Below are 57,671 nucleotides of genomic sequence, written 5' to 3' on the forward strand. Positions count from 1 at the left end.
CACCTGCATCAGTTGCGCGAACAGTCGCTCGCCGGCTCGGAAATCGTGCGAAAACAGCGCAGCATCCGCATTGAGCACGGCCACCAGCGAAACACGCTGGAAGTCGTGTCCTTTGGCGATCATCTGCGTGCCGACGAGGATATCGACTTCGCCCGCATGCACGTTTGAAAACAGCGTTTGCGCGCTGCCCTTGCGGCGCGTGCTGTCGGCATCGATCCGCAGCACCCGCGCGCCCGGCACGAGGGTGGCCAGCGTCTCTTCGACCCGCTGCGTCCCCCGCCCGAGCGGCGCGATGTCGACGTTGCCGCACTCGGGACATCCACGCGGCACGCGCGCCTCCCAGCCACAGTGATGACAACGCAGCGTGTGCTCGCTCTTGTGCAGAACCACGTAGGCGCTACAGCGCGGGCAACCGGCCACCCAGCCGCAGGCGTCGCACGCGAGCACGGGCGCATAGCCGCGGCGGTTGAGGAACACGAGACTTTGCTCACCGCGCTCGAGCCGCCCTTTCAGCGCCGCGGCGAGCGGCCCGGAGATGCCCTCGACGCTGCTTCGTCCGCGCCGACGCTCCTCTTCCAGGTCGATCAGCCTGACCGTGGGCAACACCGCGGCGGCCACCGCGCGCCGCGCGAGCGCGAGCCGACGATAGCGGCCCTGCTCGGCCTGCCACCAGCTTTCGAGCGAAGGCGTGGCCGAACCGAGCACGACCGCGATGCCGCGCTGCTTCGCTCGCCAGACGGCCAAATCGCGCGCCGAATAGCGCAGCCCCTCTTGCTGCTTGTACGCCGGCTCGTGTTCCTCGTCGACGACGATCAGCGCCAGTTCGGGCAGAGAAGCCAGTACGGCCAGTCGCGTTCCCAGGACGATGCGCGCGCGCCCCGTGTGCGCGGCGAGCCAGCTGCGCACGCGTTCGCCGTCGGCCATGCCGCTGTGCAAGGTGACGATCGCCTCATCTCCGGACAGGTCCGCAAACCGTGCGCGGAACGCCGCCTCGAACTGGGGCGTGAGATTGATTTCCGGGACCAGGACGAGGGCTTGGGCGTGGAGTCGCGCAGCGAAGAGCGCTTCGATCGCACGCAGGTAGACCTCGGTCTTGCCGCTGCCCGTGACGCCATGCAGAAGGAACGGCGAAAACCCCTGCGCCGCGGCGATCGCCTCGACGGCTTCCCTCTGCTCGTCGGTCAGAACAGGGCGTGCCGGGCGCTCGGTCCGGCCATCCGGTTGCGACCCACCGTCGCTCTCGTTGGGCTCCTTGGGCTCGTTGGGCGCGGTGGCCGGGAATGCGCGGGCCTCGCCGGCTGTTTGTGCTTCGAGCCATCCTTCGGCCTCCCACGCGGCCAACGTGGCGGCGGCTTTCGGGTGCAGTAGGCGAGCTTCGGACGCATCGAGCGAGCGTCCTTCGGCAAGTGCGGCCGCGAGCCGTCGCAGCGCCGCGGCACGCGTCGGCAACGCGCCGGGCAATGCGGCCCTGCCGGCGTCCGTCAATCGGAAGCGAGGCGCCTGCGCGAACAGTCGCGGCCATCGGTCGGCGTCGCGCAGCGCTTGCGGCAGGGCAGGCAGCGCGACCTCTCCCAGAGGACGCTGATAGTATTCGGCCGCGAAGGCGACCAGTGCCAGCCACTCGGCCGACAGCGGCGCGCAGCCGCTGCACCACGCCTGCACGTCGCGCACCCGCTCGGCGGCCAGATCGCTGTGAGCGCTCACTTCCACGACCAAACCGACGACGCTGCGCTTGCCGAACGGCACGGCGACGAGGCTGCCGGGCTCAGGCGCCGGCGAAATGTCGCAGCGGTAATCGAAAAGCGTCGGTAGCGGGTGATCGAGTGCGACGCGAACGAACATGGGGTTCATTCGCTACGGCTCCGGGGCGATTTGCCGCGACGGGCATCGCGCCTTATATGCTCTCTGCGTCGAAACAACGCCCCGGACTTAAAGTAAAACATGAGATTCGCCGCTAACCTGTGGATCTCGCTGGACTTTACGGTCCGCACGAAGCCGCCTGTGGATAACTTTGTTGAAAAGTGCACCCCGGAAGTCCAAAAACGGCCGCCGCGCTGGCGTTCTGTGGGAAACCGCACATTTCCCCCGACGGGCGCAAACCCTTGTCGAGCAAGGCCAGGACGGGTGCAGTACATGGTTTGAGGAGCCGCGTCAACTTCTTCCCGCTCTACCGCGGCGCAACGAGAAGAATGTGTATAAGTCAAGACTTGACAAGCGCAAGACGCCCCGGCGATGCCATTTTTCAGCCCGTTCCCGCCCTAGGGCGAGAGCCCAGCCGTGTGCAGTGCAGCATGGCTGGCGGCTCAATGGCCGCTCGATCCAGCCCGTATTGCCCGGCTATGCCGATGGACCTCGTCGACGAGCTCGGCCACGTGCTCGGGCGGCGCGAACTGCGAAATCCCGTGCCCGAGATTGAAGACATGCCCTGGATGGTTGCCGTAGCTGTCGAGCACGGCCCGCGCTTGCTCGCGCACCGCCGCAGGCGGCGCGAACAGCACCGTGGGGTCCAGGTTGCCCTGAAGGGCGACGCGTCCGCCAACGCGCTCGCGCGCGCGGCCAAGGTTGACGGTCCAATCGAGACCGACCGCGTCGACGCCGCAGGCCGCGATCTCGTCGAGCCAGAGCCCGCCCCCTTTGGTGAACGTGATCACGGGCACGCGCGCTCCGTCATGCTCGCGCACGAGGCGCCGGACGACCGATTCGATGTATTGCAATGAAAACCGCTGAAAAATGCCATCGGCGAGGGCGCCGCCCCAGGTGTCGAAGATCATGACCGCCTGCGCCCCGGCTTCAATCTGCGCGTTCAGATAAGCCGCAACGGCCTGCGCGTTGACTTCGAGGATGCGATGCATGAGGTCGGGACGGGCGTAGACCATCGACTTCACGGTGCGGAAATCGTCGGACCCCGCGCCTTCGACCATGTAGCACGCCAATGTCCACGGACTGCCGGAGAAGCCGATCAGCGGCACCTTCTGGCGGCCCTGCGCGTCCGTCAGCGCGCGGCGGATCGAGCGCACGGCATCGGTTACGTAGCCGAGCGTTGCCTCGATATCGGGCACGCGCAGGCGCGCAACGTCCTGCTCCGTACGCACGGGATGCGCGAAGCGCGGCCCTTCCCCGGCGGCAAACGACAATCCGAGCCCCATTGCGTCGGGCACGGTGAGAATGTCCGAGAAAAGGATCGCGGCATCGAGCGGGAAGCGCTCGAGCGGCTGCAGCGTGACTTCGGTGGCGTAATCCGGGTTCTTGGCCAGCCCGAGAAAACTCCCCGCGCGGGCGCGCGTGGCGTTGTACTCGGGCAGGTAGCGACCGGCCTGGCGCATCAGCCAGATCGGCGTGTAATCGGTCGGCTCGCGCAGGAGCGCGCGCAGAAACGTATCGTTGATCAGGGTCGAAGGCACGAGAGCGAGCCGCAAGGGCAAAGCGAATAAGGCCGCCATTTTACCGGACCCGCCGCCCGGGTCGGGCCGCATATCGCGGTTTGTCGTCGCCAAGTGCCTGCGGCATTTTGATACGGCTATTATCCGGCGATACGACCTGCGCGAGAACGGTGCGCGCCAAACACCACGGAGACCTCATGATCATCAAACGCCTCACCCACTTTTTGGTCGGCGCGCTCGCGGTTGCGGCGGCCTGCACGGGCGCCGCATACGCTCAAGCCAGCGGCTCGGGGGTTTCGGGGGGCTCTGGCCCGGCTCCCGTCGCATCGGAATCCCGCCTCGACGCGGTGATCGCAAGGGGCGCGCTGCGGGTCTGCACGACGGGCGACTACAAACCGTATTCGTTTCTGAAGGCCGACGGCACGTTCGAAGGCATCGACATCGACATGGCCGATGCGCTCGCGAAGTCCCTCGGCGTCAAGGCGGACTATGTGAAGACGACATGGTCGCATCTCACGCAGGACTTCGTGGCCAAGTGCGACATCGCTGTCGGCGGCGTGTCGACGACGCTCGAGCGCCAGAAGCACGTGTTCTTCACGCAGCCCTACATGGTCGACGGCAAGGCGCCGATCACACGTTGCGCCGATGCCGCGAAGTACCAGACACTCGAGCAGATCGATCAACCGGACACGCGCGTGATCGTCAATCCGGGCGGCACCAATGAGCGCTTCGCGAAGCAATATCTGACGCACGCGAAGGTCACGGTCTACCCTGACAACGTCACGATCTTCAAACAGATCCTCGCGGGCAAAGCCGACGTCATGGTGACCGACGCATCGGAAACGCTACTCCAGCAAAAGCTCAATCCGGGGCTGTGCTCCGTGCATCCCGACAAGCCGTTCCAGTACGGCGAGAAGGCGTACATGGTGCCGCAAGGCGATGTGACGTTTCAGCAATACGTCGATCAGTGGCTGCACCTTGCGCACGAAACGGGGCAATTCGATGCAATTCGGGACAAGTGGCTCAAGTGAGCCATGGCGCTCGCGCTCCGAGATGGGCTGAACGCGGGAAGTCGCGCGCCCGTGCGCGCGACTTCCCGGTCTTACTCGGGCATGCGCGGCGCCGGCGCATTCGCGCGGTACGTCGCGCCGAACAGTCGTTCGTGCTCAACCTTGACGCAGACGTTCATCGCTACATCAAGCCCGGCTGCCTTGGCACGAGCGGCAGCTTCATCGCTGACGACGCCCACCTGCAGCCAGAGCGATTTCGCGCCGATCGCGATCGCCTGGTCGGCAACGGCGACGGCCTCCTCGGGCCGGCGAAAGACGTCGACCATCTCGATCGCAGCGCCTTCTCGCGCAAGCGCTTCGGCGGCACCCGCGAGCGATGCATAGCAGCGCTCCCCCAACACACCGGCGGTGTCGTTCGCGTAAGCGGGGTTCACAGGCACGATGCGGTACCCGTGCGACTGCATGTACGCCGCGACGGAATGGCTCGGACGGTAGGCGTGGGTGGACAAGCCGACCACAGCGATGATGCGGTCGCGGTCCAGAATGCGCTTGAGTGTCTCGGGCTCGTTCATTGAGTTTCTGCTTCGATTGGTAAAAAGTGTCAGCGCCTGCAATGCTCGGTCGGATTCGCGCAGCGCATGCGAGCAGGACGGCTCATCTTAAGCCGGCAATTCCGCAGACGAAACCCATTTCGCGTGCTTTTTCAAAAATTTGAATCGGGTGGTTTTTTCTCACTATTTCGTTTGTGCCGATATTCGGAAATACTGACTTCATTCGTCTTTAATTTTGGTAAAAAATCCCGCGGCGCCTTATCTGGCGGGCGTTACAACCTGAAACACTTTGTTACCGCGTCCTTTTGTCAATTCGCCCACAATGCCCTTCAACGGTTTCAACACAGGTGTGTTCGGTTTGCGCTCGGGTGGCGCCAGCCGGACGTCGATATCGAGTCCCGTTGGGGGCATCTGTGTTGGAGTCGTTGGCGATGACCTGCGCTGCACGCGCGGTCCATCGACTCCTTCATTGGTCTCCTCGCGCTAACCCCGTAGCGTGTGGTTTTTAGCGGGCTAATAAGCCCGCTTTTTTTTTCGTCGGCCGCAGTTAGTGCTTCAGCACTTACTGTGGCCCCGCACAGAGTGTCGGTCCGGACTTGGCGCTTCAGCGCCTTACTCCGGTCCCGTGCAAAGCCTCCGGTCCCATGCACGTCGCTCATCGCTCACGGCGTGTGGCGCTTGCCCGGATCTAGTTCGTCGATCATCCGCTCCCGCATCACGAACTTCTGCACCTTGCCCGTGACCGTCATCGGCATCTCATCGACGAAGCGGATATAGCGCGGCACCTTGTAGTGCGCGATCTGCCCGCAGCAATATTCCCTGACCTCATCCTCCGTCAAACTCTCCCCTGCACGCACGACGATCCAGGCGCACACTTCCTCTCCGTACTTCTCGTCCGGCACGCCAAACACCTGCACGCTCTGGACCTTGGGATGCCTGAACAAAAACTCTTCCACCTCCCGCGGATAGATGTTTTCGCCCCCACGGATCAGCATGTCCTTCAGCCGCCCAACAATGTTGCAGTAACCATCGGCATCGATCGTCGCCAGATCGCCCGTGCGCATCCAGCCGTCAACGATCGCTTCGCGCGTGCGCGGTTCGTCGTCCCAGTACCCCATCATCACCGAATAGCCGCGCGTCCATAGCTCACCCGTCTGTCCGATCGGCACCGTGTTGCCCATCGCATCGACAACCTTTGCCTCGAGATGCGGTTGAATCCGTCCGACCGTCGACGTGCGCTTGTCGATGGGATCCGTCGTCGAGCTTTGGAACGACACAGGGCTCGTCTCGGTCATGCCGTATGCAATCGTGATCTCCGACTGGTGCATCCGCGAGATGACGCGCTTCATCGTCTCGATCGGGCACGGCGAGCCGGCCATGATGCCCGTGCGCAGACTCGACAGGTCAAAAGACGCGAAGTCGGCATGATCGAGTTCGGCGATGAACATCGTCGGCACACCATGCAACGCCGTACAACGCTCCTCCGCGACCGCGGCCAGTGTCGCCGCGGGCTCGAACGCTTCGCCCGGAAACACCATCTTGGCGCCCGTCGAGACGCTCGCGAGCACCGACAGCACCATGCCGAAGCAGTGATAGAGCGGGACCGGAATGCATAACGCGTCGGCTTCGGTAAAGCGCATCGCCATCGCAATGTAGCGCGCGTTGTTGACGACGTTTCGATGCGTCAGTGTTGCGCCTTTCGGGTTGCCCGTCGTACCGCTCGTGAACTGGATATTGATCGGGTCGCGGGCCGACAACGTGGCGCCGATCGCGTCGAGGTCGATGGCTGGGAGCGCAACGCGACCGGCCTCGATGAGGTCCGAGAACGTCATCATCCCCGGGGTCGCCGTATCGCACATGCGCACGATGGTGCGAAGCGCAGGCAACTTCGCCGCACGCAGCCGCCCCGGCTCGCAATGCGCAAGCTCCGGCGCCAGCGCCTGCAGCATCTCAACATACTTCGACGACTTGAAACTCTCGGCCGTGATGAGCGTGCAGCAACCCGACTTGTTCAGCGCGTATTCGAGCTCGGCGAGCCGATAGGCCGGATTGACGTTGACAAGGATCGCGCCGATGCGGGAAGTGGCAAATTGCGTCAACAGCCATTCCACGCGGTTGGGCGACCAGATCCCGACGCGATCGCCGCGCCCGATGCCAAGCGACGCGAGGCCGGCCGCCAGCACGTCCACTTCATAGGCGAATTCTCGCCAGGTCCAACGGATGCCCTGCTCACGAAAGACGACAGCCGGACGCTCAGGAAAACGCGCCGCGGTGTCGTTCAACAGTTGGCCGATCGTCGCATCGCTGAGCGGCACGTCGGTCGCGCCGCGTACGTACGAGAGGCCGTTGATAGGCGCGATCAGGGCGCCTTCCTGCGGAAGTTGCGTCGCCATCTCGATGTCTCCATGTCATTTGGCATTTTTCGCAAGTGATTCTGCCACCGAGAGACATGTCTCCGCATCAAGTCTTACCCGCAGCATCCGTCCCCATGCAGCGCTCGCAGATCGACTCGCAGAAGAAAAAACGCCGCTCGGGAATAACCGAGCGGCGTTAACAATCCTACGAAACGTCTTTTTCTGCGCGACGATCGCCTTGCACGAAGCAGAGGGCGAACGGGCTATGTGCTTTCGTCAGTGGCTTTGCGAGCGCAGCTTGCGCAAGCGAGCGATGGCGGCGAGCTGAGCCGTGGCATAAGCGAGTTCAGCCTGGGCAGTCGCGTACTCGATGTTCGAGCCCGAGTTCTGCAGTGCTTCTTCCGCGCGCTTACGGGCCTGCTCGGCCTTCGCTTCGTCGAGGTCCTTGCCGCGAATCGCCGTATCGGCGAGTACGGTCACGGCGCCCGGCTGCACTTCGAGAATGCCGCCCGCAACGAACACGAACTCCTCTTCGCCGCTTTCAGCCTCGATGCGAACCGCACCGGGACGAATACGCGTGATGAGCGGCGTATGGCCCGGCAAAATGCCGAGTTCGCCGGCTTCGCCGGGCAGCGCGACAAATTTCGCCTGGCCCGAGAAGATCTGCTCTTCCGCGCTGACGACGTCTACTTTGATGGTTGCCATATCGATTCCTGTCGCTGGTTGAGCGTGATGCGTGTGACGAGCCCGGCAGTCATACGGCCGCCGGGCGCGCTTTCCAAGCGAGCACCCTCACCGTTACTGGATCTTCTTGGCCTTTTCGAAGGCTTCGTCGATCGTGCCGACCATGTAGAACGCCTGCTCGGGCAGATGATCGCACTCACCGTCGACGATCATCTTGAAGCCGCGGATCGTTTCCTTCAGCGGCACGTACTTGCCCGGCGAACCCGTGAACACTTCGGCAACGTGGAACGGCTGCGACAGGAAACGCTGGATCTTACGCGCACGCGCCACCGACAGCTTGTCCTCCGGCGACAGTTCGTCCATGCCCAGAATCGCAATGATGTCGCGCAGTTCCTTGTAGCGCTGCAGCGTTTGCTGCACACGGCGCGTGATCGTGTAGTGCTCTTCGCCGATCACGTTCGGGTCGATCTGACGCGAGGTCGAATCGAGCGGGTCCACCGCGGGGTAGATACCGAGCGAGGCGATGTCACGCGAAAGCACGACCGTTGCGTCCAGGTGGCCGAACGTCGTAGCAGGCGACGGGTCCGTCAAGTCATCGGCAGGCACGTACACGGCCTGCACCGACGTGATCGAGCCCTTCTTCGTCGACGTGATGCGCTCTTGCAGCTTACCCATTTCTTCAGCCAGCGTCGGCTGATAACCCACGGCCGACGGCATCCGGCCGAGCAGTGCCGACACTTCGGTACCGGCCAGCGTGAAACGGTAGATGTTGTCGACGAAGAACAGCACGTCGAGGCCTTCGTCACGGAAGTGCTCGGCCATCGTCAGGCCCGTCAGCGCCACGCGCAGACGGTTGCCCGGCGGCTCGTTCATCTGACCGTATACGAGCGCGACCTTGTCGAGCACGTTCGAGTCCTTCATTTCGTGGTAGAAGTCGTTCCCTTCACGGGTACGCTCACCCACGCCCGCGAACACGGAGTAACCGCCGTGCTCCTTCGCGATGTTGTTGATGAGCTCCATCATGTTCACGGTCTTGCCGACGCCGGCGCCACCGAACAAGCCCACCTTGCCGCCCTTCGCGAACGGGCAGATCAGATCGATAACCTTGATGCCCGTTTCGAGCAGTTCCGTCGACGGCGACAGTTCGTCGAACGCCGGAGCCTTCTGGTGGATCGAGCGCTTCGTCGCGCTTTCGATCGGACCCGCTTCGTCGATCGGACGGCCGAGCACGTCCATGATGCGGCCCAGCGTCGGCTTGCCGACGGGAACGCTGATGGGCAGGCCCGTGTTCTTCACCGTGATGCCGCGGCGCAGACCGTCGGACGCGCCCAGACAGATCGTGCGCACGACGCCGTCGCCCAGCTGCTGCTGAACTTCGAGCGTCAGTTCCGTGCCTTCGAGCACGAGGGCGTCGTAGATCTTCGGCATGTGCTCACGCGGGAATTCCACGTCGATCACCGCGCCGATGCACTGTACGATCTTGCCTTCTACCAAAGCAGTAGTACTCATCGCTTTTCCTTTAGATACTCAATTCTTCACTCGCGCAAACGGCGCAGGGACGGACCAGGCCGACACGCGTCAGACGGCGGCGGCGCCGCCCACGATTTCCGACAGTTCCTTCGTAATCGCGGCCTGGCGGCTCTTGTTGTAGACGAGCTGCAATTCGTTGATCACCGTCTTCGCGTTGTCCGACGCTGCCTTCATCGCCACCATGCGCGCCGATTGCTCGGACGCCATGTTTTCGGCGACGGCTTGATACACGAGCGCCTCGACATAGCGTACGAGCAGTTCGTCGACGACAGTCTGCGCATCGGGCTCGTAGATGTAGTCCCACGAGGCGTTCGGCGTCGTTTCGTCACGTTCGAAATGCTCGGCGGACAGCGGCAGCAGTTGCTCGAGCACGGGCTCTTGCTTCATCGTGTTGATGAAGCGCGTGTACGCGAGATACACGGCCGCAACCTTGCCTTCCGAGTACAGATCGAGCTGCACCTTCACCGCGCCGATCAGCTTTTCCAGGTGCGGCGTATCGCCGAGCTGTGTGACGTGCGAGACCACCTTTGCGCCGAAGCGACTCAAAAAGCCGAAGCCCTTACCGCCGATCGCCGTCGCTTCGATGGTCTGGCCTTTCTCTTCCAGCTCTTTGAACTTCTGCACCGTTGCGCGCAACACGTTCGTGTTCAAACCGCCGCACAATCCCTTGTCGGTTGTGACAAGGATGATGCCGGCCGCTTTCGCGCCTTCGTTCGACACCATGAACGGGTGGCGATACTCGGGGTTGGCGCGGCTCATGTGTGCAGCGATGTCGCGAACCTTGTCGGCGTAAGGACGAGCGGAGCGCATGCGTTCCTGCGCGCGGCGCATCTTCGATGCAGCCACCATCTCCATCGCCTTGGTGATCTTGCGCGTGTTCTGCACGCTCTTGATCTTGCCGCGGATTTCCTTCATTCCCGCCATTGCTTGCTCCTTTGCCGGCCTGAGCTAGCGCTTCAACGCTTACCCAGGCCCCATGCACAGCTGATCGAAGCGGCGCGCTTCGCAACATCCCAGGCGCACCGCTTCAAGGTCGCTATGCCTCGATCAATAAGCACCCGACTTCTTGAAGTCCTTCAGAGCGGCGTGCAGCGCTGCTTCGTCGTCCTTCGACAAGTCCTTCGTGTCTTCGATGCGCTTGACGAGGTCGGCATGGCTCGTCTTCAGGAATTCGCGCGCGCCCTTTTCGAACGGCAGCACGTCCTTCACTTCGAGATCGTCGAGGTAGCCGTTGTTCGCCGCGAACAGCGACATGGCCAACTCCCACACCTGCAGCGGCTGATATTGCGGCTGCTTCAACAGCTCCGTCACACGGCGGCCGCGCTCGAGCTGCTTGCGCGTGGCTTCGTCGAGATCCGATGCGAACTGCGCGAACGCCGCCAGTTCGCGGTACTGCGCGAGGTCGGTACGGATACCGCCCGACAGCTTCTTGATGACCTTCGTTTGAGCCGCGCCACCGACGCGCGACACCGACACGCCCGCGTTGATGGCGGGACGGATACCGGCGTTGAACAAGTCGGTTTCGAGGAAGATCTGGCCATCCGTGATCGAGATCACGTTCGTCGGCACGAATGCCGTCACGTCGCCAGCTTGCGTCTCGATGACGGGCAGCGCGGTGAGCGAACCGCTCTTGCCCTTCACTTCGCCGTTCGTGAACTTCTCGACGTACTCTTCCGAGACGCGAGCCGCACGTTCGAGCAGACGCGAGTGCAGGTAGAACACGTCGCCCGGATACGCTTCGCGGCCCGGCGGGCGGCGCAGCAGCAGCGAGATCTGGCGATAGGCCCAAGCCTGCTTGGTCAAGTCGTCATAAATGATGAGGGCGTCCTGGCCGCGATCGCGGAAGTATTCACCCATCGTGCAACCCGCGTACGGCGCGAGGTATTGCATCGCAGCCGATTCCGAAGCGGACGCCGCCACGACGATCGTGTATTCCATCGCGCCCGATTCTTCGAGCTTGCGCACGACGTTCATGATCGACGAAGCCTTCTGGCCGATCGCGACATAAATACAGAAGAGGTCTTTGCCCTTCTGATTGATGATCGCGTCGACAGCCACGGCCGTCTTACCGCACTGGCGGTCGCCGATGATCAGTTCGCGCTGGCCGCGGCCGATCGGCACCATCGAGTCGATCGACTTCAGACCCGTTTGCACCGGCTGCGACACCGACTTACGCCAAATCACGCCCGGGGCGATCTTCTCGACCGCGTCGGTCATCTTCGCGTTGATCGGGCCTTTGCCGTCGATCGGGTTGCCGAGCGCGTCGACGACGCGACCGATGAGTTCGGGGCCGACCGGCACTTCGAGAATGCGGCCCGTCGTCTTGACGACGTCGCCTTCCGAGATGTGTTCGTATTCACCGAGAATCACGGCGCCGACCGAGTCGCGCTCGAGGTTCAGCGCGAGGCCGAACGTGTTGCCCGGAAATTCGAGCATTTCGCCTTGCATCACGTCCGACAGGCCGTGAATGCGCACGATACCGTCGGTCACGGAGATCACGGTGCCCTGGTTGCGAACGTCGGCGCTCGCTTCAAGGCCCTGGATCCGGCTCTTGATCAGCTCGCTGATCTCAGAGGGATTGAGTTGCATTATTCGCTCCTGATAGTCAATTCTGTTGCGTGCCGTGCGCGTACGCGCCGCTTATGCGGTCAGCGCGGTGCGCATGCCGGCGAGCCGTGCGCGAACCGAGGTGTCGAGCACTTCGTCGCCGACGGTGACGCGCACGCCACCGATCAACGACGCATCGACTTCCACCATCGGTTTGAGCTGACGCCCAAACTTGCGCGTAAGGCTCGAGACGAGATCGGCGAGCTGGGCCTCTTGCAGCGGGAATGCGCTGACGATCAGCGCATCGGCCGCGCCTTCGCGAGCATTTTTCAGTGCTTCAAACTGGACGGCGATTTCGGGCAGCAGCGAGAGACGATGATTGTCGACCAGCATCTGCACGAAGTTCCTGGCTTGCGGCAAGTCTTTCAGCGGTGACTGGACTGCTGCGAGCAGCAGGTCGACGACCTGTGCGTGGCTCACCTTCGGGCTCGAAGCGACCGACATGAGCTCGGGCAGCCGCGCAACCTGTGCCAGCTCCTGCACGAGAGCGGACCAGGCGGCGAGGTCACCGCCTTCGGCGACGCTGAACAGCGCTTCTGCGTACGGGCGGGCGATGGTTGCAAGTTCGGCCATGATCAGAGCTCGGCTTTCAGTTGATTGAGCAGTTCGGCATGCGCCGCCTGATCGATTTCGCGCTTCAGGATCTGTTCGGCGCCCTTGACTGCCAGCGTCGCCACTTCGGCACGCAGCGTTTCGCGAGCCTTCACGACCTGCTGCTCGGCGTCGGCCTTGGCTTGAGCGATGATGCGCGCAGCTTCGGCTTGCGCGTTGGCCTTGATTTCCTCGGCCACGACGAGCGCACGCTTTTCAGCGTCGGCGATCCGTTGTTGACCATCGTTGCGCGCCTTCGCGAGCTCCTGATCGACACGCTTGTGCGCTGCTTCGAGTTCCGTCTTGCCCTTTTCGGCGGCCGCGAGACCGTCGGCGATCTTCTTCGAACGCTCGTCGAGGGCTTTGACCATCGGCGGCCACACGAACTTCATCGTGAACCACGCGAGGATCAGGAACACGACCATTTGCGCAATCAGAGTTGCGTTGAGATTCACGGTGTTTCCTTAATCGTTGCTAATTCGGAAAGTGAAACGGTAAGGCGCTCATCGACATGACGTTCGATCAGCGCCCGAGCCTTCCGTTTCGCCCCTGCGCCGACTGACAAGCCGCGGCGCAAAACTCCGATGAACCTTTAGCCTGCCAACTTCGAGAGCAGCGGGTTCGCGAACGCAAACAGCATTGCCACACCAACGCCGATCAGGAACGCCGCGTCGATCAGACCAGCCAAGAGGAACATCTTGGTTTGCAGCGGGTTCATCAGTTCCGGTTGACGCGCGCAAGCTTCGATGTACTTGCCGCCCATCAGGCCGATACCGATACAGGCGCCGATTGCACCCAGGCCGATGATGATGCCGATACCGATGGCGGTCAGACCTTGGATGTTGGCGATGAAAGCTTGCATGATCACTCCTTTGTAAAAGACTTTTTTGGAACTGGATTTAAAGAAACGGAAAACGAATCTGCTGCAGCGGCGACACGCCCTTCGAAATCAGTGCGAGTCGTGCGCCTGACCGATGTACACGAGCGTCAGCATCATGAAGATGAACGCTTGCAACAGCACGATCAGGATGTGGAAGATCGACCAGACGGTCCCTGCGATCACATGGCCGACAAAGCCGAGCACCGTCGTGTCCGCGCCGAAGGTCCAGAGGCTGCCGAGCAATGCAATGAGCAGGAACAGCAACTCGCCCGCATACATGTTGCCGAACAACCGCAACGCGAGCGAAACCGTCTTGGCGACGAACTCGATGATGTTCAATGCAAGGTTCGGGATCCACAGCAGGGGATGCGCGCCGAACGGAGCGGACAGCAGTTCATGGAGGAAACCGCGCGCGCCCTTGATCTTGAAGTTGTAATAAATCATCAGCACGAACACGCCGAGCGCGATGCCGAACGTGCCGTTCAGATCGGCCGTGGGCACGATGCGGTGGTGCGAGATGACGCCGGACAGCCCCAGCCAGCCGATGACGTGGCCGGGAAGATCGACGGGGATAAAATCGAGCGAGTTCATCAGGGCGACCCAGACGAACACGAACAGTGCGAGCGGCGCGATGAACGTACGATTGCCGTGAATGATGGCCTTCGATTGATCCTCGACCATCTCGACGAGCATTTCGATTGCGCACTGGAAGCGGCTCGGCACGCCCGGCGTTGCATTGCGCGCGGCAATGCGAAGGATGAACACCGTCACGAGACCGCACAGGATCGACCAGAACAACGTGTCGATGTTCAGGACGTGCATGTCGATGATCGACGTCTGGTGCGCTGTGGCGAAGTTTTGCAAGTGGTGCGCGATGTACTCGGACGGATCCAAGTGCGTGCTTTCTGTAGCTGCCATATCGTTTATTGCCACCTAAATTGTCGAAAATCTTTCGATGCCGGCGCGGCGCAGGCCGGTGGGCCGCGTCCCGCGCGAAGGCGGCAGGCACGAGCGCGCCGCGCGCATCGTCGCGCACGCCCCCCCTGCCACCCATCGTCATCCCATTCTCACCGCCAACCGAGCGCCAGCCAGTACGTCTGCAGCGTGACAAGGAAGGTCACGAGCAGCGGCAGCCACCGCACGTCGTGATACCAGACGGCTATCGCGACGAACATCGCGACCGTCAACCCCATCTTGAGCATTTCGCCGATCACCCATGTCAGGATCGACCCGGCGCCGCCCGCTCCTTTCAGACGTGCCGCGAACACTGCGCTCGGCACCCAGCAAACCGCTCCTCCCAACAAGGCCGACAGCGCAGCAGCGCCCGGCGGCTTCGAAAACAGCCACCAAACCAGCGCGACGACGAGGGACAAAACCACTTGCGCCGCCACCACCTTGACCGGCGTGACGCGCGACGGGCGGCTCACATCGGAACCAAAGAGCTTTTCAGCCTCGGCCCGCGTGAGCGGAGCGAAATTCTTGTCTTGCTGCTCGGCATCCCACGCGTCGTCGAACGTTTCCGAACGACCGACGGCGCGAGCGGAAGAAGGATCATGTCGCGCGCGTTCGTCGTGCCTTGTGCCCGGCTCTCGATCCGCCATCGCTCTGCCCTGCAAATTCCTGTTTCCGACCCGCAGCTTTCGTCGCGCTTACGGGGCTGCCTAGCTAATAAATCCGGGCGATTGTAAGCGATAGTTGCAGGTGATTCAAGACTTTAGCCGCGACAAAAAACAGCTTCGAAGCGACGCGCAAGGCGGCCGCGCGAGGCCGCTTCTGACTAAAACGAAAGGCGCCGCGTGAGTTTTGCACAGCCTGCAGGCTGCGCCATCGCCGCCGCCCGGGCACGCGTTCGCATTCTCAGAGATGCTGCAGCAGCCACGCGCCGAGGATACCCGCAACAAACCAGAACGGGATCGAGGCGAGATGAAACGACAACCACACGCCACGCTGCTTCGCAAGCCGCACTGCGATGAGGTTCGCGAGCGAACCAATGGCGAGGCCGAAACCGCCGACGCTGACGCCGAATGCGAGCGCACGCCAGTCCTTCGTGAATTCGGCCAACATGATCGCGGCCGGCACATTGCTGATGCCCTGCGACAAGATGGCGCCTGCGACATAAGCGCGCAGTGGTGTCTGCAAGTGCAGATGCGCAACGGTTTCGTGAACCGCGGGCAGTGCAGCCACACTCCGCAGCACGATGAACATCAGCACGAAAATCAGCAGCAACGCCCAATCGATTTTGAGGACGGCGTCGCGTCGCCACCATAGAAAGCCGCCCGCCACACCGATCAAGCCGATGCCTGCGTGGTGGGAGTCGGCCAACAGGACGAACGAGGCGAACAGCACGGCCGCCACGCTCGCGTAGGCGCGATCGACGGGGATCGCGTCTGCATCGCGCGACAGATCAAGCGGCTTCGCCTTGAAAGCGAAGGCGGCCATCACGTAGAGCATCGCCATCAAGGTCGCGCAAAGGGGCGCCAGCGCCGCAACGAAGCGACCGAACGATATGGCTCCGACCTGCCAGAGGAAGAGGTTCTGCGGGTTGCCCAGCGGCGTCAGGATCGAGCCGGCATTGACGGCTAACGCCAGGAAGATCGTGAGCCGTTTGACCGGCAGCGGCGTCAGCGCATGTAGCGATAGGACGAGCGGCACAACGACGAACAACGCGACGTCGTTCGTGACGAGCATCGACAGTCCGGCAGCGAGGCCGATCAACAAACAAGCAAGCGCGCGTTCGGACCGGACGTGATGCACGACCCGATGCGCAAGCCACATCAGCAGGCCCGACAATTCGATCGCCTTCGTCAACATCAAGAGCCCGGCCAGCGTCATCACAGTCGGCCAGTCGACGAGCCGCGGCAACGCGAGCCATGGCTGCGGCCGAATGGATTGCACCACAGCGAGCACGACGACGAGAATCGAAAGTACGGGTTCCTTCAAGGCAACTGAAATCAGCTTGCGCAGCCCATTCGGGCTTGCAACGCGCGCTTCGTCGGCGTTCGGCATGGACAGGTGTGGCGAGAGGAGCAACGAAAATAGACAAGCGATAGCCGGAACGCCGCCAAAAACGATGGCAGCGCTCAGGCTGGCGCAGCGCTCAAGCAGCGCCTCGCGGTTCGGGCGTCAGGCGGCCGCCGCCCCACCACGCAACCGGACCAGAATGCCGTCGAGCGCATCGAGATCGCCGAAGTCGATTTGCAACTGACCGCGCCCGCGCCGACCGAGCTTGATCTTGACGGCCGCCGCCAGCAGGTCCGACAGTTCTTCTTCGAGGCGGCGCGTATCGCGACCGCCGTCCTGATTCGCGCGCGCCTTCACCGAGGGCTCGGCTTTCGTCGTGGCAGTCACGAGACGTTCGGTCTCGCGCACCGACATGCGCTTGTTGACGACCTGATTGGCGAGCGTGATCTGCGTTGCCGGATCGACAGCCAACAATGCGCGCGCGTGCCCCATGTCCAGATCGCCGGCAAGCAACATCGTCTGCACAGGCTGCGCGAGATTGAGGAGCCGCAGAAGATTCGAGACGGCGCTGCGCGAGCGCCCCACCGATTCTGCCGCCTGTTCGTGCGTGAAACGAAACTCGTCGAGCAGACGTTGGATACCCTGCGCTTCTTCGAGGGGATTCAGGTCTTCGCGCTGAATGTTCTCGATGAGGGCCATCGCGGCCGCAGCCTGATCGGGCACATCCTTGACCAGCACCGGCACTTCTTCGAGACCGGCAATGTGTGCTGCACGAAAACGCCGCTCGCCCGCAATGATCTCGTACTTCTCTTCGGACACGGCGCGCACGAGGATCGGCTGCATGACGCCTTGCGCACGAATGCTCGCAGCGAGCTCTTGCAGGCTGCCTTCGTCCATGCGCGTACGCGGCTGATACTTGCCCGCTTGCAGCTTGCGAAGCGGCAAAACGTTCGGCTGCGCCTCGCTGCGTACGGCCGTCGTAATGTCGGGGTTGCCACCCAACAGCGCCTCGAGCCCACGCCCCAATCCCTTCTTCTTCGCTACGGCATTCATTGCATTTCCTCGGTCCGCTTTGCTGATTCGCTGCGCCATGATCAGAGCGCACGCACGCGTTCAATCATTTCCGCGCCAAACTGCACGTAAGCCTGCGCGCCGCGCGAGGCGCGGTCGAATACGACGCCCGGCAAACCGTAGCTCGGCGCCTCGGCCAAGCGCACATTGCGCGGGATCACAGCGTCGAACACCTTGTCGCCGAAGTGTTCTTTGAGCTGATCCGACACCTGCTGCTGCAACGTAATACGTGGATCGAACATGACACGCAGCAAGCCGATGACCTTCAGATCGCGATTGAGGTTCGCGTGAACCTGCTTGATCGTATTGACGAGGTCGGACAACCCTTCAAGCGCGAAGTACTCGCACTGCATCGGAATGACGACGCCATGGGCCGCGCACAGGCCGTTCAGCGTCAGCAGCGACAGCGCGGGCGGACAGTCGATCAATACGAAGTCGTAATCGTCTTCGACATGTGCCAACGCTGCTTTCAATTGCCTTTCGCGATTGTGGACGTTGACGAGCTCGATTTCCGCGCCCGCCAGCTCGCGATTGGCCGGCAGCACGTCATAGGAGACCGCCTCGGACTTCACGCGCGCGTCTGCAACGGAAACACCATCGACGAGCACCTCGTAGACCGTGTTTTCACACTCGGCCTTGTTGATGCCGCTGCCCATCGTCGCGTTTCCCTGCGGATCGAGATCGATCAGCAGAACGCGCTGCCCCTGCGATGCAAGACTGGCGGCGAGATTGACCGTCGTCGTCGTTTTGCCGACACCGCCCTTTTGATTCGCCACGCAGAAGATTTTTGCCATCGTTCGAAAGATCCTCGTTACCGCATTGAATGCTGTAAATGCCTTTTGAAAGCCTTGAATGTCCTGAAGCGTCTCTAGGCAGACGTGGTGTCGTCGAGCACCACTTCGACCAGATGCCGCTCGGCTTCGAGTGACGGCACCTGCAGGCGTATGACGTCGACGACGCGCGCCCCAGCCGGCAACCGCCCGATCTCGGCGTCGGGCCGAACGCCTTTCATCGCCCAAATTGCTCCACGCTCGCTAACCAAGTGCCGCGCAAGTGTAACGAAATCGGCGAGCTCTGCGAATGCGCGCGAGACAATTGCGTCGAATTTTCCCGGCACCTCGATGCCTGGACGAAGATTTTCTACCCGGCCCGTGACGACGGACAGATTGTCCAGCTTGAGTTCGGCCTTCACTTGCGCCTGGAAGGCGGTCTTCTTTTGAACGATGTCGTTCAGCGTCACACTGCGCTCTGGCAACGCAATCGCGAGGACAATGCCGGGCAGTCCGCCGCCCGAACCGACATCGAGGATCGAACGCCCTTCGCGCGCGGCGATATGCGGCACGATCGAAAGCGAATCGAGAATGTGGTGGGTCACCATCTGCCGCGGATCGCGAATGGCCGTCAGGTTGTACACGGCATTCCACTTGGCTAGCAACGCGACATAGTCGGCCAGCTGCTCGAACTGCTCGTCAGCCAGCGGCACGTTGAGCTCTTTTGCCCCTGCACGCAAAAGGTCGAGCCAGGAGGTCCGGTCGTTCGAAGATGCGCCTTTGGCGCGCGAGGCCGTCATCGAGCAGCCGGGGCTGGGCCAACCCCGCTTCCGCCTGCCTGATCCGATTCAGCGCTAACCGCCGGGGCTCGTCGCCCTAAGCCTTTCTTCAGGTGGACCATCAACAGCGAGATCGTCGCGGGCGTGATGCCTGAAATCCGCGAAGCCTGCCCGATCGTCTCGGGCCGGAATTGATTGAGCTTTTGCCGCGCCTCGAACGACAACCCGCGCACCGCGGCGTAGTCGATGCCCTCAGGCAATCGTGTGCTTTCGTTCGCCTCGTTGCGCTCGATTTCGTCGGCTTGACGTTCGATGTACCCCTGGTACTTCACGCCGATCTCGATTTGCTCCTTGATCTGATCGAGCAAGACAGGATCGTCGGCCAGGGCGGCTTCCGGGCCGCATGTCCCGTCGCGCAAACCGCAGATGCCTTCGTAGGTCACACCGGGACGTCGCAGCAAATCGGCCAAGCTGTATTCGTGGTCGATCGGCTTTCCAAGCAACGCAGTCGCTTCCTCGGCGGAAAGCGTCTTAGGATTGACCCACGTCGCGCGCAGCCGCTCTGTTTCACGTGAAACAGCATCGCGCTTCCTGCAGAACGCATCCCAGCGAGCGTCGTCGACAACGCCGAGCTCGCGACCGATCTCCGTTAGTCGCATATCGGCATTGTCTTCACGAAGGCTCAGACGATACTCAGCGCGGCTCGTAAACATGCGGTACGGCTCAGATACGCCTCGCGTCACGAGGTCGTCGACGAGCACGCCCAGGTACGCTTGGTCGCGACGTGGACACCACGCCTCCTTTTCCTGCACCTGAAGGCCGGCGTTAATGCCTGCGAGCAGACCCTGCGCCGCAGCCTCCTCGTAGCCCGTCGTCCCGTTGATCTGGCCCGCGAAGAAAAGCCCGCGAATGACTTTGGTTTCGAGCGAGGCCTTCAATCCGCGCGGATCGAAGTAATCGTATTCGATCGCATAGCCGGGGCGCAGAATGTGCGCATCCTCAAGCCCGTGCATCGAATGAACGAGATCCAGCTGGACGTCGAACGGCAAGCTTGTCGAGATCCCGTTCGGGTAGAACTCGTTGGTCGTCAACCCTTCGGGCTCGAGGAAAATCTGATGCGACGTCTTCGACGCGAACCGGTGAATCTTGTCTTCGATCGACGGGCAATAGCGCGGCCCCACCCCTTCGATGACACCCGTGTACATCGGCGACCGGTCGAGCCCGCTTCGAATGATGTCGTGCGTGCGCTCGTTCGTATGCGTCACCCAGCAGGGCACTTGCTGCGGATGTTGCTCCACTCGCCCGAGAAACGAGAAAACAGGGACCGGATCGAGGTCGCCCGGCTGCTCTTCAAGCTTCGAGAAATCGATCGTGCGCCCGTCGATACGCGGAGGCGTACCCGTCTTGAGCCGCCCTTGCGGCAGCTTCAGCTCTTTCAATCGGGACGATAGCGACACGGCCGCAGGGTCGCCGGCGCGCCCGCCCGTGTAGTTATTGAGGCCGACGTGGATCTTGCCATCGAGGAATGTGCCAGCCGTCAGCACGACCGCACGCGCGCGAAACCGAACGCCAACCTGCGTCACGGCCCCGACGACGCGATCGCCTTCGACAATCAGATCCTCGACCGCTTGCTGGAAAAGGCTCAGATTCGGTTGATTCTCGAGGCGATGACGGATCGCCGCCTTATAGAGAATCCGATCGGCTTGGGCGCGCGTCGCCCGGACTGCCGGCCCCTTCGACGAGTTCAGAATCCGAAACTGGATGCCGCCTTCATCGGTCGCGGCAGCCATGGCACCGCCAAGCGCATCGACCTCCTTCACCAGATGGCCCTTGCCGATGCCGCCGATCGACGGATTGCAGCTCATCTGGCCGAGGGTTTCGATGTTGTGGGTCAACAGCAGCGTCTTGGCGCCCATTCGGGCCGATGCCAATGCGGCTTCTGTGCCGGCGTGACCACCGCCGACGACGATAACGTCAAATTCTTTGGGATAAAGCATTGGGAGATCCCGCGCGACGAGAAGCGCGCGGGCCTTTCGGGAAAAAGTATGCGCGAATTATAGCGGGGATCGCGGTTCAGACGGCCTAGCTAAATGGTAGGGTCTGTTCACATCGCGTCGAACGGGGCGAACGTCCTGCCGGAACGGCGAAGTGCCAGGAGTGAGGAGGCACAGTCTAGCCGCCGCTAACCGCTGTTGCCACGACGAACCTACCTGCCCCGGACAAGCCAAAATCCCCTGACGATAAAGCACGTTGGTTAGACCTGGAGTGGGTGTAACCGGGCATCGTGTTGTGTTTCACGTGGAACATCGGCCTCCTTCATGCTCCTTTCGCCCGCAGAGACGGTTGCCACCTCCGGTTTTCCATAGAACTCGCCCCGCGCTCCCATGCAGTCATGCATCGACCAGCGCCAGATGGACGCGGCATGAATTTCATTTCATAGGGAGAGGAACAGGGAGGCGGGGGGACAGCGGCGCGGCCGCTATCGGCCGGGCCGAATCTCAAACAGCGAACGGCGCCGCCGGTGCCCCAAGCCCGTCGCGGCACATGGATGACCTTCAGGCCGTTTTTTTCGCCAGACCCAAGTATGTCTCGATGACACGCGGGTTCTGCGCCAACGACTGCGCCTCGCCCTCCAGCGCGAGCTCGCCTGTCTCCAACACATAACCGTAATCGGAGATCTGCAGCGCCGCGCGTGCGTTCTGCTCGATCAGCAGCGTGGCGACGCCCGTGCTGCGCAGCGCGGAGATGATGTGGAAGATCTCTTTGACGATCAGCGGTGCAAGGCCCAGGCTCGGCTCATCGAGCATCAGCAGGTCTGGTTTGCCCATCAGCGCCCTGCCCAGCGCGAGCATCTGCCGCTCGCCGCCCGAGAGCGTTCCGGCCGCCTGCTTACGCCGCTCCTTGAGCCGGGGAAATCGCTCAAAAACCGGATCGAGCTGATCGAGGTAGTCGCGCTCACCTGCCCGCTTACGTCGGTAAGCACCGAGCACGAGGTTATCCTCGACCGACATCGTGGCAAACAGCTCACGCTTCTCGGGGACAAGGCACATGCCTCGGGCGACGCGATTTTCCACGGGCAACGCGCCCACCTCTTCGCCTCGATACCGGACATCGCCCTTCGCGTGACCGATCGCTGGCAGCGCCCCCATCACCGCCCCAAGCAGCGTCGACTTACCGGCGCCGTTCGGCCCGATGACGCTCACGATCTGCCCGGGCCGAACGTCGATCGATACCTGATGCAGCGCCTCGACCTTCCCGTACCGTACCGAAAGCCCCGAGACGGACAAAATCGGCGTAGCCGTCGTTTCGTTCATGTTCACTCCACCCCGCCGAGATAGGCCTCGACCACAGCCGGATCGTTTTGCACTTCTTCCGGCAGCCCTTGGGCGATGCGTGTGCCGAATTCCATGACGACGAGACGATCGGCAAGATTCATCACGAAATCCATGTCGTGCTCGACGAGGAGCACGCTCATGCCGTCCGCCTGGAGCTTGCGCAGCAGATCCGCCAGTTGTTGCTTTTCCCGATACCGCAGCCCCGCAGCCGGTTCGTCGAGCAACAGCAGCGTCGGGTCGCAGCAAAGCGCCCGCGCGATCTCCATGATCCGCTGCTGTCCGAGCGCGAGGCTGCCCGCCTCGTCGTACATATGTTGCTCGAGCCCGACTCGACGAATCTGCTCGGCCGCATCGAACATCAAGCGTGCTTCCTCGGCTGCATTGAGCCGTGCAACGCTGCGCCAGACCCCGTTCGAGCCGCGCAGATGCGCACCGATGGCGACGTTCTCGAGCACCGTCATACTCGGCAACAGCTTGACGTGCTGGAAGGTACGGCCGATGCCACGCTTGACGATTTCACGTGAACTGAGTGCGTCGATGCGCTCGCCGCGGAAATGGATGCGACCACGCGTCGCCTGCAGCACGCCCGTGACGAGGTTGAACGTGGTCGACTTGCCAGCTCCGTTCGGCCCGATCAACGCCACTATCTGCCCCGCGTTGACCTCGAAGCTGACATCGTTGACGGCTACGAGCCCGCCGAACTGCTTGCGCACACCATCGACGACAAGCAGCGCTTCACCCGCAGCCGGCTTCGCACGCCGTGGCAACGGCTCGGCCTGCTCCGGGGCTTGCACGTGCGGACCGCGCGGAAACCAGCGAGCGACGAACGGCCAGACGCCACGCCGCGCATACTGCAGCAGCGCGACCATGAGAATGCCGAAGACAATGATTTCGAAGTTGCCGCTCTCGCCGAGTAGCATCGGCAGCAGCGACTGCAAATAATCCTGCACGATGGTGAGGATCGCCGCGCCGAGAATCGCACCCCAGACATGCCCGACGCCACCGACCACGGCCATGAACAAGTACTCGATCCCGTGGTTCAGTCCGAAAGGCGTCGGATTGACGGCGCGTTGCAGGTGCGCGTACAGAAACCCCGAGATGGCTGCCAGCACGGCTGCGTAGACGAAAATGACGACGCGCATCCAGGCCGTATTGACGCCCATCGCCTCGGCCATCACGCTGGCGCCACGCAGCGAACGGATCGCACGTCCGGGACGACTATTAAGCAGATTCTGAATTGAAACGACGGCGACGAGCACGACGATCCAGATCAGGTAATAGATGCTGCGCCCTGATTGGAGCGAAATGCCGAGCACGCTCAGCGCCGGTATCCCGTTGATGCCATCGTATTTCCCGAGCGCTTCGAGGTTGCCGAAGAGGTAATACAGCGACAGTCCCCAGGCGATTGTCCCAAGCGGTAGGAAGTGCCCTGACAAACGCATCGTGACCGCGCCGATGACGAGCGCAACCAGTACCGTCAACGCAATGCCGACCAACAGCGCGAGCCACGGCGAAAGACCGAACTGCGTCGTCAGATAGGCCGTCGCATAGGCGCCGACCCCGACGAACGCGGCCTGTCCGAAACTCGTCATGCCACCGACGCCCGTGAGCAGCACCAGCCCCAGCGCAACAATCGAATACAGGCCGATGTAGTTGAGCAGCGTGATCCAGTACTCGGACACGTGCAGCGGATGCGGCAACACGGGCAGCACAAACAGGACGATAAGAAAACACCACAGCGGCTTCATCAAAGAGAGTCGACGCTTCATCGCTCATTCCTCCTCTTCTTCGACATGTGCCGTGGCCAGGCTGCGCCACAACAGCACCGGGATGATGAGCGTGAAGACGATCACCTCCTTGTAGGCGCTCGCCCAAAACGACGAATACGATTCGAGCAGCCCGACCAGAATCGAGCCGGCCGCTGCGAGCGGATAACTGACGAGACCGCCGATAATCGCGCCGACGAAGCCCTTCAGACCGATCAGAAAACCCGAGTCGTAGTAGATCGTCGTCAGCGGCGCGACGAGGATGCCCGACAGCGCGCCCAGCGCGGCAGCCAACGTGAAGGCAAGCCGCCCGGCCTGCGACGTTCCGATACCGACGAGCCGTGCGCCGAGCCGATTGACCGACGTCGCGCGCAGCGCCTTGCCGGAAAGCGAGCGATCGAAATAGAGATAAAGCGCTGCGATCAGCACGAGCGCCGTCACTACCACCCAGACGCTCTGCCCCGAAATCGACAGACTGCCCACGCTGAGCGAGCCGTCCGAGAACGGCGTCGTGCGCGAGCCCTCCGCACCGAACATCAAGAGACCGAGCCCGACCATCGCGAAATGAACGGCGACGGCGACGATCAACAGCAACAGCGTCGTCGCCTCGGCGATCGGCTCATAGGCCAAACGGTAGACGAGCGGGCCGATCGGCACGACGATCGCCAACGTCAACGCGATCTGAATGGCCATCGGCAACGTCTGCCCGTAGACATGTTGTGTGATCGCATACACGGCGATCGGGCCGAGTAAATACCGGCTCGCGAGCGCCGTCAGGAGACGCGGTGCATGCCGACGGCGTTCGGGGTGCCGGATAAGCCCGACGATTTCGACGAAGAAGCAGGCGGCGCCGAGCACCGGCAGCAGAATCGCCGTCGGCGGAAACTTCTGCGTCTGCAGCATCGCCAGCGTCAGCGCGCCGTATGAAACGAACTCCCCCTGCGGGATGAAGATGACTCGCGTGACGGAGAAAACCAGCACGAGTGCGAGCGCGAGCAGCGCGTAGATCGCCCCGGTGGTGATGCCGTCTTGCGCGAGAATCGCCGCAATCGATAAATCCATACTTTTCCGAGCCCCGTACTACGAGATGACGAACCGACAAAAGAGACACAACCGGCCGTGAGCCCGTTCGGGACGCACGGCCGGGCAGTCGGCGCAGCCTTATTCGCCGAGCAACTTCCACTTGCCGTCGGTAATCTGCACCATCACGCGCGCGCGCTGATCGAGCCCATTATGATTGGCCGGCGAGGTGTTCATGATCCCGTGCGAAATCGGCAGCTCCTTGATGTTCTCGAGCGCATCGCGCAACGCCGAACGGAATGCCTGGCTACCGGGCTGCCCCTTTTTCAACGCCTCAGGAATCGCATGCTGCAGCATCTGTCCGGCGTCCCATGCGTGCCCGCCGAAGGTCGCAACCGACCCAACGCCGTAGGCCTTCTCATAGGCGGCCTTGTAGGCGAGCGACGAGCGCTTGACGGGGTTGCTGTCCGGCAGCTGATCGGCCACGAGGATCGGGCCGGCCGGCAGAATCTCACCCTCACAATCCTTGCCGCAGACACGCAGGAAATCGTTGTTCGCGACGCCATGCGTCTGGTAAATCTCGCCTTTGTAGCCGCGCTCCTTGAGTTCCTTGGCCGGCAAGGCCGCAGGCGTGCCCGAGCCCGCGATCAGCACGGCGTCGGGGTTGGCGCTCATGAGCTTGAGCACCTGGCCCGTGACCGACGCATCGGCGCGGTTGTATTTCTCGCTCGCAACGACCTTCAGATGATCCGTTGTCGCCGCCTTGCCGAATTCCGCGCTCCAGCTCTCGCCATAGGCGTCGGCGAAGCCGATGAAGCCGACCGTCTTCACGCCGTGTTTGGACATGTAGTCGGCAATCGCATTGGCCATGAGGCTATCGTTTTGCGGTGTCTTGAACGCCCACTTACGCTTGTCGTCCATCGGCTCGACGATCTTGGCCGAAGCAGCGAGCGAGATCATCGGCGTTTTGCCGGCCGATACGGGATCGAGCATCGCCAGCGAGTTCGGCGTAACGGTCGAGCCGATGATCACGTCGACGTGGTCTTCGTCGATCAACTTATGCACGTCCTGCACGGCCTTGCCCGTATCGGAGCCGTCGTCGAGCACGATGTATTGCACGGTCTTGCCGCCGATCTCCTTGGGCAACAGCGCCACGGTATTTTTCTCAGGAATGCCGAGCGATGCGGCCGGTCCCGTCGTCGAAAGCACGACGCCGATCTTCACCTGTGCGAAGGCCGCCGTCACGCCACACATCATCGCTACCGCCACGCTGCTACGAACCCATCGTTTCATCGTCATTATTGATCTCCAGAGGCATTACGCGAGAAAGCGCGTTGTAATTGCCGGCTCATCGGCCGGCAAAAGTCGATTATTTTCGAAAATGGAGCGGCGAGGCGCGCAAGCCCACAACGATCGAATAAAAACGATCGCATTCGTGTGGTACTCACGCACCGCGCAAAACAACAGGGAGAAAAAAATGCAAAGACGGCGATCGCACGCTGACGCGCGAACGCTTCGCCGGTTTGGTGCGGACGCATACGCCGATTCGGCGCGCGGCTCCCGCGGCGGGAAACGGAAAGGAAAAACGAAATGCGATTGTCCAATCGGACAAATCGGTATGAATCTGCACGAATCGAACGCACAAATAAAAAGCGCTGTTGGATTCCCTCCAACAGCGCTTTCGTCCGGGCACTGAGTGCCTCGATTGTCTCCTCGTTCTCCACCTCAAAATTCGGTGCATCAGAACTGAGACGAAGATTAAACAACCCCGTCTCCCGCGACAACCTAGCACTTTCCCTAGTGGTGCATAGCAGCACGCAAATCGCGCAAGCATGCATCGTTTCCTGCCGCCCGGTGCCCGAAACCAGGTCGACATGCGCACCGGACCGCGGCGCGATGGGCCTGTGCGTGCCGGGCCGCATCGCGACGCACGCATGCCGCGCGTTTGGCGCGGCGCAGCGCGAATGGGCCGTCCGTACCCTACTCACCCGCGCAGCGGCCGCACACGTGCGATGATTTCGCCGACAATGCCGCGCCGGAAGGTCAGCACGCAGGCAATGAAGACGAGCCCGATGACGATCGTCGTCGAATCACCGAGCGTGTTGAACCAGTCGACGTGCGTGAGGTGAGCGAGCCCGCCGCCGATATCGCCGAGCCGATCTTCGAGCGTGACGACGAGCGCCGCACCCAGCAACGGCCCGAACAGCGTGCCCATGCCGCCCACGAGCGTCATCAGGATGACGAGGCCCGACATCGTCCAATAGGCGTCACCGAGCGTCTCGAAGCCGAGCACGAGCACTTTGAGCGCACCGGCGAAACCCGCGATGCCGGCCGACAGCACGAACGCGAGCAGCTTGAATCGATCGGTGTCATAACCGAGCGAGACGGCACGCGGCTCGTTCTCGCGAATCGCCGTCAACACCTGCCCGAACGGCGAATGAACGATGCGCACGATCAGCGCAAACACGAGTACGACGGCGACGAGCAGGACGTAATAGAGCGTCAGGTCCGACGATAAGCTCAAGAGCCCGAACAATTTGCCGCGCGGCACGCCTTGCAGCCCGTCCTCCCCGCCCGTGAACGGCGCTTGCAGATAAACGAAGTAGACGAGCTGCGCGAGCGCGAGCGTGACCATCGCGAAGTAGATCCCCTGACGCCGAATCGCGAAGAAACCCACGACCAGGCCGAGCAAGGTCGCGGCCGCCGTGCCTGCGAGCACGCCGAGCTCGGGCGTGAGGCCCATGGATTGGATCGCATAGCCCGCCGTATACCCTGACGTGGCAAGAAACATCGCATGGCCGAACGACAGCAGTCCCGTATAGCCGATCAAGAGATTGAACGCCGCGGCAAATAGCGCGAAGCACAGCACTTTCATCACGAAGACGGGGTAGGCGCCGAGCCACGGCGCCACGGCGAGCCCCAGCGCCAGGAGGGCGTAAAGCGCTTTTCTTTGCATCACCGCTCCTTGCCGAAAAGACCCGCAGGGCGCACGAGCAGAACGAGCGCCATGATGACGAACACAACGGTGGCCGAAGCCTGCGGATAGAACACACGCGTGAAGCCTTCGACGACGCCCAGCAGCAGGCCCGTCAGGATCGATCCCATGATCGAGCCCATGCCGCCGATCACGACAACCGCGAACACCGTGATGATCATCGACTGCCCCATCAGCGGCGAGACTTGAATCACCGGAGCGGCAAGCACGCCGGCGAACGCGGCCAGGGCCACGCCGAAGCCGTAGGTCAGCGTGATCATGAGCGGCACGTTCACGCCGAACGCTTCGACGATTTTCGGGTTCTCGGTGCCCGCGCGCAGATACGCTCCGAGGCTTGTCTTCTCGATCACGAACCAGGTTGCGAAACAGACGACGAGCGAAGCCACCACCACCCAGGCCCGATAGTTGGGCAGATACATGAAGCCGAGGTTCGTTGCGCCCGCGAGCAGATCGGGCACATCGTACGGCTGCCCCGATGATCCATAGATCGAGCGGAACACCCCTTCGATGACGAGCGTGAGACCGAACGTCAACAACAACCCGTAAAGATGGTCGAGCTGATATAGCCAGCGCAGCATCGTACGTTCGATCACGATACCGAACGCGCCGACGATAAGCGGCGCCAGCACGAGCATGGCCCAGTACGGCACGCCGAAATAGGACAGACCCATCCATGCGAGCATGGCACCGAGCATGAACAACGCGCCGTGCGCGAAGTTGATCACGTTGAGCATGCCGAAGATCACCGCCAGCCCAAGGCTCAGAATCGCGTAGAACGATCCGTTGACGAGCCCGAGCAGGAGTTGGCTCAGCATGGCCTGCAACGGAATGCCGAAGATATCCATTGAACCTGCCGTCGAAAAGAGAAAAACGCGCGCGATGTGGCCGCGCGCGTCGTTACTGCATACCGCCTAAGCAGCCCGCTGCTTTCACCTTAATTGCTGGTTACTTCCACAGATCGCACTGCGTATCCTTCTTGTCCGTGAACGCCTTGTCGCCAGGAATGGTCGCCTTCAGCGTGTAGTAGTCCCACGGTTTCTTCGATTCGGCCGGCGTCTTGACCTGATACAGGTACATGTCATGGATCATGCTGCCGTCTTCGCGGATATGCCCCTTCGCATAGAAGTCGTCGACGGGCTGCTTGTGCAACTGTGCCATCACCTTGTCAGTATCGGTCGAGCCGACGGCCTTGACGGCGTTCAGATAATCCATCGTCGCGGAATAATCGGCCGCTTGCAGGCTCGACGGCATCTTGCCGGTTTTCTTGAAGTATTTCTCGGCCCATGCGCGCGACTTATCGTTCTGATCCCAGTACCAGCTATCGGTCAGCAGCAGGCCCTGGGCCGTCGGCAAGCCGACGCTATGCACGTCGTCGATGAACATCAGAAGCGCCGCGATCTTCATCGTTTTGCCGACGCCGAATTCCTTGGCTGCCTTCAGCGAATTGACCGTGTCGCCGCCCGCGTTCGCAAGGCCGAGCACCTGCGCCTTCGACGCTTGCGCCTGCAACAGGAACGACGAGAAGTCCGACGCCGACAGCGGATGCAGCGAGCGTCCGAGCACCTTGCCGCCGTTCTCTTCGACGACCTTCGTCGTATTCGCGTCGAGCGACTTGCCGAACGCGTAGTCGGCCGTCAGGAAGTACCACGTCTTCAAGCCTTGCTTGACGATCGCCGAGCCCGTGCCTTTCGCGAGCGCCGTCGTGTCGTAGGCGTAGTGGATCGTGTACGGCGTGCATTGCTTGTTCGTCAGCGCATCGGTGCCGGCGCCGATCGAGATGTACGGACGCTTCTTCTCCTTGATCACGTCGTTCATTGCGAGGCCCGTTGCCGAATTCGTGCCACCGATCAGCATGTCGAGACCTTCCGTGTCGATCCACTTACGCGCGGTCGAGGCGGCGATGTCGGCCTTGTTCTGGTGATCCTGCGTGAGCAGCTTGATCGGCAGACCATTGACCTTGCCGCCGAAATCGTCGATCGCCATCTGGATTGCCGTGGCGCCGCCCTTGCCGTCGATATCGGCGTACAGGCCCGACAAGTCGGTGATGAACCCGATCGTGACCTGTTTTTCCGCGGCGGCGGCGTGCTGCGCCGCGAGCGCGGCGGCCATTGCGGTAGCGGTAACTGCGAGAGTGCGAACAGCGCTTGCGAGCAACGTGGTTCTCATTGGTATCTCCTTCTTCGCTTATGGTTGTGCGTGCAACTGTTTGTGTAAACCGAGGCGCAGCCAGCGCGCCCGTCAAGCAACTTCGCCTGGCCTCACACGCCAAGCAGCTCGTGTAGCACCGGCATCTTGCCTTCGAGTTCGCTCGCGACGAAATGCTCGACGATGCGGCCATGCTCCATGACATAGAAGCGATCGGCCAGCGGCGCCGCGAAGCGAAAGTTCTGTTCGACCATCACGACCGTGTAGCCGCGCGCCTTCAATGCGAGGATCATGCGCGCCAGCGCCTGCACGATGACAGGTGCAAGACCCTCGGAGATTTCGTCGAGCAGCAGCAGGTTCGCCCCCGTGCGCAAGATACGCGCCACGGCCAACATCTGCTGCTCGCCACCCGAGAGGCGCGTGCCCTGACTCATGCGGCGCTCCTTCAGGTTCGGGAACATCTCGTAGATTTCGTCGAGCGACATCGCATAGCTGCTTTGTCCGACCATCGGCGGCAACAGCAGATTCTCTTCGCAGGAGAGGCTCGAAAAAATCGCTCGCTCTTCCGGACAGTACCCGACGCCGCAATGCGCGATCTTGTGCGTGGGCAGATTGATGGTCTCTTTCTCGCCGATACGCAATGATCCCGTGCGCCGCCCCGTCAGGCCCATGATCGCGCGCAGCGTCGTCGTGCGTCCTGCGCCGTTGCGGCCGAGCAGGGTCACGACTTCGCCGCGGCGCACGGTCAGATCGACGCCATGCAGGATGTGCGATTCGCCGTACCAGGCCTGCAGGCCCGTGATCGTCAACGCAGCCGGCCCGCTGTCGAGCGTTTGCTCGGCGCCGCTCGCCACGACGTTGTCGCGCTCCGCGTGATTCATTCGTGCGCTCCCGTCAACGCCGCGTCCGCACTACCCATATAGGCCTGCATCACGAGCGGGTTCTTCGATACTTCGGCATAGCTGCCTTCGGCCAGCACTTCGCCGCGTTGCAGGACGGTGATCGTGTCGGAGATGCCTGCAATCACGTTCATGTTGTGCTCGACCATCAAGATCGTCCGGCCGGCTGATACCTTCTTGATCAGCGCAGTGACGCGGTCAACGTCTTCGTGACCCATCCCTTGCGTCGGTTCATCGAGCAGCATCAGCTCCGGCTCCATCGCCAGCGTCGTGGCGATTTCGAGCGCGCGCTTGCGGCCGTACGACAGCTCGACCGTGCGCGTATCGACGAAATCGGTCAGGCCGACCTGATCCAACAGCTCGCGCGCGCGATCGTCGAGACGGTGCAGCGTCCGCTCGCTGCGCCAAAAGTGATAAGCCGTGCCGAGCGTGCGCTGCAACCCGATACGCACGTTCTGCAAGACGGTGAGATGCGGAAAGACAGCCGAGATCTGAAACGAGCGGATAACGCCGCGCCGCGCGATTTGCGCGGGACGCTCGCGCGTGATGTCGACATTGTTGAAGACGATTTGCCCGGCCGTCGGCTCGAGGAACTTCGTGAGCAGGTTGAAGCAGGTCGTCTTGCCCGCGCCGTTGGGCCCGATCAGCGCATGAATCGAGCCGCGGCGCACGCGCAGGTTCACCCCGTTCACGGCAGTGAACCCCTTGAACTCCTTGGTCAGCCCGCGCGTTTCTAAAATTGTGTCGCCGAGAATCATGTCCCCTTCCATGCGAAGTGAGGCGAAACACTGCATGTGGCGCGCTTGTCGAGCGCGCTGCGCTGTAGTGCCCGTCGGCCATGCCCCCGGTTATCGGGGACACCGCCGTTTTGGCATGGTGCATCAATGCGACAGAGGTCGACCCCGCCCCATGCGGCATCGCGCATTGTCTCGCCAATGATGCAGCGCAATCATTGGGATTTGCACTAGTGCTTAATTGTGTCGTCAAGCAATGAGTGCAAATCGTGAGCACGATCTGTTCACGGTGCGCAGCAACGTCACGTCGCCGTCACAATCGGCGCCGCAGCCGCTTCTTGTGTGGCGCGCCCTCCGGCACGCCGATCGGCGCGAATCATGTCGCTCGCACGCTCGGCGATCATGAGCGTCGGAGAATTCGTGTTGCCGGAGGTAATCGTGGGCATCACCGATGCATCGACGACGCGCAGCCCCGTTACGCCGAACACGCGCAGACGCGTATCGACGACGGCCCCGGGATCGTCGCCCGTACCCATTCGGCATGTGCCGACCGGGTGAAAGATGGTCGTGCCGACCTGGCCTGCAGCGCGCACGAGTTCCTCTTCCGTTTGATACTGCGGCCCGGGCAGGATCTCCTCCGGCACATAGCGGGCAAGCGCCGGTGCCTGCACGATGCGGCGCGTGAGTCGCAGCGCATTGGCGGCCACGTGGCGGTCGTAGTCGGTCGACAGGTAATTGGGCGCGATCATCGGCGCGGCGAGCGGCTCGGGCGATTCGATATGAATGCTCCCGCGCGAGGTGGGCCGCAGATGGCAAGCCGATGCCGTGAACGCATTGAAGCGATGCAGCGGCTCGCCGAAGCGATCGAGCGAAAGCGGCTGGACGTGGTATTGGAGGTCAGGGCGCGTGATCGACGCGTCGTTCTCGGCCGACTTCGCGAAGGCACCGAGTTGTGACGGCGACATCGACATCGGCCCGCTGCGCCAGAGCGCATATTGCATGGCGATCAGCATCTTGCCCCACCAGTGCGCCGTCATCGTGTTGAGCGTGCGCACGCCGCGCACGCGAAAAGCCATGCGCAACTGCAAGTGATCCTGCAGATTTTCGCCGACGCCGCGCAAGTCGTGCACGACGTCGATCCCGAGCCGCTGCAGGCGCGCACCGTTGCCGATGCCGGACAATTCGAGCAGTTGCGGCGAATTGACGGCGCCTGCAGCCAGCACGACTTCAATGCGCGCTTTGGCGAAGACGTCACGTGCGTCGCTGGCGCTAGCGCTACCGCTACCTCTACCGCTACCGCGATAGACGACGCCCGTGCAACGCTTGCCGTCGAACGTGAGCTGCCGCACCTGGGCGCCCGTGACGACGGTCAGGTTCGGTCGGGCGAGGGCCGGCCGCAGAAACGCCTTCGACGCGTTCCAACGGATGCCACGTTTCTGGTTGACCTCGAAGTAGCCGACACCGCTGTTGTCGCCCCGATTGAAGTCGTCGGTGGCGGGGATGCCGGCTTGCTGAGCGGCCTCGCGAAACGCTTCCAGCACTTTCCATTTGAGGCGCTGCTGCTCGACGCGCCACGGACCGCCGGCACCGTGCCAGGCATTGGCGCCGCCGTGATGGTCTTCGCTGCGCTTGAAAATCGGCAGCACCGCATCCCAGGCCCACGACGAATCGCCCGTTACGCGCGCCCATTCGTCGTAGTCCTCGCGTTGCCCGCGCATATAGATCATGCCGTTGATCGACGAGCTGCCGCCGAGCACTCTACCGCGCGGATATGACAGGGCGCGGCCGTTCAAGCCCGCTTCTTCACCCGTGCGATAGCGCCAATCGGTCCGCGGGTTGCCGATGCAGTAGAGGTACCCCACCGGCACATGGATCCAGTGATAGTCGTCTTTGCCACCGGCTTCGATCAGCAGCACGCTGACATCGCGGTCTTCGCTGAGACGGTTGGCGAGCACGCAACCGGCCGTCCCTGCCCCGACGATCACATAGTCGAATTCGCCTTCGATACTCGTTTCGCTTTTCATGGCGCGCACCGCACTGACCCTCACTTCGCAACCGGCATCGTGAATTCCGCGCCCTTCGCGATGCTGTCGGGCCAGCGCTGCATGACGCTCTTGTAACGCGTGTAGAAGCGCACGCCTTCCTCGCCATAAGCGTGGTGATCGCCGAACAGCGAGCGCTTCCATCCGCCGAACGAATGCCATGCCATCGGCACCGGAATCGGCACATTGATTCCGACCATGCCGACCTGAATCTGTCGCGCGAAGGCGCGCGCCACGCCGCCGTCGGTCGTGTAGCACGATACGCCGTTGGCGAACTCGTGCGCGTTGATCAGCGCGACGGCGCTCGCGAAATCGGGCACTCGCACGATCGCGAGCACGGGCCCGAAAATTTCTTCCTGGTAGATGCGCATATCGGTGGTCACATTGTCGAACAGCGTGCCGCCGAGGAAAAAGCCTGCCTCAGCGCCTGCGACCGTATGTCCGCGGCCGTCGACCACGAGCTTCGCGCCTTGCGCCACGCCGCTTTCGATATAGCCGGCCACCTTTTCGCGATGCGCACCGGTGACGAGCGGACCCATCTCGGCGTCCGCTTCCATGCCGTTCTTGATCTTGAGCGCCTTCACGCGCGGCACGAGCTTCTCCACGAGTTCGTCGGCGATATGCCCGACGGCCACCGCCACCGAAATGGCCATGCAACGTTCGCCCGCGGAGCCATAGGCCGCGCCGATCAGCGCGTCGACGGCTTGGTCCAGATCGGCGTCGGGCATGACGACGAGATGGTTCTTGGCGCCGCCGAGCGCCTGGACGCGCTTGCCGCGCCGGGACGCTTCGCGATGGATGTATTCGGCGATCGGCGTCGAACCGACGAACGAAAGCGCGGCGACATCCTCATGTTCGATCAATGCGTCGACCGCTTGCTTGTCGCCATGCACGACGTTGAACACGCCGTCGGGCAAGCCTGCTTCCTTGAGCAATTCGGCAAGGCGCACCGAGGCGGACGGGTCGCGCTCCGACGGCTTCAATACGAACGTATTGCCGCAGGCGATCGCGATCGGGAACATCCAGCACGGCACCATCATCGGAAAGTTGAACGGCGTGATGCCGGCGACGACGCCAAGCGGCTGACGCAGATTCCAGTTATCGATGCCGCCACCGATCTGATCGGTGAAGTCGGTCTTGAGCAGGTTGGGAATGCCGCAGGCGAATTCGACGACTTCGATGCCGCGCATGACTTCGCCCTTCGCATCGGAAAACACCTTGCCGTGCTCGCGCGTGATCAATTCCGCAAGCTCGTCATGATGCTGGTCGAGCAACTGCTTGAAATTGAACATGACGCGCGCGCGCTTGATCGGCGCCGTCTCGGCCCAGGCCGGGAATGCGGCTTTGGCTGCGGCCACCGCGGCCGCGACTTCGGTTGTCGTCGCCAACGGCACGCGTGCAGCGACGCGGCCTTCAACCGGATTGAAGACGTCGCCGAACCGGTCGCCCGCACCGGACACGGTTCGACCTCCGATGAAGTGCATGACTTCGCGCACGCGTGCGCTGCTCCGATCTGCTTCGCTCATGTCGACCCTCGTTCTGGGGATGAGATGCCAGGCCGCCGCCGGCGATCGACGGATGGGGCCGGTTCGATTTGAAGCGTACCTTCGCACGCGGCGCGAAATCCAATGAGTTCTTGTGAACTGCGATATAAGCGGCGCTAATATCACGCTTATGGACCTGACTCTGCTTCGCGCCTTCGCCACCGTGGCGCGCGTCGGCAATCTGACGCGCGCGGCGGCACAACTGCATCTGACGCAACCGGCCGTCAGCTTACAGATCAAGAATCTGCAGGAAGCACTTGGCGTGACGCTGTTCTCGCGCACCTCGCACGGGCTTGCACTCACGCGCGATGGACAGGCGCTGCTGCCGCACGCCGAACGTGCGCTGGCCGCGGCAGCCGATGTCGAGCGTGCCGCATCGGCGTTGCGCCAGGAAGTGCGCGGCCGTTTGCGCATCGGCACGATCCTCGATCCGCAGTTCCTGCGCCTCGGCGGATTCCTCAGGCAACTCGTCGAAACGTATCCTCAGATCGAAACCGCGTTGCGCCACGGCATGTCGGGCTGGGTCATCGAACAAGTGCGCGCGCGCGAACTCGACGTCGGGTATTACATCGGGCGACCTGTCGACGACGGCATGCCCGAAGGCTTGTTTCACGAGGCGTTGCTCACGCGGTTTCAATATCGCGTGCTCGCGCCGGCCGGATGGAAGGAGCGCGTGGGCCGCTCGCCGGATTGGGGTTCGCTTGCCGCGCTGCCGTGGATCTGGACGCCGCCGGCCTCGGCACACAATCGGCTGCTCTCGCGCGTATTCGCGCAGGCGGGTGTAGAACCGGTGAAGGTGGCCGAAGTCGATCAGGAAACCTCGATGCTCGATCTCGTCAAATCGGGCGTCGGCCTTTCCCTGGCGCGCGATGCGATTGCGATCGCCGAAGCGCACACGCATGCGCTGACGATCGTCGAAGGGGTGACCGTGCCAACCGAGTTGACGTTCGTTGCGTTGGCCTCGCGCGTCGACGAACCCGCAATCGCGGCCGCGTTCAAGCTCATCGAGGCCCAATGGGCGGTTTGATCATCGCGTTTTCGAGGCGCGTTTTGTTAGATTAGCCCCTCGCGCCCGGCTTCTCTCGGACGTGTTTTTCCTCGCCTTGCGTCACCGGTTGTCCTGTGCGGCCTGAGCCGGCCGCCACTTCACGCCGGGGCCGCGCCCGGCGCAAGATGGCCCAGCGGCAACACCCCATTGCGCTTGAACGTCGTGAGCACGATGTTCGAGCGCACGCTATCCACACCCGGCACGCGCATGAGCTTCTTCATGACGAACGAAGAAAGCGCGTTCAGATCGGGCGCGACGATGCGCAGCAGATAGTCGGCATCGCCTACCACCGCATGACATTCCAGCACCTCGGGCAAGACTTCGATCTGCTGCTGAAACTGTTCGACGATCGAATCGCCATGATGTTTGAGCTTTAAGCTCGTGAACGCCGTCACGCCGAGCCCCAGCCGCTCCGGCCGCAGCACGACGCGGTAGCCATCGATGACGCCCAGCGATTCGAGACGTTGTAAGCGGCGGCCGATCTGAGAAGGCGACAGCGGAACGCGCTCCCCGAGTTGTTGATGCGTGGCACGGCCGAAGCGCTGCAATACCTCCAACAGCGCGAGATCGAAGTGGTCGAGCTCCAACATGATTTTTTCCCGCATTATGTAGCTCAATTACGCACGATTATCGCATAGAAGCCCGCCGCCGCCCTATCTTTGCGCTCCTTCCACATCGTCCCCGCACTACACTTGCATCGACCAAAACATTGATGCTGGGCCTTCCCATGTTCGGCCACGTACCGCTTCTGATCGATCCGGTCTTCGCCGATTACATCGAGGCCTACGGCCGCGCGGCGCTGCAGTTCGCCGAGGACCCGCGCGCACTGCCGCTCTTCGCGCGCCTGTATTGGCGGCGAAATCCTGCCGACCGACATCGTCATCACACGCGGCACCGGCAAGAATCGGGTCTGCGACGGGGACGTCTGACGCGGGCCGCATACAGGTGGTCAGCGTCATACCCGCAGTTGTGAAAGAATGCCGAATCGGCATGAACCGCGCGCTGTGAGTCGCGCGGTCCGGGGTCGTCGTTCGACCCTACGGCTCAGGAGCAAAAGGAGGTGACGCAATGATCCATAAACTGACATCGGAGGAGCGTTCGACGCAGCTCGCCGGGCTTGCCGGCTGGCAGGCCGTCACCGGCCGAGACGCGATCCACCGGCAATTCAGGTTCGCCGATTTCAACGAAGCTTTCGGCTTCATGACGCGCGTCGCGATCAAAGCACAGGAAATGAACCACCATCCCGAGTGGTTCAACGTTTATCAGACCGTCGATATCACGCTGACCACGCACGAAGCACACGGCGTGACCGAACGCGACGTCGCATTGGCGCATTTCATCGATGCGGCCGCAAAGACCATGCAGAGCGGCTGAGCACCGGCTACTTCGCCCTATCCGTGCATGGCGCGCCGGTATGCTTCGAAGGCATCGAGCGCCCCCGGGTCTAACCCGTCTGACGGCACGCTCGTCCGACGCTGTACAATCATCAGCGCATACGGCTTGGAGAGCGCGCTAGCCTCCTTGCACAAGCTGAGCTCATCGCCGCTCGAAGGCGAGCGGGCGCGCCAAAAGTTGATCGCGGCTTCTAGTTCGTTGATCGTGATCTCGGGCATGGTTTTGTAATTGCCTGCGTCGCGCGCCTGCCGGAGCTTTCTTGCGGCGGCACGCTCGCTGTGTGGCGGAGAAGGCATCGCCGGTCGGCGTGCTAGAAATGCGTAACCCATTGTACTTGAGCCTATCCCATGCGACTCCTTCTGATCGAAGACGACCGCCCCATCGCGCGCGGCATCCAAAGCAGCCTCGAACAAGCCGGGTTCACCGTGGACATGGTTCACGACGGAATCTTTGCTGAACAAGCGCTCACGCAGAACCGTCACGAACTCGTGATCCTCGATTTGGGCTTGCCCGGTATCGACGGCATGACGCTGCTCTCGCGCTTTCGCCAGACGAACCGTCACACGCCCGTCATCGTGCTGACTGCACGCGACGAGTTGAACGACCGCGTCCAGGGTCTGAACGCCGGCGCCGACGATTACATGCTCAAACCATTCGAGCCGGCCGAACTCGAAGCACGGATCCGCGCCGTCATGCGCCGCAGCGGTCCGCACAGCGACACGCCGCGGCCCGAAGTGTCGCTCGGCGGCGTACGTCTGTCGGGCGTCGATCGCCGCATCTTCAACGACGACAAGGCGCTCGAACTCTCGCCGCGCGAATTCGCCGTGCTCGAAATGCTGTTGCTACGCCACGGCCGCGTCGTCAGCAAAGCGCAATTGCAGGATCACCTGACGCATTTCGGCGGCGATCTCGGCGATACCGCGATCGAAGTCTATGTCCACCGCGTGCGCAAGAAACTCGAAAACTGCCGCGTCGAAATCGTCACGGTGCGCGGTTTCGGTTATCTGCTGCAGGAAATCCGCCCGGCTTCCTGAACGGCGTGACCGGCATGCTCAAGCGCGCGCATTGCCGTGATGCGCCGCCGCGGCGCGCCGGCCGGCCCTGAACCACACGATCGATCGCCATGTCGCCTGTCGCTGCGACCAGCCTGCGCCGCTCGCTCTTGCGACGGCTCGCGGCGCCGCTGTCTATGCTTGCGCTGATGAGCGGTCTCATCGCCTATTGGCTGGCGTGGCAATACACGCAACACGTCATCGATCGTTCGTTGGCCGATCTCGCTACGGCCATTTCGAAGCAGATCCAAATCGCCGGTCCGAACGCCCGCTCGACGGTGCCGCCGTTCGCGCAGGCGATGTTCTCCGACCCGAACGACAACCTCATCTACCGTATCAGCGACGGCGAGCACGAGATTGCCGGCGAATCGGCGCTGCCGCTGTTTGGCACACGTGTGCGCGAGCAGCGCGCGGCATACGTATTCGAAGCGCAGTACGCGGGCATGCATGTGCGCGTGGCACAAGTGCGCGTGTTGCAGGACACGGGCAATCCGATCATCGTCGAAGTCGCGCAACCGCTGCGACACCGCTACCGGATCGCAGCCGAATTCCTTGTCGCGATCATGATGCCGCTGATGTTGCTGCTGCTCGCCGGCTGGGGCATCGTCTGGCGCGTCGTCAATCAACAGCTCAACCCACTGACGGCACTGGCCGATTCGTTGAACCGGCAAACCCATATGTCGCTCGAAAGCGTCGACGAAACTTACGTGCCGATCGAAATCCAGCCGCTGACGAGTGCGATGAACGCGCTGCTCGCGAGGTTAAAGACCGCGCTCGACGGCCAGCGCAAATTCATTGCCGACGCCGCCCATCAATTGCGCACGCCGCTGACTGCCGTCAAGCTTCACGCCGAACAAGCGGCGAGTGCGCGCGACCCCGGTCAGACGCTCGCCGCCGTGCACGAACTGCGCGCGGCAGCCGATCGCGCGGTGCGCCTCTCGAACCAGTTGCTCTCGCTTGCTCGCGCGGAGCCGGGCGCACAAGCGGCGCGCTTCGCAGAAGTGGATATTGCCGCCCTTGCATTCGAAACGGGTGCCGAATGGGTGCCGCGTGCGCTCGCGGCACAGGTCGATCTCGGGTTTCAACGCCTGGACGATCCTTCGAACGACAAACCGCTGATGGTACGCGGCAACGCCGTGTTGCTGCGCGAAGTCATCGCGAACCTGCTCGATAACGCGCTCAAGTATTTACCGTCGGCCCGCATGGTCGGCGCGAACGTGACCGTGACCGTAGCGGAAGTCATCGACGAACACCAACAGCGATTCGCCGAAATCGCCGTGGAGGACAACGGTTCGGGCGTGCCCGCCGCGCTGCAGGCCGATTTGTTCAAACGGTTCTTTCGAGGCGATCGGCAAGACTCCGCCGATACGAGCGTCGAGGCCGGCGCAGGTCTTGGCCTCGCGATCGTGCATGACATCATGAATCTGCACGGCGGCAGCGTGCGTTACGAGGACGCGCCGGGTGGCGGAGCGCGATTCGTTCTGAGCTTGCCCCTCGCCACCGGCACCGAGGCCGGCCGTGCCGCACCGTCGGCCTCGCAGGTTCCACTGGGCTAGGACTTCGCTACCCGCAACGCCGAGGCGGCGACTTTGCACTCGCGGTTTCCGTCGGATCTGCCGATGCGCAAGCCGATTCCCAGCGATAAGCCGATACGCCCGTCTCAGGCTTTCGCGCTTTTGCTCTTGCCGTTTTTGCTCTTACCGTTTTTGGCGTTGCTTTTGGGTGCGAGCATCGTGCCCCGACACTTGCGCGCGCCGCAACGGCATGCGTATTCGTCCTTGAGCTTCTTGGTCTGACGCGCGTCGATGACGAGGCCATAGTCGTAAAACAACTCTTCGTCCATTGCGATATCGCGCAACGCGTGAATGAAAACGCGGCCGTCGACCTCTTCCGCTTCACAGTTCGGCGCGCACGAATGATTGATCCAGCGCGCGCTGTTGCCGCCCATCTTACCGTCGATGACGCGCCCGTCCTCGAGCGCAAAGTAAAACGTATGGTTGGGCTCCGCGGGATTGTGCGGATGCCGTCGCAGGGCTTCCTTCCATGAGATGCGCTCACCCTTGTATTCCAGCAGACGCTCGCCCGCCCGCAGCGGCACGGCAGCAAACACACCTTTGCCATGCACGCCGGACTGGCGCACGACCAACTTGCGTGAACTCATCGATCAATCCTCAGAAATACTTCGGCGCCGCAGGTGCGGCTTTTGCGTTTTCGATTGCGGGATGGAAAACGCGGCGCCCTATGGGCGCCGCGTCAGCGGAGGTCAGCCTCGTCGCAAGTCGAAATCGTACACGCGGTAAGCCGCTTCGTTCAACGTCGCATGCATGAAATTGCGCAATCTTTGTCCCTACGCAGGCCCAAGCGTATCGAGCCACTCGCCGAATGCTTCGCTCGCCGCCGCCTCCAATGCCGGGCTGAGCCGCGCAGTGTCTGCGCGCAAGCGATTCGCATCGATGCCTGGCGTCGCCGCAATCTCGCCCGCGTGACCGATCAACCAGCGCTCGAAGCGGTCACCGCGAATTTCAGGATGGCACTGAAAAGCCAGTACGTTCTTGCCCCAGGCAAACGCCTGGTTTTCGCAGACCGATGTGGAAGCGAGGCGCACCGCGTCGACCGGTAAATCGAAGGTGTCGCCATGCCAGTGCAGCATCGAGGTGCGCGCACCGTCGAAGTGACGCACGGGCGAGTGGTGGCCCGCCTCGGTCAGCGTCAGCGTGGACCAGCCGATTTCCTTGTATCCGCCCGAGTACACGCGTGCGCCGAGAACGCGCGCGATCAATTGCGCACCGAGGCAGATGCCGAGCGTCGGCAAACCGGCTGCAATCCTTCTTTCGAGCAATGCGAGCAGTGGCTTGAGCGTCGGATAGGAAGCGTCGTCGAAAGCGGAGATGGGCCCGCCGAGCACGACGGTGAGCGCCGGCCCTTCGGGTTTGGCCGCCTCGATGCGCGCCAGGCCGACGTCGAGATAGCGTACTGCCCACGCACGCTCGCCCAGCACTTGTTCGAGCGTACCGAGATCTTCGAAATGGACGTGCCGAATGGCGTGGACTTCGCGATTCATCGAATCCTCTGGCAAGCGCGCGGACTAGGCCGCGCCTTGCGCGAAGATCTTCCAGACTTTCTTCTGTGTCAGCGAATCGGCTTCTTCATGAACCGGGCAATCGAGCCGCAGATCCACATCGCCGATCGACAGATTCAGCGCATTGCAACGATGCGCGACCTTCTTCGGGCTCTTGCTGACTTCGAAATGCTTGCAGGTGACGCACATGCGATGCTCGGGAATATCGCCCTGCACCTGCAGCTGGCGAATCATCTTGATCATCGTGCGATAGAAGACGGCCTGCTCTTCGTCGCGCAACGTACTGATCGCGCCCGCGAGAAAGTCGGGCCACTGCTGCGCCCGCTTGGCTGCCGTGCGCCCACGCGCGGTGAGCCTGACGGCCAAGGCGCGGCCGTCCTCGGTCGCACGGCGTTTTTCGATGAGACCCTTCGCTTCGAGCGTACTGACGGCATCGCTCGTCGTAGCCGCGGTGAGCGCGGTCTCCCGGGCGATTTCGCCGAGGCGCAGCGGGTTCTTGCGTTGCATCAGCAACACGAGAATTTCGCCCTGCGTAGGCGTGAGCCCCGCGCTCTCAGCCCACTCCCACGCCTGGCTGCGCATCGCCGTGCCTAAGCGCAGCAAGCTGTGGGTCACGCGCCCAGTCGCCTGCTCTCCGTGTACACCTTCGCTCATAGTCTTTGTTCGCTATTTCGCAATTGACAGCATGCCGCTGCTGATTCGGTTGCCTGCCCGCGCTTTGCCTTGCCTCGCGGCGCGCCGACAGCCCCGTGGGGTGACCCGCCTTCTGTCGGGCGTGCCGATTTTACTATTTCAAGGTCGCTCCGCCTGCCTGACGCCGAGCCAACGGTACAACCCGGGCTCGCTGCGCATCCATTAACGCTGTTCCCGCAAGATGCGACATGACGGACGCGCCATTTTAAGCGACGAAAGAGAATAGTACAGCTAAGTTATTCAGGAGTAGCTGTGGACAAGTCAGGTATAACCACGCGAACCTAATGTGCGTCATTTCTGGATAAGCTCCCACCCAATTCGAATGCCGCTTGACTTACCCAGGCCTCATGTCAGTTCCGCACGCGCAAACCACGCGGTTATGGTTTACGCAGAGGCTTGAAACGTCAGCGCATTTTCGTGTTTTCCACAGGCAACGCAGCGCATTGTTAACTATTACTACGTATGTATACGTTGTAAACGTAAAAAACCTAAACGCCACGCCATCGCAGGCACTGTTGGCGAACCGCTTCATGCAACGACTTTTCTTTCTTGACCATACTTCGCAGCCACGTAGCGTCGTTAACCTGACCTTGCGCAATGTTCGCGATTTCGCGCAATGCGCCAGATGATTGCAACGCTTCGCCATGCGGCTCGATCACGCGAAGCGTCTCGAGGATGTCTTCGAAGATCGTGCGGCGCTCGCCCGTTTGCGGGTTGATGCAGGTGCCGCCAAGCCCGAAGCGGCACGCCTCGAAGCGATTGAACGTATAAACGAGGTAGTCGTCCTCCTTCGGCACGAACGGGCGATCGAGGAGCAGGTGACGCGCGAGCGTCTGGATGTAGCTGGCGATCGCCGCCGCGCGATCCACCGACAACGGCGTATCCATGACGCGTACTTCGATCGTGCCGAAGCCTGGCTTGGGACGAATATCCCAGTAGAAATCTTTCATGCTGTTGACGACGCCTGTCGCCACCATCTTCGAAAAATATTCTTCGAAGCCGGCCCAGGTCAGCACGAACGGCGCACGGCCCGACAGCGGAAACGCGAAGACCGAATTCAACCGTGCCGAGTGAAAGCCCGTGTCGACGCCCTGCACGTAAGGAGAAGAAGCCGAAAGCGCGATGAAATGCGGGATGAATCGCGACATCGCATGCAGCAGGAACAGGGCGCTGTCGGGATCGGGACAGCCGATATGCACGTGTTGACCGAACACGGTGAACTGCTTGGCCAGATAGCCGTAGAGCTCCGACAGGTACTGAAAGCGCGGCGCGTCGAAAATTTGCCGCTCGCTCCATTGCTGAAACGCATGCGTGCCGCCCCCGGCCAGACCGACATTGAGATGATCGGCCGCGGCGACGAGCGTATCGCGCAGCGTGCGCAGTTGCGCGAGCGCTTCCTCGTGCGAATGGCAGATGCCGGTGGAAAGCTCGATCATGCTTTCCGTGATCTCGGGCGTGATGTTGCCGGGGATCTTCTGATCTTTGACGAGCCGCATCAGATCGGAAGCGGCTTTCGTCAGATCGTAGTCGTGCGTGTTGACGACCTGGATTTCGAGTTCGACGCCGAACGTAAACGGCTTGGAGTTGATGAACGGTTCAAGTGCCATGGTGTCTTTCCAATCCAGAATCGCTCATCAGGCCCGGCGCTCGCCTACGAGCGCGAGACTGCGATAGACGAGCAACGGCCCGACGAGCTGCAAGACAACGATCGAACACATGACGACGGCGCGCAGCGTTGGATCGAAGTGCGGATAAAGCGAATAGGTGTCGTCGACGAGCAGGTAGGCCAGGGCCGACATCGGCGAGAGCGACAGGCCCAGCGCCACGCCCTGCTTCAGGCCGATGCCGCTCGGCTTTGCAAACGCCAGCACGCCGACGAGCTTGGCGACGAAACGCGCCACGATAAGCCCGAGCGCTGCAACGCCGCCGAGCGCAATGTCGCGCCATTCGAAGGCCGTCAGCGTCAACACGAACAAGATCACGGTCAGCAGCCAGCCTGCGGTGCCGAAATGCACGGGCCACAGCTGTGGCTTCGCTTCGAGGTTTTTGACGATGATCCCGGCTGCGAGCAGGCTCAGAATCGTCGAGAGCTTGAACAAATGCGCAATCGCGATCGCCAGCAGCACGAGACCGAAAAGCGCCACGAACGAATGCTCGTCCTGGACCTGCATCGAACGATAGAAAAACATGCAGGCACGGGCCAGCAGATAGGCCAGCACGAGCGAGCCGACGAGCAGGTAAAGCGGCTGGATGATCGTGGCGAAGACGTTGCCGTAGACCTCCTGATGCAGCCAGCCCGACGCAATCTTTTCGATGACGACGGCGTACATGCTGTTCAGGGCCGTGAGCGTCAGCAGGCGCTGCGTGACCTGCCCCTCGGCCCGCAGTTCGGTCTTGAGCTGAATCACCATGGCTGGCGACGTCGACATCGCGATGGCGGCAATCACGGTAGAAACGGACCCGCTCACGTGAGCCAGCATCAGCGCGACGAGAACGAGCACGAAGGTCAGTGTCGCTTCGGCGATGCTCGAGGCAATCAGCCAGGGATTACGGCGGATCCAGCGCAGATCGAGCCGGCCGCCGAGCTCGAACAGCAGCAGGCCCAGCGCGACATCGAGCAACAGCCTCGAGGTCGCCCCTGCGCTCGCGTCGATCGTCCCCAGGCCGGCCGATCCCGCGATCAGACCGATCACGGCATAGCCCGTCACACGCGGCAGGCGCCAGGCGCGATAGCAAAGCTCGCCCAGAAGGCCCGCGACAAGCAAAGCGAGGCCCGCCCAAAACACGGCGTCGGGCGCGAACGGCCAGTGCGGAAGAAATGAAAACGCCGATTTCATCTGATAGCTGCTCCTTTACGGACAGGCCGGCTCAGGCGTTTCGCCCGTGACGGCGCTTTCTCGTGGCTTGATTGACCGGTCTGCGGCGACGCGCCGCGACGCGGACTGAAAGTGGCGAACGCCGGCGGCTCGGCTGCAACCGGGCGCGACGACGAAACGCGCCGAATCCGACGCTCGGCGCAAGAAGCGCGCGGACAGAGCCTGGCTCGTGTCCTGGCGCGATGAACTCAGGTGCGGCAACGCAAGCAGCCCATTTGATGCGTCGGGCAGCGAACGTCACCCCCATTGGAGCTGCGTATCCGCAATGTGAACGATGCGCAGCCATGCAACCGGTGCAAGAGGAACGGGGATTGTGCCATAGCTTGACTCCAAACCGGACAATTCATCATCGATTTGCATTCATCTCGGTACAAACTACCCGAAATTTCGTATTGCGAAGAAAAAACATCCGATAGAGCGACGGCTTCGCGGCAAAACGCTCGGCGTCTCCGCCTCCGGAAGATAGCTCAGCGCGTTGCGTCCTGCGTTCGACCGGTCGAGTCGCGAGGCGTGCGGTGCGAGTTTGGGTTTACTTGTTTACGTATGTATACGTAGTAGCAGTTAACAAAGGGGTCCCAAAACTGTGCATAACCGCTTTTTCCCTAACCGAATCAAAGTCTTGGCGAACGCATAAGCGGATGGGCAGCATGTGCGGGGCTCGCCGGTTTCGAAGCATAACTTTTGGCGGGTCGCGCGATGCGTCGACTTGTCCCGTTTACGTCCACATCGACTTCACAAGCATCCCGCCCGCGAATCAACCGCTTATCCACAGCCCGCGGTGGAAAACTGCCGGGGTTTCCGATTCGTCAGTTAGATGGCTCACGCGGGACGGAGGACGCCCTGACGCAACGCGCGCAGCAGGTAGCGGGCGGGATCCAGCGCATCGGCGAGATCGCGTTCCATCGGCCATGGCTCTCCTTCGAGTTGAGCGGCAACGAGTTCGGCGCCGAGCGAAGCCCAGACGAGGCCGCGGGAGCCGAACGCGAATGCGCCGTAAAGGCCAGGCGCGCGCGGCAAGTCCGGGAGCCTTGCGCCGCGCAGCGCATCGGCTTGCTGCGCGCTGGCGTGTTCGTCGCCGAGCGAACCGATCATCGGCAGGCGGTCGCTCGTGACGCAGCGGAACGCCACGCGGCCCGTGAGCCGTGTGGGATCGAGTTCGGACGCGCCGGCGCAGCGATCGAAACCGGGCAATAGACCTGCAAGACGCACGAGGTTCTCGGCGTGGCTGCCTGCGCGCAGCTCAGCGCCGGCGTCGTCGACGTCGTAAGTCGCGCCGGTCAGCAAGCCGTCTGGGAGCGGCGCCGCGTAGCCCTCGCCGATGATCGGCAGCCGCAAGGCTGGAGAAACCGACTGTGGCAGGCACGTCAGTTGGCCGCGCACGATGCGGGTCGGGGCATAGCGCAGCCCGGCGAGGCGAGCGGCATCGTGTGCATTGGCGAAGGCGACGACACTGGCGCGAGCGATCACTCCGCCATGCGCGTCCCACACGGACCAGCCGTTGTGTTCGCGTTCGATTCGCTGTGCCTCGACGCCTGTGCGCCATTCGATCGCATCGTTGGCAGACGCGATCAGTGCCGCGCACAGCGCCCCGGGATCCAGTGCGCCGCCTCGCGGATAGAGCCAGCCGCCGCGCGCGACCGGCACGCCGGCCGCTTCGCGCGCCTGTGCCGCCGATACGGATTGGACGAGTTCGTGCGGGTAGCCGAACGATGCAATCGCTTCGTCGAGCGCTTGTGCCTGTTCGCCGTCGTCGGCGATTTGAAGCAGGCCGTCGCGGCTGCGCGCGAACGCGTGGCCGGCTCGTTCGAGCGCAGCCCAACGTGCCAGCGCGTAGAGGAAGCCGCTCCGGGTGATTCTCGATGCGACGCTGTCGTCGCGCGAAAGCAGTGGATGAAATACCCCGGCCGGATTGCCCGACGCTTCACAGCCTGGCCGCGCGTGACGCTCGACGAGCGTGATGCGCCAGCCGCGCACTGCCAGCCGCTGCGCCAACGCGCAGCCGGCCAGCCCGGCACCGACGATGATCGCGTGGCGTTCACTCGCCTCGAAAGGCAGCGGCGGCTCATGGCGACGCACGCGCCAGCGCGGGGCGAAACGGCCGACGAGCATCGCCCGCTTGCTTGCGAAACCCTCCTGCTTTGCGCAGTCGAACCCTGCTTCGTCAAGCCCGCGCCGCACATGTCCGGCACAGGTGTAAGTCGCGAGCGTCGCGCCGTCGCCGGCCAGCCGGGCCAAGGTTTTGAATACGGCCGGCGACCACAATTCCGGATTTTTGGCGGGAGAAAAGCCGTCGAGATAAAACGCATCGGCCCGCAGACAGAGCTTGGGCAACAGTTCGAGTGCGTCGCCGAAGGCGATCGTCAAGGTGACGCGACCGTCTTCGAACTCGAGCCGATGTAAGCCCGGCGTGAGCATCGGCCAAGCCTCGGCCAATTGCGCGGCGAGCGGGCTGAGCGTCGCGTCGGACGCGAGACGCGCATAGAGCGAGCGCAAGTCCTGAGCGCGAAACGGGTGCTTTTCGATCGAGACGAATGCGAGCCGTTCGCAGCGATTCGGGTCGGCCCGCCAGGCGGCCCAGGTCGCGAGAAAGTTGCCGCCGATTCCGAAGCCCGTCTCGACGACGGTGAACGAGCGTCGCCCATGCCAGCGCCCGGGTAGTCCGTTACCGCGCAGAAAGACGTGCTCGGCTTGGGCGAAGGCGCCGGCCGCGCTGTGATAGATGTCGTCGTATGCGGGGGAAAACGGCGTGCCGTCGTCGCGGAAAGCCAGAGTGGCGGGAAGCAGCTTGGAGCTCATCGGCAAGCGGAAAGTATGGGAAATGCGGGTGCGCTAAGCTAAGGGGCAACCCTAAGGGGGCTGGCGGAAGCACGGCAAAACAGTCGCAAACCTATACTGGACAAGGGTTTGCGGGCGTTGGCAAAATCCAACGACAAATCGTACTTATGTCGCGAGGCCCTTGGCAGCAGGGGTTCGCGAGTACGACAATGCTCAAACCCAGCGCCGACAAGGCTCGCCAGCGCTAAATTGTTTGGAAGCCTTGCCGTTATTGGGTTTGCGCTGAGCTATCATAGCAAGCGCCGCACGGCCGTACCGCCAGGGGGTTCAGCGTGTCCGAGCGGCGCACGCTTCGCCACGGCTACTCGACGGCACAGCTTGCGTACGTATAATTCGGCGCGTTTGCGCTGTCCGTGTCACTTCAATCTGATAAAGAGGAACGTTAATGAACAAACAGGAACTGATCGACGCCGTCGCAGGTCAGACGGGCGCCAGCAAGGCTCAAACCGGCGAAACGCTCGACACGCTGCTCGAAGTGATCAAGAAGGCAGTGTCCAAGGGCGACGCGGTGCAGCTCATCGGCTTCGGCAGCTTCGGCTCGGGCAAGCGCGCGGCGCGTACGGGCCGCAACCCCAAAACGGGCGAGACCATCAAGATTCCCGCAGCCAAGACCGTCAAGTTCACGGCTGGCAAGGCATTCAAGGATGCCGTCAACAAGCGTTAAGCCGATATCGGGTTGACGTTCTGTCGACACCCGCCTCAGGCGGGTTTTTTTTCGTCGATGCTTTCGTCGATAGATTCGGCATGGTTCGGCGAGCCCCGACGCGGGCTCGCATGAACCCGGCTCAATGGACGATCTGACCTTCGTCGTCGCCCTCGTGATCGTCGGCGTCCACATCCCAGTTGGGAAAAGGGTCGGGCATACGCTGCCAACCCTGCGGACCCAGCGCGTACTCCTCGTCGCTGAGCAGGCAAGCGTCGAGCTTCGCGCGCCAAAGCCGGGCGTCGAGCCCCACGCCGATCAGCACGAGTTCCTGGCGCCGATCGCCGATGGCCGCATCGTCGGGCGAACCGTGCCAATCTGCCGCGATTTCGGCGGCGAGCTCGTCATCGTCGGGCCACTCCTCGCGCGGCTGCGCGGCCCACCACATGCCGGCCGGCCCATGGCGGCAGACTCCCCCGGCCTGCGAGAGCGAGCCGGCGACATCATGGCGCGTGGCCAGCCAGAAGAAGCCTTTGCTACGCAGCACCCCTTGCCATTCTTCGTGCAGCAGGTTCCATAGCCGCTCTGCGTTGAACGGCCGGCGCGCACGATAGACGAAGCTGCCGATACCGTATTGGTCGGCTTCGCTGACATGCGAGTGGCCCGCATGATCGTGTTCGTGATCCTCGATGTGCTCGTTCGCATGCTCGAGCGACGCAAGCCAACCGGGCGCGCCGGCAGCGGCCTCGAAGTCGAAGCGCTTCGTATCGATGACTTCCTCAAGCGGCACGGCGCCGAAGCGGCTGACGATCTGAATCGCGCGCGGATTGAGGCGCGCCAGGATATGAGAGAGCCGCTCGAGCGCGTCGGCATCAACGAGATCGGCTTTATTCACGACCAACACATCGCAAAACTCGATCTGCTCGATCAGCAGTTCGACAATGGTGCGGTCGTCGTCTTCGCTCGCCGCGAGACCGCGCTCCGCGAGCGCCTGCGCCGAACCGTAGTCGCGCAGGAAATTGAACGCGTCGACGACGGTGACCATCGTGTCGAGCCGCGCGATCTCGGCCAGTGTGTGGCCTTCGTCGTCGGTGAACGCGAAGGTTTCGGCGATCGGCATCGGCTCGGCGATGCCCGTCGATTCGATCAGGATGGCGTCGAAACGGTCTTCTTCGGCGAGCCGTCGAATTTCGGCCAGCAGGTCGTCGCGCAGCGTGCAGCAGATGCAGCCGTTCGAGAGCTCGACGAGACGCTCTTCGACGCGCGAGAGCGACGCGGCGTCTCTGACGAGCGCGGCGTCGATATTGACCGCCGCGAGATCGTTGACGATCACGGCCACGCGCAGGCCGGCGCGGTTCGCGAGGATGTGGTTGAGCAGCGTGGTCTTGCCCGCGCCGAGGAAACCCGACAGCACGGTGACGGGTAGAGGCGGATGGTTCATTGGAGTCGACATCGGTGAGGCGAAGGCGCAAAAAACGCCGCCGCATGAAAGGCGTAGGGAGCATTTTGCACCAAACGCCGTCACCTCACCCCGGTCCGGTCAATCGAAGGCCTAACGCGACGACAGCGATGACGATCGACTCGATTCGACAGCTTCGCGCGCGGAGTCGGCCTGCAGCAGCTTCCATTGCGAAAGGATGCCGATGATCTGATCCGCATATTGATCGCGCAACGACGGCGTTTCGGAGTGATAGGCGCCGACGGCCGCCCATGTGTTGCCGTACTTGTTCATCTTTTGCCGCAGATGCCATGCGGCGATGTAGACGCTCTTGCAGGGCTCCATCAGCGTGTCGGACGAGATGCCGTACCGCGCCAGTCCGGGCAGATGAACCGAATTGATCTGCATGAGTCCGTAATCGGTCGATCCGTTCGCATTCTTGTGCAAGGCGTCCGGATGATTGTGAGACTCTTGCCACGCGATGGCGCGCAGGATCAGCGGGTTGACCTTTTGGTAGCGCCCTGCTTCGTCGAAGCAGTCTGCGCGTGCGTTCGCGCATGCAAACGTCGCGACCGATACCGCCAGAATCAGAACTGTCCGTTTCATGGTTCGAGAGCCTTCGACGAGGTTTGTCGTTGTTCGTGGCGCGCCTGCTCGCCCCGCTCAGAGCAAGCTTCGCACAGGCAGGCTGGGGAAAACCCGGGCTTGCCGCTCGATTCAGTCGAAATTAATCGACCGTATGATACCGGATGCCGCTTGCGCGTCGTCGTTGGCCGGCCGACATGGTCGGACCGTGAGCGCGCCAACGCGCAGTGTGGCGGCAATAATATCGCGACAACCGCGATTGCCTGATCGGCGAGAGAGAAGTTTCCGACGTAAAAGCGAAGCTGCTCTCGGCGGTCGGTGATTGTTCATACACAAAAAACTGCTAATGTTCGTTTTCTCGAACGGCGGCGAGCATCGGACACCAAATACGACGAGGGCCGAGCGATGATCGCAACGGACGACCGCCGAGGGCAGGTACTTTCGCATTGAACCTTTATTCCATGACAAGAAATCGTATGGCACTGCGCCGCATCGCTACCGCGCTTTTGATGGCAGGGCTTATGGCCGCCCAGGCCGCGCACGCCGAAGTGACGTTGAACTTCGTGAACGCGGACATCGACCAGGTGGCCAAGGCGATCGGCGCCGCGACGAACAAGACGATCATCGTCGATCCGCGGGTCAAGGGCCAGTTGAACCTCGTGTCGGAAAACCCGGTGCCGGAGCAGCAGGCGCTCAAGACGCTCGAAGCCGCCCTGCGGATGCAAGGGTTTGCGCTGGTGCAGGACCACGGCGTGCTGAAGGTGGTGCCGGAGGCCGACGCCAAGCTGCAAGGCGCGCCGACTTACGTCGGCAATGCCCCGCAGGCGCGCGGCGATCAGATCATCACGCAGGTGTTCGAGCTGCACAATGAATCGGCCAACAATCTGTTGCCGGTGCTGCGACCGCTGATTTCGCCGAACAACACGATCGCGGCCTACCCGGCCAACAACACGCTCGTCGTGACCGACTACGCCGACAACGTTCGCCGCATCGCGGCCATCATTGCCGGTGTCGACAATGCGGCGGGCCAGCAAGTCGTCGTGATACCGCTGAAGAACGCGAACGCCCCTGATCTCGAGCCGCAGCTGACCAAGCTGCTCGATCCGGGCACGATCGGGAGTACCGATGCGACGCTGAAGGTGTCGGTCCTGGCCGATCCTCGTACGAATTCGCTGATGCTGCGCGCATCGAACAGAGCGCGCCTCGAAGCGGCGAAACGATTGGTCCAGCAGCTCGACGCACCCAGTTCCCAGCCCGGCAACATGCACGTCGTTCATTTGCGCAATGCGAACGCCGTGCAACTGGCCAAGACCCTTCGCGGGATGTTGGGCAAAGGCGGCGGCAGCTCGGGCGGTAGCGCCGAATCGAGCAGCGCCAATTCGTTCAGTCAAGGCAATTCGTCCGGCGCCGGTTCCACCGGCACGGCGGGTACGCCACCCCTGCCGTCCTCGTACGGCAGCTCGTCGCTGGGCGGCGGCAATCCAATGTCGGGTGGAGGATCGAGCTCGGGGTCCGGCCTCGGCGGTGGCCAGGGCGCCGCCTTTCTCGGCGAGAAGCAAGGCCAAAGCAGCGACGACAATCAACCGGGCGGCATGATCCAGGCCGATGCGGCGACGAACTCTCTGATCATCACGGCGTCCGATCCCGTCTATCGCAACCTGCGCGGCGTGATCGATCAACTCGACGCGCGTCGCGCCCAGGTCTACATCGAGGCGCTCATCGTCGAGCTGTCCGCTTCGTCCACGGCGAACCTCGGCATTCAGTGGCAAGGGGCGCTGCTGTCGAACAACAATAACAACGTGCTTTACGGCGGTTCGAACTTCAGCAACTCGACAGGCACGCAAAGTATCGTGGGCCTGACGGGCACGGGCGCGGTGGTCGCGCAGAATCCGGCCACGGCCATTTCCACGCTCGGCGCGAGCAATCTGCTCAGCAACGGCTTGAACGTCGGCTTGTTGCACCGGTTCGGCAACATCTTCGGGTTGGGCGGCCTGTTGCAGGCGCTGTCGTCGTCCAGCGACGCGAACGTGCTGTCGACGCCTAACCTCATCACGCTCGACAACGAAGAAGCGAAGATCATCGTCGGCCAGAACATCCCGGTGCCGAGCGGTTCGTACGCGACCTCGACCATCACCACGACGGGCAATGTCGGTGCGTTCAACACGTTCGATCGCGAAGACGTCGGCACGGTGCTGCACGTGAAGCCGCAGATTACCGATGGCGGCCTGCTCAAGCTGCAACTCTATACGGAGGTGTCGTCGGTCAACCAGGCCAGTCTGTCGAACTCCGCGGCCAACGGCGGCGTCACGATCGACAAGCGCTCCGTATCGTCGACGGTGCTGGCTGACGACGGCGAAATCATCGTGCTCGGCGGCCTGATGACGGACAACTACTCCGGCGGCAATCAAAAGGTGCCGTTGCTCGGCGATATCCCCTGGATTGGCCAGCTGTTCCGCTCCGAGAATAAGGTTCGGACGAAAGACAACCTGATGATCTTCCTGCGGCCGATCATCGTGCGCGATCAAGAGGACAGCTCGTCCATCGCCATGAACCGCTACGAGTTCATGCGCGCCCAGCAGCAAGGGTATTCGACCGACAATCGCCTCATCAAGGACAACAACGTGCCGGAGATTCCGCCTCCCCCGCCAGGGCCGAGTCAAGGCGCCGTGCCGTCGCAAAATCTGTTCGATCTGTCGCGGTTCACGCGCGACAAGCGTTCGCAGGGCAATGCGCCCGCGCCCGCCCAGCAAGGCGCGCCCGTTGCGCCGGCGCCCGCCACCACGACGCCGGTTCCCGCACCGGCGCCGGGCAGCTCAGCCCCCGTTTCGTCTGCGCCCGGCAGCCCGGCGCCCGGCAGCGGCGTCGGCGGCGCACAACCGGGCGTGGCTTGGGGGGGCCGTCCGTGAGCACGCACACGGGGCCGCTGCCGGGCGCACTGGAACGCGAAGCGCCCTCGCCGCTCGCCGCGCGGCTCGTGCCTTACGGGTTTGCGCGCAACGGGCAGATCCTGGTTGCGCATCAACGCGCGGAAGGCATCGAGGTGTGGATCAGCGACCGCACGAGCGACGCGGCATTGGCTGAAGTGGCGCGCAATTTCGGCGCGCTCACGGCTGTGCGCCTGCCCGCCGCGGAACTCGCGCAAGCGATCAACACGGCCTATGAGCGCAACGACGGCAGCGCAGCCCAGGTCGTCGGCGAAGTCGAGGGCGAAGTCGATCTGTCGCGGCTCATGCAAGACATCCCGGAAGTCGAGGACCTGCTCGAATCCGAGGACGATGCGCCGATCATCCGGATGATCAACGCGCTGCTCACGCAGGCGGCGCGTGAGCATGCATCCGATATTCACATCGAGCCGTTCGAGAACGCTTCGGTCGTGCGCTTTCGCGTCGACGGCACCTTGCGCGACGTCGTGCGTCCGAAGAAGGCGCTGCACGGCGCACTGATTTCGCGCATCAAGATCATGGCGCAGCTCGATATCGCCGAAAAGCGCCTGCCCCAGGACGGACGCATCACATTGCGCGTCGGCGGGCGCGCAGTCGACGTGCGCGTCTCGACGCTGCCCACAGGCCACGGCGAGCGCGCGGTGCTGCGTCTGCTGGAAAAGGACGCACAGCATCTGAATCTCGAAGCGCTCGGCATGGGTCCCGATACGCTCGGGAAATTCGACAAACTGATTTCGCGGCCGCACGGCATCGTGCTTGTCACGGGGCCGACCGGTTCGGGGAAAACGACCACGCTCTACGCCGCGTTGTCGCGACTCGAAACGGCCACGACGAACATCATGACGGTCGAAGATCCGATCGAATACGACCTGCCCGGCATCGGCCAAACGCAGGTCAACGAGCGGATCGGCATGACGTTCGCACGTGCCTTGCGCTCGATCCTGCGGCAGGACCCGGACATCATCATGATCGGCGAAATCCGCGACCTGGAAACCGCGCAGATTGCGGTGCAAGCCTCGCTGACGGGCCATCTCGTGCTTGCGACGCTGCACACGAACGATGCAGCTTCTGCCGTCACACGGTTGACCGACATGGGCGTCGAGCCGTACCTGCTGGCGTCGTCGTTGCTCGGCGTGCTGGCACAGCGGCTCGTGCGCCGGTTGTGCCCCGTCTGCAAGGAAGAACGCGTCGAAGACGGCCGTGCGCAATGGCATCCGGTGGGCTGCGACAAGTGCGCCAAGTCGGGCTATTCGGGGCGGCGCGGCGTCTACGAGCTGCTCATCATCGACGATGCGATCCGCACGATGGTCCACCACAATGCGGCCGACGCCGAGATCCTTGCCGCGGGCCGTGCGCAAGGCATGCGCACATTGCGCGAGGACGCCGACCGCTGGTTGGCTTCGGGCCTCACTTCGCTCGAAGAGGTGATCCGCGTGACGGGCGGGGCCTGACCGATGCCGGCCTTTCGCTTTGAAGCGATCGATACGGCGGGGCGCGCGCAAAAGGGCGTGCTCGACGCGGATAGCGCGCGCTCGGCACGGGCGCAATTGCGCACGCAAGGGCTGACGCCGCTCGTGGTCGAGCCCGCCGGCAGCGCCGCGCGCGGCGAGCGAAGCCGGCGTCTCGCGTTGGGCCGCAAGCTATCGACGCGCGAGCAGGCGATCCTGACGCGTCAGCTCGCGAGTTTGCTCACGGCCGGTCTGCCGCTCGATGAAGCGCTCGCCGTTTTGACCGACCAGGCCGAGCGCGACTACATTCGCGAACTCGTCGCTGCAATTCGCGCCGAGGTGCTGGGCGGCCATTCGCTCGCCAATGCGCTCGCGCAACATCCGCGCGATTTTCCGGATATCTATCGTGCACTCGTCGCGGCCGGCGAACATACGGGCAAGCTCGGCCTCGTGCTTTCCCGGCTGGCCGACTACATCGAGCAGCGCAATGCGCTTACGCAGAAGATCGTATTGGCGTTCACCTATCCGGCCATCGTTACGCTGATCGCATTCGGCATCGTCACGTTTCTGCTCAGCTACGTCGTGCCCCAGGTCGTCAACGTTTTCGCGAGCACGAAGCAGCAACTGCCGTTTCTGACCGTGATGATGATGGCGCTGTCGGGATTCGTCCGACATTGGTGGTGGGCCATTCTCCTCGGCGTGGCGTTCGTCGTTTATGCGGCGCGCGCGATTTTGTCGCAGGCGGGGCCGAGGCTGTCGTTCGACCGATGGGTATTGACGGCGCCGCTCGCGGGCAAGCTCGTGCGAGGCTACAACACGGTTCGTTTTGCGAGTACTCTCGCGATCCTGACCGCGGCCGGCGTACCGATTCTGCGCGCACTGCAGGCGGCAGGCGAGACGCTCAACAACCGGGCGATGCGCGGCAATGTCGACGACGCGATCGTGCGCGTGCGTGAAGGCACGTCGTTGTCCCGTGCGCTCGGCAATACGAAGACGTTTCCGCCGGTGCTCGTGCATCTGATCCGTTCGGGCGAGGCCACCGGCGATGTGACGACGATGCTCGACCGGGCGTCCGAGGGCGAGTCGCGCGAGCTCGAGCGGCGGACGATGTTTCTGACGAGTCTGCTCGAGCCGCTGCTGATCCTGGCGATGGGGGGCATCGTGCTCGTGATCGTGCTGGCCGTGATGCTGCCGATCATCGATTTGAACAATATGGTGCAGTAGCGCTGGACGGTAGTGGCGCGGGCGCGTTTCGTGGGTCGCGCCGCGCGCGGTCCGGGCAGATGATGAGGCCGCGACGCAGTGACGCAGTGAGGGTTAGCGCACGTAAATCGTGGGCCCGCCCGCATTGGGCGCCAGCGGGATTTCCGAGCGTACGCCGTCGTGATCGATCACGATCGAGCGGGCGCGGACCTCGGAGAGCGTCGTGCCGTCGGTGATCTTGCTGCCGAGCGAAATGGCGCGGGCCGGTTCGTCGCCGACACCGACGATCGCGGCGGCGCCTTCCCGCAGCGAGAGAATGCCGACGAGCTTGATGTTGCGGTTGACCTCGCGCGTGAGCTTGCCGCCGAAGAGCAACGAGGCGTCTTCGACGGAAACGCTCGGCGCGACGGCGGCCGCTTGCGGCGGTGGCGCGGGATGCGCGGTAAGCACGACGATCCAATAGGTCAGCGTCGCGCAAAAAACCGCGAACAGCGCGAACGACAGCAGGCGGATTTGGAGAGTATTCATGCGCGCCATTGTACGGTCTATTCGCAGGTTTGCACGGTCGTCGAACCCTGACCTGCGACCCCATTACAATCGGCGGCGCGATGCGAGGCGCGTCGTTGCGCTTCGCCGACAATTTATCGAAAGAGGTAGGGAATGATGCAAATGTGGAACCAACGTCGTACCGAAATGGCAACCCAGCGTGCGCGACGTCAGCGCGGCTTTACGCTGATCGAAATCATGGTCGTGATAGCGATCCTCGGCATTCTCGCCGCGTTGATC

General features: G+C 62.7%; 50 protein-coding genes and 1 pseudogene (1 of these 51 running past the window's edge). 11 read left to right on the forward strand and 40 right to left on the reverse strand.

What is annotated here, in order from left to right; genetic code table 11:
* Positions 1-1,851 (reverse strand): primosomal protein N' (locus tag C0Z19_RS21945; protein WP_102611952.1); only part of this gene is annotated, 1,851 nt, incomplete at its 3' end.
* Between the two features lie 452 nt (positions 1,852-2,303).
* Entirely contained in the window at positions 2,304-3,401 is a 1,098-nt protein-coding gene (gene hemE, locus C0Z19_RS21950) for a uroporphyrinogen decarboxylase (protein ID WP_102612019.1), read from the reverse strand.
* A 176-nt stretch (positions 3,402-3,577) separates the two neighbouring features.
* Between hemE and C0Z19_RS21955 the strand changes: the two genes are divergently transcribed.
* On the forward strand, positions 3,578-4,411 hold the full coding sequence (locus C0Z19_RS21955; protein ID WP_102611953.1) for a transporter substrate-binding domain-containing protein: 834 nt from the start codon (positions 3,578-3,580) through the stop codon (positions 4,409-4,411).
* Positions 4,412-4,482: 71 nt separating this feature from the next.
* Here C0Z19_RS21955 and C0Z19_RS21960 read toward each other — a convergent pair whose 3' ends face one another.
* From C0Z19_RS21960 to C0Z19_RS22110, 27 genes are all read right to left on the reverse strand, one after another.
* Complete coding sequence (locus C0Z19_RS21960) at positions 4,483-4,962, reverse strand: CoA-binding protein (RefSeq protein WP_102611954.1); 480 nt, start codon at positions 4,960-4,962, stop codon at positions 4,483-4,485.
* 641 nt (positions 4,963-5,603) lie between these two features.
* Complete coding sequence (locus C0Z19_RS21975; protein WP_102611957.1) at positions 5,604-7,334, reverse strand: AMP-binding protein; 1,731 nt, start codon at positions 7,332-7,334, stop codon at positions 5,604-5,606.
* Positions 7,335-7,571: 237 nt separating this feature from the next.
* Complete coding sequence (locus tag C0Z19_RS21980; RefSeq protein ID WP_102611958.1) at positions 7,572-8,000, reverse strand: F0F1 ATP synthase subunit epsilon; 429 nt, start codon at positions 7,998-8,000, stop codon at positions 7,572-7,574.
* Positions 8,001-8,093: 93 nt separating this feature from the next.
* A complete protein-coding gene (gene atpD / locus C0Z19_RS21985) occupies positions 8,094-9,488 on the reverse strand; it encodes a F0F1 ATP synthase subunit beta (RefSeq protein WP_102611959.1) in 1,395 nt (464 codons plus the stop codon).
* A gap of 69 nt (positions 9,489-9,557) precedes the next feature.
* Positions 9,558-10,433 (reverse strand): F0F1 ATP synthase subunit gamma, encoded by an 876-nt coding sequence (gene atpG, locus C0Z19_RS21990; protein WP_102611960.1) that lies wholly within the window; start codon positions 10,431-10,433, stop codon positions 9,558-9,560.
* 123 nt (positions 10,434-10,556) lie between these two features.
* A complete protein-coding gene (gene atpA / locus C0Z19_RS21995; protein ID WP_102611961.1) occupies positions 10,557-12,098 on the reverse strand; it encodes a F0F1 ATP synthase subunit alpha in 1,542 nt (513 codons plus the stop codon).
* A 51-nt stretch (positions 12,099-12,149) separates the two neighbouring features.
* Complete coding sequence (locus C0Z19_RS22000) at positions 12,150-12,689, reverse strand: F0F1 ATP synthase subunit delta (protein ID WP_102611962.1); 540 nt, start codon at positions 12,687-12,689, stop codon at positions 12,150-12,152.
* 2 nt (positions 12,690-12,691) lie between these two features.
* On the reverse strand, positions 12,692-13,162 hold the full coding sequence (locus C0Z19_RS22005; protein WP_102611963.1) for a F0F1 ATP synthase subunit B: 471 nt from the start codon (positions 13,160-13,162) through the stop codon (positions 12,692-12,694).
* 137 nt (positions 13,163-13,299) lie between these two features.
* Positions 13,300-13,569, reverse strand: a complete 270-nt coding sequence (gene atpE / locus C0Z19_RS22010; RefSeq protein ID WP_007180033.1) for a F0F1 ATP synthase subunit C — start codon at positions 13,567-13,569, stop codon at positions 13,300-13,302.
* A gap of 87 nt (positions 13,570-13,656) precedes the next feature.
* Positions 13,657-14,505, reverse strand: coding sequence for a F0F1 ATP synthase subunit A (gene atpB, locus C0Z19_RS22015; protein ID WP_102611964.1), 849 nt, complete (start codon positions 14,503-14,505; stop codon positions 13,657-13,659).
* Positions 14,506-14,654: 149 nt separating this feature from the next.
* Entirely contained in the window at positions 14,655-15,188 is a 534-nt protein-coding gene (locus C0Z19_RS22020; protein ID WP_102611965.1) for an ATP synthase subunit I, read from the reverse strand.
* A gap of 256 nt (positions 15,189-15,444) precedes the next feature.
* Positions 15,445-16,593: an SLC13 family permease gene (locus C0Z19_RS22025; protein WP_102611966.1), complete on the reverse strand. Its 1,149-nt coding sequence runs from the start codon at positions 16,591-16,593 to the stop codon at positions 15,445-15,447.
* A gap of 117 nt (positions 16,594-16,710) precedes the next feature.
* A complete protein-coding gene (locus C0Z19_RS22030; protein ID WP_102612020.1) occupies positions 16,711-17,601 on the reverse strand; it encodes a ParB/RepB/Spo0J family partition protein in 891 nt (296 codons plus the stop codon).
* 41 nt (positions 17,602-17,642) lie between these two features.
* Entirely contained in the window at positions 17,643-18,413 is a 771-nt protein-coding gene (locus C0Z19_RS22035) for a ParA family protein (protein ID WP_102611967.1), read from the reverse strand.
* Positions 18,414-18,487: 74 nt separating this feature from the next.
* Positions 18,488-19,189 carry a 16S rRNA (guanine(527)-N(7))-methyltransferase RsmG gene (gene rsmG, locus C0Z19_RS22040; protein ID WP_102611968.1) on the reverse strand — a complete coding sequence of 234 codons (702 nt, stop codon included), beginning with the start codon at positions 19,187-19,189 and terminating at the stop codon, positions 18,488-18,490.
* Complete coding sequence (gene mnmG / locus C0Z19_RS22045; protein WP_102611969.1) at positions 19,186-21,165, reverse strand: tRNA uridine-5-carboxymethylaminomethyl(34) synthesis enzyme MnmG; 1,980 nt, start codon at positions 21,163-21,165, stop codon at positions 19,186-19,188. The genes rsmG and mnmG overlap by 4 nt, the downstream gene beginning before the upstream one ends.
* 558 nt (positions 21,166-21,723) lie before the next feature.
* A complete protein-coding gene (locus C0Z19_RS22050; RefSeq protein WP_102611970.1) occupies positions 21,724-22,482 on the reverse strand; it encodes an ABC transporter ATP-binding protein in 759 nt (252 codons plus the stop codon).
* 2 nt (positions 22,483-22,484) lie between these two features.
* The gene (locus C0Z19_RS22055) at positions 22,485-24,272 is read right to left on the reverse strand and encodes a branched-chain amino acid ABC transporter ATP-binding protein/permease (protein ID WP_425330299.1); all 1,788 of its coding nucleotides are present in this window, start codon (positions 24,270-24,272) and stop codon (positions 22,485-22,487) included.
* Between the two features lie 3 nt (positions 24,273-24,275).
* Complete coding sequence (locus C0Z19_RS22060) at positions 24,276-25,331, reverse strand: branched-chain amino acid ABC transporter permease (protein ID WP_102611972.1); 1,056 nt, start codon at positions 25,329-25,331, stop codon at positions 24,276-24,278.
* A 99-nt stretch (positions 25,332-25,430) separates the two neighbouring features.
* On the reverse strand, positions 25,431-26,588 hold the full coding sequence (locus C0Z19_RS22065; RefSeq protein WP_425330300.1) for an ABC transporter substrate-binding protein: 1,158 nt from the start codon (positions 26,586-26,588) through the stop codon (positions 25,431-25,433).
* 685 nt (positions 26,589-27,273) lie between these two features.
* On the reverse strand, positions 27,274-28,245 hold the full coding sequence (locus tag C0Z19_RS22080) for a branched-chain amino acid ABC transporter permease (RefSeq protein WP_102611976.1): 972 nt from the start codon (positions 28,243-28,245) through the stop codon (positions 27,274-27,276).
* On the reverse strand, positions 28,245-29,129 hold the full coding sequence (locus C0Z19_RS22085) for a branched-chain amino acid ABC transporter permease (protein ID WP_102611977.1): 885 nt from the start codon (positions 29,127-29,129) through the stop codon (positions 28,245-28,247). The genes C0Z19_RS22080 and C0Z19_RS22085 overlap by 1 nt, the downstream gene beginning before the upstream one ends.
* Positions 29,130-29,229: 100 nt before the next feature.
* Positions 29,230-30,450, reverse strand: a complete 1,221-nt coding sequence (locus C0Z19_RS22090) for an ABC transporter substrate-binding protein (RefSeq protein ID WP_102611978.1) — start codon at positions 30,448-30,450, stop codon at positions 29,230-29,232.
* A 92-nt stretch (positions 30,451-30,542) separates the two neighbouring features.
* Positions 30,543-31,310: an ABC transporter ATP-binding protein gene (locus tag C0Z19_RS22095; protein ID WP_102611979.1), complete on the reverse strand. Its 768-nt coding sequence runs from the start codon at positions 31,308-31,310 to the stop codon at positions 30,543-30,545.
* On the reverse strand, positions 31,307-32,086 hold the full coding sequence (locus C0Z19_RS22100) for an ABC transporter ATP-binding protein (RefSeq protein ID WP_102612021.1): 780 nt from the start codon (positions 32,084-32,086) through the stop codon (positions 31,307-31,309). Before C0Z19_RS22100 ends, C0Z19_RS22095 begins: the two co-directional genes overlap by 4 nt.
* Before the next feature lie 278 nt (positions 32,087-32,364).
* The gene (locus C0Z19_RS22105; protein ID WP_102611980.1) at positions 32,365-34,086 is read right to left on the reverse strand and encodes a GMC family oxidoreductase; all 1,722 of its coding nucleotides are present in this window, start codon (positions 34,084-34,086) and stop codon (positions 32,365-32,367) included.
* A 20-nt stretch (positions 34,087-34,106) separates the two neighbouring features.
* Positions 34,107-35,630, reverse strand: a complete 1,524-nt coding sequence (locus C0Z19_RS22110) for a CoA-acylating methylmalonate-semialdehyde dehydrogenase (RefSeq protein WP_102611981.1) — start codon at positions 35,628-35,630, stop codon at positions 34,107-34,109.
* Positions 35,631-35,778: 148 nt separating this feature from the next.
* Here C0Z19_RS22110 and C0Z19_RS22115 point away from each other — a divergent pair, with 148 nt between their 5' ends.
* Positions 35,779-36,675, forward strand: a complete 897-nt coding sequence (locus C0Z19_RS22115) for a LysR family transcriptional regulator (RefSeq protein ID WP_102611982.1) — start codon at positions 35,779-35,781, stop codon at positions 36,673-36,675.
* 119 nt (positions 36,676-36,794) lie between these two features.
* Here C0Z19_RS22115 and C0Z19_RS22120 read toward each other — a convergent pair whose 3' ends face one another.
* On the reverse strand, positions 36,795-37,286 hold the full coding sequence (locus C0Z19_RS22120) for an Lrp/AsnC family transcriptional regulator (RefSeq protein ID WP_102612022.1): 492 nt from the start codon (positions 37,284-37,286) through the stop codon (positions 36,795-36,797).
* A 137-nt stretch (positions 37,287-37,423) separates the two neighbouring features.
* Here C0Z19_RS22120 and C0Z19_RS22125 point away from each other — a divergent pair.
* Together C0Z19_RS22125 and C0Z19_RS22130 are read left to right on the forward strand one after the other, a co-directional pair.
* Positions 37,424-37,549: pseudogene (locus C0Z19_RS22125) on the forward strand (phenylalanine 4-monooxygenase); the annotation flags it as partial.
* A 215-nt stretch (positions 37,550-37,764) separates the two neighbouring features.
* Positions 37,765-38,070, forward strand: coding sequence for a 4a-hydroxytetrahydrobiopterin dehydratase (locus tag C0Z19_RS22130; protein WP_102611983.1), 306 nt, complete (start codon positions 37,765-37,767; stop codon positions 38,068-38,070).
* A 17-nt stretch (positions 38,071-38,087) separates the two neighbouring features.
* Here the strand turns inward: C0Z19_RS22130 and C0Z19_RS22135 are convergent, their stop codons facing one another.
* On the reverse strand, positions 38,088-38,309 hold the full coding sequence (locus C0Z19_RS22135) for a DUF3717 domain-containing protein (protein WP_102612023.1): 222 nt from the start codon (positions 38,307-38,309) through the stop codon (positions 38,088-38,090).
* A 129-nt stretch (positions 38,310-38,438) separates the two neighbouring features.
* Here C0Z19_RS22135 and C0Z19_RS22140 point away from each other — a divergent pair, with 129 nt between their 5' ends.
* Together C0Z19_RS22140 and C0Z19_RS22145 are read left to right on the forward strand one after the other, a co-directional pair.
* Positions 38,439-39,125: a response regulator transcription factor gene (locus C0Z19_RS22140; RefSeq protein WP_102611984.1), complete on the forward strand. Its 687-nt coding sequence runs from the start codon at positions 38,439-38,441 to the stop codon at positions 39,123-39,125.
* An 89-nt stretch (positions 39,126-39,214) separates the two neighbouring features.
* Positions 39,215-40,699 carry a sensor histidine kinase gene (locus tag C0Z19_RS22145; RefSeq protein ID WP_102611985.1) on the forward strand — a complete coding sequence of 495 codons (1,485 nt, stop codon included), beginning with the start codon at positions 39,215-39,217 and terminating at the stop codon, positions 40,697-40,699.
* A gap of 104 nt (positions 40,700-40,803) precedes the next feature.
* On the opposite strand, the gene C0Z19_RS22150 is transcribed toward C0Z19_RS22145, so the two are convergent.
* From C0Z19_RS22150 to mnmC, 6 genes are all read right to left on the reverse strand, one after another.
* On the reverse strand, positions 40,804-41,304 hold the full coding sequence (locus C0Z19_RS22150) for an SET domain-containing protein (protein ID WP_102611986.1): 501 nt from the start codon (positions 41,302-41,304) through the stop codon (positions 40,804-40,806).
* Positions 41,305-41,490: 186 nt separating this feature from the next.
* The gene (locus C0Z19_RS22155) at positions 41,491-42,204 is read right to left on the reverse strand and encodes a glutamine amidotransferase (protein ID WP_102611987.1); all 714 of its coding nucleotides are present in this window, start codon (positions 42,202-42,204) and stop codon (positions 41,491-41,493) included.
* A gap of 24 nt (positions 42,205-42,228) precedes the next feature.
* Positions 42,229-42,876, reverse strand: coding sequence for a MarR family winged helix-turn-helix transcriptional regulator (locus C0Z19_RS22160; protein WP_102611988.1), 648 nt, complete (start codon positions 42,874-42,876; stop codon positions 42,229-42,231).
* Positions 42,877-43,403: 527 nt separating this feature from the next.
* Positions 43,404-44,522, reverse strand: a complete 1,119-nt coding sequence (locus C0Z19_RS22165) for a YbdK family carboxylate-amine ligase (protein WP_102611989.1) — start codon at positions 44,520-44,522, stop codon at positions 43,404-43,406.
* A 27-nt stretch (positions 44,523-44,549) separates the two neighbouring features.
* Positions 44,550-45,752, reverse strand: a complete 1,203-nt coding sequence (locus tag C0Z19_RS22170) for a cation:proton antiporter (protein WP_102611990.1) — start codon at positions 45,750-45,752, stop codon at positions 44,550-44,552.
* A gap of 858 nt (positions 45,753-46,610) precedes the next feature.
* Positions 46,611-48,587, reverse strand: a complete 1,977-nt coding sequence (gene mnmC, locus C0Z19_RS22180) for a bifunctional tRNA (5-methylaminomethyl-2-thiouridine)(34)-methyltransferase MnmC2/FAD-dependent 5-carboxymethylaminomethyl-2-thiouridine(34) oxidoreductase MnmC1 (protein WP_102611992.1) — start codon at positions 48,585-48,587, stop codon at positions 46,611-46,613.
* 424 nt (positions 48,588-49,011) lie between these two features.
* On the opposite strand from mnmC, the gene C0Z19_RS22185 reads away from it, so the two are divergent.
* Positions 49,012-49,290, forward strand: a complete 279-nt coding sequence (locus tag C0Z19_RS22185; protein ID WP_074262967.1) for an HU family DNA-binding protein — start codon at positions 49,012-49,014, stop codon at positions 49,288-49,290.
* A 121-nt stretch (positions 49,291-49,411) separates the two neighbouring features.
* On the opposite strand, the gene C0Z19_RS22190 is transcribed toward C0Z19_RS22185, so the two are convergent.
* Both C0Z19_RS22190 and C0Z19_RS22195 read right to left on the reverse strand, forming a co-directional pair.
* Positions 49,412-50,710, reverse strand: coding sequence for a GTP-binding protein (locus C0Z19_RS22190; protein WP_102611993.1), 1,299 nt, complete (start codon positions 50,708-50,710; stop codon positions 49,412-49,414).
* Between the two features lie 111 nt (positions 50,711-50,821).
* Positions 50,822-51,313, reverse strand: a complete 492-nt coding sequence (locus tag C0Z19_RS22195; protein WP_102611994.1) for a lytic transglycosylase domain-containing protein — start codon at positions 51,311-51,313, stop codon at positions 50,822-50,824.
* Between the two features lie 440 nt (positions 51,314-51,753).
* Here C0Z19_RS22195 and gspD point away from each other — a divergent pair, with 440 nt between their 5' ends.
* Genes gspD through gspF form a run of 3 tightly spaced genes read left to right on the forward strand, consistent with a single transcriptional unit; the run spans position 51,754 to position 56,906 of the window.
* A complete protein-coding gene (gspD, locus tag C0Z19_RS22200) occupies positions 51,754-54,198 on the forward strand; it encodes a type II secretion system secretin GspD (protein WP_102611995.1) in 2,445 nt (814 codons plus the stop codon).
* Positions 54,195-55,685 (forward strand): type II secretion system ATPase GspE, encoded by a 1,491-nt coding sequence (gene gspE, locus C0Z19_RS22205; RefSeq protein ID WP_102611996.1) that lies wholly within the window; start codon positions 54,195-54,197, stop codon positions 55,683-55,685. Before gspD ends, gspE begins: the two co-directional genes overlap by 4 nt.
* Before the next feature lie 3 nt (positions 55,686-55,688).
* Positions 55,689-56,906: a type II secretion system inner membrane protein GspF gene (gspF, locus tag C0Z19_RS22210; protein WP_102611997.1), complete on the forward strand. Its 1,218-nt coding sequence runs from the start codon at positions 55,689-55,691 to the stop codon at positions 56,904-56,906.
* A 93-nt stretch (positions 56,907-56,999) separates the two neighbouring features.
* Here the strand turns inward: gspF and C0Z19_RS22215 are convergent, their stop codons facing one another.
* The gene (locus C0Z19_RS22215) at positions 57,000-57,413 is read right to left on the reverse strand and encodes a general secretion pathway protein GspC (protein WP_102612024.1); all 414 of its coding nucleotides are present in this window, start codon (positions 57,411-57,413) and stop codon (positions 57,000-57,002) included.
* Between the two features lie 135 nt (positions 57,414-57,548).
* On the opposite strand from C0Z19_RS22215, the gene gspG reads away from it, so the two are divergent.
* On the forward strand, positions 57,549-57,671 hold the 5' end (the start) of the coding sequence (gspG, locus tag C0Z19_RS22220) for a type II secretion system major pseudopilin GspG (protein WP_102612025.1). It continues 342 nt past the right edge of the window; 123 of the gene's 465 nt are visible here — the first part of the coding sequence; it begins with the start codon at positions 57,549-57,551; its stop codon lies beyond the right edge, outside the window.

This window comes from Trinickia soli, from assembly GCF_002879855.1.
Taxonomy (GTDB): domain Bacteria; phylum Pseudomonadota; class Gammaproteobacteria; order Burkholderiales; family Burkholderiaceae; genus Trinickia; species Trinickia soli.

Coding starts and splice junctions, on each gene's coding strand:
- C0Z19_RS21955 (WP_102611953.1), top strand. CDS start 3,578: ATGATCATCAAACGCCTCACCCACTTTTTGGTCGGCGCGCTCGCGGTT.
- C0Z19_RS21960 (WP_102611954.1), bottom strand. CDS start 4,962: ATGAACGAGCCCGAGACACTCAAGCGCATTCTGGACCGCGACCGCATC.
- C0Z19_RS21975 (WP_102611957.1), bottom strand. CDS start 7,334: ATGGCGACGCAACTTCCGCAGGAAGGCGCCCTGATCGCGCCTATCAAC.
- C0Z19_RS21980 (WP_102611958.1), bottom strand. CDS start 8,000: ATGGCAACCATCAAAGTAGACGTCGTCAGCGCGGAAGAGCAGATCTTC.
- atpD (WP_102611959.1), bottom strand. CDS start 9,488: ATGAGTACTACTGCTTTGGTAGAAGGCAAGATCGTACAGTGCATCGGC.
- atpG (WP_102611960.1), bottom strand. CDS start 10,433: ATGGCGGGAATGAAGGAAATCCGCGGCAAGATCAAGAGCGTGCAGAAC.
- atpA (WP_102611961.1), bottom strand. CDS start 12,098: ATGCAACTCAATCCCTCTGAGATCAGCGAGCTGATCAAGAGCCGGATC.
- C0Z19_RS22000 (WP_102611962.1), bottom strand. CDS start 12,689: ATGGCCGAACTTGCAACCATCGCCCGCCCGTACGCAGAAGCGCTGTTC.
- atpE (WP_007180033.1), bottom strand. CDS start 13,569: ATGCAAGCTTTCATCGCCAACATCCAAGGTCTGACCGCCATCGGTATC.
- atpB (WP_102611964.1), bottom strand. CDS start 14,505: ATGGCAGCTACAGAAAGCACGCACTTGGATCCGTCCGAGTACATCGCG.
- C0Z19_RS22020 (WP_102611965.1), bottom strand. CDS start 15,188: ATGGCGGATCGAGAGCCGGGCACAAGGCACGACGAACGCGCGCGACAT.
- C0Z19_RS22025 (WP_102611966.1), bottom strand. CDS start 16,593: ATGCCGAACGCCGACGAAGCGCGCGTTGCAAGCCCGAATGGGCTGCGC.
- C0Z19_RS22030 (WP_102612020.1), bottom strand. CDS start 17,601: ATGAATGCCGTAGCGAAGAAGAAGGGATTGGGGCGTGGGCTCGAGGCG.
- C0Z19_RS22035 (WP_102611967.1), bottom strand. CDS start 18,413: ATGGCAAAAATCTTCTGCGTGGCGAATCAAAAGGGCGGTGTCGGCAAA.
- rsmG (WP_102611968.1), bottom strand. CDS start 19,189: ATGACGGCCTCGCGCGCCAAAGGCGCATCTTCGAACGACCGGACCTCC.
- mnmG (WP_102611969.1), bottom strand. CDS start 21,165: ATGCTTTATCCCAAAGAATTTGACGTTATCGTCGTCGGCGGTGGTCAC.
- C0Z19_RS22050 (WP_102611970.1), bottom strand. CDS start 22,482: ATGAACGAAACGACGGCTACGCCGATTTTGTCCGTCTCGGGGCTTTCG.
- C0Z19_RS22055 (WP_425330299.1), bottom strand. CDS start 24,272: ATGAAGCGTCGACTCTCTTTGATGAAGCCGCTGTGGTGTTTTCTTATC.
- C0Z19_RS22060 (WP_102611972.1), bottom strand. CDS start 25,331: ATGGATTTATCGATTGCGGCGATTCTCGCGCAAGACGGCATCACCACC.
- C0Z19_RS22065 (WP_425330300.1), bottom strand. CDS start 26,588: ATGACGATGAAACGATGGGTTCGTAGCAGCGTGGCGGTAGCGATGATG.
- C0Z19_RS22080 (WP_102611976.1), bottom strand. CDS start 28,245: ATGCAAAGAAAAGCGCTTTACGCCCTCCTGGCGCTGGGGCTCGCCGTG.
- C0Z19_RS22085 (WP_102611977.1), bottom strand. CDS start 29,129: ATGGATATCTTCGGCATTCCGTTGCAGGCCATGCTGAGCCAACTCCTG.
- C0Z19_RS22090 (WP_102611978.1), bottom strand. CDS start 30,450: ATGAGAACCACGTTGCTCGCAAGCGCTGTTCGCACTCTCGCAGTTACC.
- C0Z19_RS22095 (WP_102611979.1), bottom strand. CDS start 31,310: ATGAATCACGCGGAGCGCGACAACGTCGTGGCGAGCGGCGCCGAGCAA.
- C0Z19_RS22100 (WP_102612021.1), bottom strand. CDS start 32,086: ATGATTCTCGGCGACACAATTTTAGAAACGCGCGGGCTGACCAAGGAG.
- C0Z19_RS22105 (WP_102611980.1), bottom strand. CDS start 34,086: ATGAAAAGCGAAACGAGTATCGAAGGCGAATTCGACTATGTGATCGTC.
- C0Z19_RS22110 (WP_102611981.1), bottom strand. CDS start 35,630: ATGAGCGAAGCAGATCGGAGCAGCGCACGCGTGCGCGAAGTCATGCAC.
- C0Z19_RS22115 (WP_102611982.1), top strand. CDS start 35,779: ATGGACCTGACTCTGCTTCGCGCCTTCGCCACCGTGGCGCGCGTCGGC.
- C0Z19_RS22120 (WP_102612022.1), bottom strand. CDS start 37,286: ATGTTGGAGCTCGACCACTTCGATCTCGCGCTGTTGGAGGTATTGCAG.
- C0Z19_RS22130 (WP_102611983.1), top strand. CDS start 37,765: ATGATCCATAAACTGACATCGGAGGAGCGTTCGACGCAGCTCGCCGGG.
- C0Z19_RS22135 (WP_102612023.1), bottom strand. CDS start 38,309: ATGCCCGAGATCACGATCAACGAACTAGAAGCCGCGATCAACTTTTGG.
- C0Z19_RS22140 (WP_102611984.1), top strand. CDS start 38,439: ATGCGACTCCTTCTGATCGAAGACGACCGCCCCATCGCGCGCGGCATC.
- C0Z19_RS22145 (WP_102611985.1), top strand. CDS start 39,215: ATGTCGCCTGTCGCTGCGACCAGCCTGCGCCGCTCGCTCTTGCGACGG.
- C0Z19_RS22150 (WP_102611986.1), bottom strand. CDS start 41,304: ATGAGTTCACGCAAGTTGGTCGTGCGCCAGTCCGGCGTGCATGGCAAA.
- C0Z19_RS22155 (WP_102611987.1), bottom strand. CDS start 42,204: ATGAATCGCGAAGTCCACGCCATTCGGCACGTCCATTTCGAAGATCTC.
- C0Z19_RS22160 (WP_102611988.1), bottom strand. CDS start 42,876: ATGAGCGAAGGTGTACACGGAGAGCAGGCGACTGGGCGCGTGACCCAC.
- C0Z19_RS22165 (WP_102611989.1), bottom strand. CDS start 44,522: ATGGCACTTGAACCGTTCATCAACTCCAAGCCGTTTACGTTCGGCGTC.
- C0Z19_RS22170 (WP_102611990.1), bottom strand. CDS start 45,752: ATGAAATCGGCGTTTTCATTTCTTCCGCACTGGCCGTTCGCGCCCGAC.
- mnmC (WP_102611992.1), bottom strand. CDS start 48,587: ATGAGCTCCAAGCTGCTTCCCGCCACTCTGGCTTTCCGCGACGACGGC.
- C0Z19_RS22185 (WP_074262967.1), top strand. CDS start 49,012: ATGAACAAACAGGAACTGATCGACGCCGTCGCAGGTCAGACGGGCGCC.
- C0Z19_RS22190 (WP_102611993.1), bottom strand. CDS start 50,710: ATGAACCATCCGCCTCTACCCGTCACCGTGCTGTCGGGTTTCCTCGGC.
- C0Z19_RS22195 (WP_102611994.1), bottom strand. CDS start 51,313: ATGAAACGGACAGTTCTGATTCTGGCGGTATCGGTCGCGACGTTTGCA.
- gspD (WP_102611995.1), top strand. CDS start 51,754: ATGACAAGAAATCGTATGGCACTGCGCCGCATCGCTACCGCGCTTTTG.
- gspF (WP_102611997.1), top strand. CDS start 55,689: ATGCCGGCCTTTCGCTTTGAAGCGATCGATACGGCGGGGCGCGCGCAA.
- C0Z19_RS22215 (WP_102612024.1), bottom strand. CDS start 57,413: ATGAATACTCTCCAAATCCGCCTGCTGTCGTTCGCGCTGTTCGCGGTT.